This is a genomic window from Clostridium sp. UBA7503 (genome assembly GCF_002477055.1).
GTDB lineage: Bacteria > Bacillota > Clostridia > Clostridiales > Clostridiaceae > Clostridium_J > Clostridium_J sulfidigenes.
In genome coordinates, this window is record NZ_DLNT01000039.1 from 1 (window position 1) to 57,671 (window position 57,671).

58 protein-coding genes (1 of these 58 running past the window's edge) are annotated in these 57,671 nt (G+C 29.3%); 7 read left to right on the forward strand and 51 right to left on the reverse strand.

What is annotated here, in order from left to right; genetic code table 11:
• Positions 1-29 precede the first annotated feature (29 nt).
• The 7 genes from trxA to B3630_RS10130 all read right to left on the reverse strand — a co-directional run bounded on the left by trxA (position 30) and on the right by B3630_RS10130 (position 5,680).
• Positions 30-338: a thioredoxin gene (gene trxA / locus B3630_RS10100; RefSeq protein WP_346897789.1), complete on the reverse strand. Its 309-nt coding sequence runs from the start codon at positions 336-338 to the stop codon at positions 30-32.
• Positions 339-512: 174 nt separating this feature from the next.
• Positions 513-965, reverse strand: a complete 453-nt coding sequence (locus B3630_RS10105) for a DUF4870 domain-containing protein (RefSeq protein WP_346897791.1) — start codon at positions 963-965, stop codon at positions 513-515.
• A 193-nt stretch (positions 966-1,158) separates the two neighbouring features.
• Positions 1,159-1,542 carry an aspartate 1-decarboxylase gene (panD, locus tag B3630_RS10110; RefSeq protein WP_346897793.1) on the reverse strand — a complete coding sequence of 128 codons (384 nt, stop codon included), beginning with the start codon at positions 1,540-1,542 and terminating at the stop codon, positions 1,159-1,161.
• 15 nt (positions 1,543-1,557) lie between these two features.
• Positions 1,558-2,403, reverse strand: coding sequence for a pantoate--beta-alanine ligase (panC, locus tag B3630_RS10115; RefSeq protein ID WP_346897795.1), 846 nt, complete (start codon positions 2,401-2,403; stop codon positions 1,558-1,560).
• Positions 2,404-2,459: 56 nt separating this feature from the next.
• Positions 2,460-3,287: a 3-methyl-2-oxobutanoate hydroxymethyltransferase gene (gene panB / locus B3630_RS10120; RefSeq protein ID WP_346897797.1), complete on the reverse strand. Its 828-nt coding sequence runs from the start codon at positions 3,285-3,287 to the stop codon at positions 2,460-2,462.
• Position 3,288: 1 nt separating this feature from the next.
• Entirely contained in the window at positions 3,289-4,137 is an 849-nt protein-coding gene (locus tag B3630_RS10125) for a Rossmann-like and DUF2520 domain-containing protein (RefSeq protein WP_346897969.1), read from the reverse strand.
• Positions 4,138-4,438: 301 nt separating this feature from the next.
• Positions 4,439-5,680, reverse strand: a complete 1,242-nt coding sequence (locus tag B3630_RS10130) for a glycoside hydrolase family 3 protein (protein WP_346897799.1) — start codon at positions 5,678-5,680, stop codon at positions 4,439-4,441.
• Between the two features lie 93 nt (positions 5,681-5,773).
• On the opposite strand from B3630_RS10130, the gene B3630_RS10135 reads away from it, so the two are divergent.
• Together B3630_RS10135 and B3630_RS10140 are read left to right on the forward strand one after the other, a co-directional pair.
• Positions 5,774-5,929: a hypothetical protein gene (locus tag B3630_RS10135; RefSeq protein WP_167402876.1), complete on the forward strand. Its 156-nt coding sequence runs from the start codon at positions 5,774-5,776 to the stop codon at positions 5,927-5,929.
• 136 nt (positions 5,930-6,065) lie between these two features.
• Positions 6,066-6,776: a glycerophosphodiester phosphodiesterase gene (locus tag B3630_RS10140; protein ID WP_346897801.1), complete on the forward strand. Its 711-nt coding sequence runs from the start codon at positions 6,066-6,068 to the stop codon at positions 6,774-6,776.
• 123 nt (positions 6,777-6,899) lie between these two features.
• On the opposite strand, the gene B3630_RS10145 is transcribed toward B3630_RS10140, so the two are convergent.
• The 10 genes from B3630_RS10145 to B3630_RS10190 all read right to left on the reverse strand — a co-directional run bounded on the left by B3630_RS10145 (position 6,900) and on the right by B3630_RS10190 (position 18,537).
• Positions 6,900-7,802 (reverse strand): GGDEF domain-containing protein, encoded by a 903-nt coding sequence (locus B3630_RS10145; protein WP_346897803.1) that lies wholly within the window; start codon positions 7,800-7,802, stop codon positions 6,900-6,902.
• Positions 7,803-7,950: 148 nt separating this feature from the next.
• Positions 7,951-9,336, reverse strand: coding sequence for a DNA recombination protein RmuC (locus B3630_RS10150; RefSeq protein ID WP_346897805.1), 1,386 nt, complete (start codon positions 9,334-9,336; stop codon positions 7,951-7,953).
• Positions 9,337-9,554: 218 nt separating this feature from the next.
• Positions 9,555-10,838: a HAMP domain-containing sensor histidine kinase gene (locus tag B3630_RS10155; RefSeq protein WP_346897807.1), complete on the reverse strand. Its 1,284-nt coding sequence runs from the start codon at positions 10,836-10,838 to the stop codon at positions 9,555-9,557.
• Between the two features lie 9 nt (positions 10,839-10,847).
• Positions 10,848-11,546: a response regulator gene (locus tag B3630_RS10160; protein ID WP_150842884.1), complete on the reverse strand. Its 699-nt coding sequence runs from the start codon at positions 11,544-11,546 to the stop codon at positions 10,848-10,850.
• Positions 11,547-11,782: 236 nt separating this feature from the next.
• Positions 11,783-14,308, reverse strand: a complete 2,526-nt coding sequence (locus tag B3630_RS10165; protein ID WP_346897809.1) for an ABC transporter permease — start codon at positions 14,306-14,308, stop codon at positions 11,783-11,785.
• A 12-nt stretch (positions 14,309-14,320) separates the two neighbouring features.
• Positions 14,321-15,001: an ABC transporter ATP-binding protein gene (locus B3630_RS10170; RefSeq protein WP_346877870.1), complete on the reverse strand. Its 681-nt coding sequence runs from the start codon at positions 14,999-15,001 to the stop codon at positions 14,321-14,323.
• A 257-nt stretch (positions 15,002-15,258) separates the two neighbouring features.
• A complete protein-coding gene (locus B3630_RS10175) occupies positions 15,259-16,353 on the reverse strand; it encodes a hypothetical protein (RefSeq protein WP_346897811.1) in 1,095 nt (364 codons plus the stop codon).
• A complete protein-coding gene (locus B3630_RS10180; protein ID WP_346897813.1) occupies positions 16,346-17,212 on the reverse strand; it encodes a DUF1700 domain-containing protein in 867 nt (288 codons plus the stop codon). Before B3630_RS10180 ends, B3630_RS10175 begins: the two co-directional genes overlap by 8 nt.
• Positions 17,205-17,540 (reverse strand): PadR family transcriptional regulator, encoded by a 336-nt coding sequence (locus B3630_RS10185; protein ID WP_035132636.1) that lies wholly within the window; start codon positions 17,538-17,540, stop codon positions 17,205-17,207. Before B3630_RS10185 ends, B3630_RS10180 begins: the two co-directional genes overlap by 8 nt.
• Positions 17,541-17,922: 382 nt before the next feature.
• On the reverse strand, positions 17,923-18,537 hold the full coding sequence (locus B3630_RS10190) for a superoxide dismutase (protein WP_346897815.1): 615 nt from the start codon (positions 18,535-18,537) through the stop codon (positions 17,923-17,925).
• Positions 18,538-18,730: 193 nt separating this feature from the next.
• Between B3630_RS10190 and B3630_RS10195 the strand changes: the two genes are divergently transcribed.
• Positions 18,731-19,264, forward strand: a complete 534-nt coding sequence (locus B3630_RS10195; protein WP_346897817.1) for a DUF6512 family protein — start codon at positions 18,731-18,733, stop codon at positions 19,262-19,264.
• 81 nt (positions 19,265-19,345) lie between these two features.
• Here the strand turns inward: B3630_RS10195 and B3630_RS10200 are convergent, their stop codons facing one another.
• The gene (locus tag B3630_RS10200) at positions 19,346-20,725 is read right to left on the reverse strand and encodes a HAMP domain-containing sensor histidine kinase (RefSeq protein ID WP_346897819.1); all 1,380 of its coding nucleotides are present in this window, start codon (positions 20,723-20,725) and stop codon (positions 19,346-19,348) included.
• 4 nt (positions 20,726-20,729) lie between these two features.
• Positions 20,730-21,416: a response regulator transcription factor gene (locus B3630_RS10205; protein WP_346897821.1), complete on the reverse strand. Its 687-nt coding sequence runs from the start codon at positions 21,414-21,416 to the stop codon at positions 20,730-20,732.
• A 154-nt stretch (positions 21,417-21,570) separates the two neighbouring features.
• Here B3630_RS10205 and B3630_RS10210 point away from each other — a divergent pair, with 154 nt between their 5' ends.
• Positions 21,571-23,001 (forward strand): sulfite exporter TauE/SafE family protein, encoded by a 1,431-nt coding sequence (locus B3630_RS10210; RefSeq protein ID WP_346897823.1) that lies wholly within the window; start codon positions 21,571-21,573, stop codon positions 22,999-23,001.
• A gap of 90 nt (positions 23,002-23,091) precedes the next feature.
• Here the strand turns inward: B3630_RS10210 and B3630_RS10215 are convergent, their stop codons facing one another.
• From B3630_RS10215 to B3630_RS10250, 8 genes are all read right to left on the reverse strand, one after another.
• Positions 23,092-23,271 (reverse strand): DUF1858 domain-containing protein, encoded by a 180-nt coding sequence (locus B3630_RS10215; protein ID WP_035131910.1) that lies wholly within the window; start codon positions 23,269-23,271, stop codon positions 23,092-23,094.
• 193 nt (positions 23,272-23,464) lie between these two features.
• Entirely contained in the window at positions 23,465-25,168 is a 1,704-nt protein-coding gene (gene hcp / locus B3630_RS10220; RefSeq protein WP_346897825.1) for a hydroxylamine reductase, read from the reverse strand.
• A gap of 208 nt (positions 25,169-25,376) precedes the next feature.
• Positions 25,377-25,925: a hemerythrin domain-containing protein gene (locus B3630_RS10225; protein WP_346897827.1), complete on the reverse strand. Its 549-nt coding sequence runs from the start codon at positions 25,923-25,925 to the stop codon at positions 25,377-25,379.
• 11 nt (positions 25,926-25,936) lie between these two features.
• On the reverse strand, positions 25,937-26,575 hold the full coding sequence (locus B3630_RS10230; protein ID WP_346897829.1) for a hypothetical protein: 639 nt from the start codon (positions 26,573-26,575) through the stop codon (positions 25,937-25,939).
• A gap of 299 nt (positions 26,576-26,874) precedes the next feature.
• Positions 26,875-29,769, reverse strand: a complete 2,895-nt coding sequence (locus tag B3630_RS10235) for an EAL domain-containing protein (RefSeq protein ID WP_346897831.1) — start codon at positions 29,767-29,769, stop codon at positions 26,875-26,877.
• Positions 29,770-30,007: 238 nt separating this feature from the next.
• Positions 30,008-30,199, reverse strand: a complete 192-nt coding sequence (locus B3630_RS10240; RefSeq protein ID WP_346897833.1) for a YwbE family protein — start codon at positions 30,197-30,199, stop codon at positions 30,008-30,010.
• A gap of 12 nt (positions 30,200-30,211) precedes the next feature.
• Entirely contained in the window at positions 30,212-32,407 is a 2,196-nt protein-coding gene (locus tag B3630_RS10245) for a DNA topoisomerase III (RefSeq protein ID WP_346897835.1), read from the reverse strand.
• A gap of 303 nt (positions 32,408-32,710) precedes the next feature.
• On the reverse strand, positions 32,711-34,192 hold the full coding sequence (locus B3630_RS10250; RefSeq protein WP_346897837.1) for an aldehyde dehydrogenase family protein: 1,482 nt from the start codon (positions 34,190-34,192) through the stop codon (positions 32,711-32,713).
• A 405-nt stretch (positions 34,193-34,597) separates the two neighbouring features.
• Here B3630_RS10250 and B3630_RS10255 point away from each other — a divergent pair, with 405 nt between their 5' ends.
• Positions 34,598-34,933, forward strand: a complete 336-nt coding sequence (locus B3630_RS10255; protein WP_346897839.1) for a winged helix-turn-helix transcriptional regulator — start codon at positions 34,598-34,600, stop codon at positions 34,931-34,933.
• A gap of 222 nt (positions 34,934-35,155) precedes the next feature.
• Here the strand turns inward: B3630_RS10255 and B3630_RS10260 are convergent, their stop codons facing one another.
• The 7 genes from B3630_RS10260 to B3630_RS10290 form a co-directional block, all read right to left on the reverse strand.
• A complete protein-coding gene (locus B3630_RS10260; protein ID WP_346897841.1) occupies positions 35,156-35,698 on the reverse strand; it encodes a GNAT family protein in 543 nt (180 codons plus the stop codon).
• 33 nt (positions 35,699-35,731) lie between these two features.
• Positions 35,732-36,259: a GrpB family protein gene (locus B3630_RS10265; protein WP_346897843.1), complete on the reverse strand. Its 528-nt coding sequence runs from the start codon at positions 36,257-36,259 to the stop codon at positions 35,732-35,734.
• A 48-nt stretch (positions 36,260-36,307) separates the two neighbouring features.
• Complete coding sequence (locus tag B3630_RS10270; protein ID WP_346897845.1) at positions 36,308-37,069, reverse strand: Nif3-like dinuclear metal center hexameric protein; 762 nt, start codon at positions 37,067-37,069, stop codon at positions 36,308-36,310.
• A gap of 137 nt (positions 37,070-37,206) precedes the next feature.
• Positions 37,207-37,896 carry an HAD-IA family hydrolase gene (locus tag B3630_RS10275; protein WP_346897847.1) on the reverse strand — a complete coding sequence of 230 codons (690 nt, stop codon included), beginning with the start codon at positions 37,894-37,896 and terminating at the stop codon, positions 37,207-37,209.
• A gap of 68 nt (positions 37,897-37,964) precedes the next feature.
• On the reverse strand, positions 37,965-38,150 hold the full coding sequence (locus tag B3630_RS10280) for a hypothetical protein (RefSeq protein WP_346897849.1): 186 nt from the start codon (positions 38,148-38,150) through the stop codon (positions 37,965-37,967).
• Positions 38,151-38,179: 29 nt separating this feature from the next.
• Positions 38,180-38,707 (reverse strand): hypothetical protein, encoded by a 528-nt coding sequence (locus tag B3630_RS10285; protein WP_346897851.1) that lies wholly within the window; start codon positions 38,705-38,707, stop codon positions 38,180-38,182.
• A 298-nt stretch (positions 38,708-39,005) separates the two neighbouring features.
• Positions 39,006-39,251 carry a hypothetical protein gene (locus B3630_RS10290; RefSeq protein WP_346897853.1) on the reverse strand — a complete coding sequence of 82 codons (246 nt, stop codon included), beginning with the start codon at positions 39,249-39,251 and terminating at the stop codon, positions 39,006-39,008.
• Positions 39,252-39,471: 220 nt separating this feature from the next.
• Here B3630_RS10290 and B3630_RS10295 point away from each other — a divergent pair, with 220 nt between their 5' ends.
• The gene (locus B3630_RS10295; protein WP_346897855.1) at positions 39,472-40,098 is read left to right on the forward strand and encodes a flavodoxin family protein; all 627 of its coding nucleotides are present in this window, start codon (positions 39,472-39,474) and stop codon (positions 40,096-40,098) included.
• A 91-nt stretch (positions 40,099-40,189) separates the two neighbouring features.
• Here the strand turns inward: B3630_RS10295 and galE are convergent, their stop codons facing one another.
• From galE to B3630_RS10330, 7 genes are all read right to left on the reverse strand, one after another.
• Entirely contained in the window at positions 40,190-41,203 is a 1,014-nt protein-coding gene (gene galE, locus B3630_RS10300; RefSeq protein ID WP_346897857.1) for a UDP-glucose 4-epimerase GalE, read from the reverse strand.
• A gap of 139 nt (positions 41,204-41,342) precedes the next feature.
• Positions 41,343-42,470: an ArsR/SmtB family transcription factor gene (locus B3630_RS10305; RefSeq protein ID WP_346897859.1), complete on the reverse strand. Its 1,128-nt coding sequence runs from the start codon at positions 42,468-42,470 to the stop codon at positions 41,343-41,345.
• A 68-nt stretch (positions 42,471-42,538) separates the two neighbouring features.
• Positions 42,539-43,795 (reverse strand): MFS transporter, encoded by a 1,257-nt coding sequence (locus B3630_RS10310; RefSeq protein ID WP_346897861.1) that lies wholly within the window; start codon positions 43,793-43,795, stop codon positions 42,539-42,541.
• A 190-nt stretch (positions 43,796-43,985) separates the two neighbouring features.
• On the reverse strand, positions 43,986-45,755 hold the full coding sequence (locus tag B3630_RS10315) for a sensor domain-containing diguanylate cyclase/phosphohydrolase (RefSeq protein ID WP_346897863.1): 1,770 nt from the start codon (positions 45,753-45,755) through the stop codon (positions 43,986-43,988).
• A gap of 188 nt (positions 45,756-45,943) precedes the next feature.
• The gene (locus B3630_RS10320; RefSeq protein ID WP_346897865.1) at positions 45,944-46,264 is read right to left on the reverse strand and encodes a hypothetical protein; all 321 of its coding nucleotides are present in this window, start codon (positions 46,262-46,264) and stop codon (positions 45,944-45,946) included.
• 96 nt (positions 46,265-46,360) lie between these two features.
• Positions 46,361-47,140 carry a PHP-associated domain-containing protein gene (locus B3630_RS10325; protein ID WP_346897867.1) on the reverse strand — a complete coding sequence of 260 codons (780 nt, stop codon included), beginning with the start codon at positions 47,138-47,140 and terminating at the stop codon, positions 46,361-46,363.
• A 177-nt stretch (positions 47,141-47,317) separates the two neighbouring features.
• Positions 47,318-48,727 carry a hypothetical protein gene (locus B3630_RS10330; protein WP_346897869.1) on the reverse strand — a complete coding sequence of 470 codons (1,410 nt, stop codon included), beginning with the start codon at positions 48,725-48,727 and terminating at the stop codon, positions 47,318-47,320.
• A 214-nt stretch (positions 48,728-48,941) separates the two neighbouring features.
• On the opposite strand from B3630_RS10330, the gene B3630_RS10335 reads away from it, so the two are divergent.
• Positions 48,942-50,051, forward strand: coding sequence for an ABC transporter ATP-binding protein (locus B3630_RS10335; RefSeq protein ID WP_346897871.1), 1,110 nt, complete (start codon positions 48,942-48,944; stop codon positions 50,049-50,051).
• Between the two features lie 207 nt (positions 50,052-50,258).
• Here the strand turns inward: B3630_RS10335 and B3630_RS10340 are convergent, their stop codons facing one another.
• The 10 genes from B3630_RS10340 to B3630_RS10385 form a co-directional block, all read right to left on the reverse strand.
• Complete coding sequence (locus B3630_RS10340) at positions 50,259-51,089, reverse strand: alpha/beta hydrolase (protein WP_346897873.1); 831 nt, start codon at positions 51,087-51,089, stop codon at positions 50,259-50,261.
• 32 nt (positions 51,090-51,121) lie between these two features.
• Positions 51,122-51,748, reverse strand: a complete 627-nt coding sequence (locus tag B3630_RS10345; RefSeq protein ID WP_346897875.1) for an HD domain-containing protein — start codon at positions 51,746-51,748, stop codon at positions 51,122-51,124.
• Positions 51,749-51,808: 60 nt separating this feature from the next.
• On the reverse strand, positions 51,809-52,522 hold the full coding sequence (locus B3630_RS10350; RefSeq protein ID WP_346897877.1) for a hypothetical protein: 714 nt from the start codon (positions 52,520-52,522) through the stop codon (positions 51,809-51,811).
• A gap of 51 nt (positions 52,523-52,573) precedes the next feature.
• On the reverse strand, positions 52,574-53,146 hold the full coding sequence (locus B3630_RS10355) for a class I SAM-dependent methyltransferase (RefSeq protein WP_346897879.1): 573 nt from the start codon (positions 53,144-53,146) through the stop codon (positions 52,574-52,576).
• A 303-nt stretch (positions 53,147-53,449) separates the two neighbouring features.
• Positions 53,450-53,932: a GNAT family N-acetyltransferase gene (locus B3630_RS10360; RefSeq protein ID WP_346897881.1), complete on the reverse strand. Its 483-nt coding sequence runs from the start codon at positions 53,930-53,932 to the stop codon at positions 53,450-53,452.
• A 41-nt stretch (positions 53,933-53,973) separates the two neighbouring features.
• Positions 53,974-54,591, reverse strand: coding sequence for a lactate utilization protein (locus tag B3630_RS10365; RefSeq protein ID WP_346897883.1), 618 nt, complete (start codon positions 54,589-54,591; stop codon positions 53,974-53,976).
• A gap of 121 nt (positions 54,592-54,712) precedes the next feature.
• Positions 54,713-55,528: an alpha/beta hydrolase gene (locus B3630_RS10370; protein ID WP_346897885.1), complete on the reverse strand. Its 816-nt coding sequence runs from the start codon at positions 55,526-55,528 to the stop codon at positions 54,713-54,715.
• A 203-nt stretch (positions 55,529-55,731) separates the two neighbouring features.
• Positions 55,732-55,989, reverse strand: coding sequence for a TfoX/Sxy family protein (locus B3630_RS10375; protein WP_346897887.1), 258 nt, complete (start codon positions 55,987-55,989; stop codon positions 55,732-55,734).
• A gap of 122 nt (positions 55,990-56,111) precedes the next feature.
• Positions 56,112-56,900 carry an alpha/beta hydrolase gene (locus B3630_RS10380; protein WP_346897889.1) on the reverse strand — a complete coding sequence of 263 codons (789 nt, stop codon included), beginning with the start codon at positions 56,898-56,900 and terminating at the stop codon, positions 56,112-56,114.
• A gap of 528 nt (positions 56,901-57,428) precedes the next feature.
• A protein-coding gene (locus B3630_RS10385) for a GNAT family N-acetyltransferase (RefSeq protein ID WP_346897891.1) crosses the window boundary here: on the reverse strand, positions 57,429-57,671 show its 3' portion. The gene runs 276 nt beyond the window's last position; the window shows 243 of its 519 coding nt (coding positions 277-519); its start codon lies beyond the right edge, outside the window; its stop codon occupies positions 57,429-57,431.

Here is a 57,671-nt window from a genome sequence, read left to right on the forward strand (position 1 = left end):
TTTGCGAAAGCCCCTTTTATTTGTTATTTTTAAAGATGAGTTTGAAGTTTAGCTTTAATGTCTTCTGGATGCATATACCCTACCATTCTGTCTATAGGAATTCCATCTTTAAGTACTACCATAGTTGGTACACTCATAACAGAGAATTTTTTAGCAAGCGATCTACTTTCATCAATATTTGACTTTAAAAATTTAATTTTACCGTCAAAATCTCCTTGAATATCTTCTAATACTGGAGTTAATCTTTGGCATGGTCCACACCAAGTAGCAAAGAAATCCACTAAAACTAAACCTTTGCCTGCTTCATTTTCAAAATTATTTTCATCTATAACTTTCATAATAATCATCCTCCTATTCTTTTAATGGTTAATACCTTTATTTTACTATAAATACATAAATTAAAAAAGCCTTCTTTTCATCATTATCTCATCTTATTTCGTATATCTAAGTATAATCCTTAAAAATCCTTTTAATATCATCATTAATCTAAGAATTTCAAAAATTCTGCCATATCAATATTTTTTATATGCTATTTTTCTAGCCATTAACCCTATAATAGGAATTTCATACTCTTTATATTCATAACACTTTACCATTGAAATAATTTCAAATATAGTTATAATTATAGCAACTATACCTGTCATTATTGCTGATAGTAATATAGTACCTAGTGCTCCATATGCCAGAGGTCTAAAAAACATTAATCCTATACTACCACCTATAATTATAAATATAATAGAACTAAATATAATACCTACAATATTTATTAAAAAAGCTTGCATAGCATGAAACTTCACAAAACTGCTATCCTTTTCTAAAATATAAATCACAATAGGAGCAAGCCATGCTATAATCTTTATTCCTGGAATAAAAATTACTACTATTGCTGCACCGTAAGCAATCAGCGCCATAACATTACCATCTATATTTCCTATAGAAGACTTATGTGGTTCATAAATATTCATATAATACCCTCTCCTTTTATACCCATATAAATATATTATTCATTAATATATTTATAATTACAATATATTAAATTCCTTATTTTTAATTTTTCAAATTTATAAAGTAAATAAGTGGAAAAAGCTCATAAATAGTTAATTTTGATTTATGAGCTTTCTACATTCCTAATAAATATGAAATTATATATGTTTATATCTACTTAAGCTCACCATGTTTTTCATAATGTGCAATTTCTTTTATTTTATTGCTATCATCCACAAAAACCACCGTTGGCTTATGTTCTTTGGCTTCTTCTCCATTCATTTCACAATAACTCATAATTATAACCTTATCTCCTACTTGAACACATCTAGCTGCTGCTCCATTAAGGCATATAAGACCACTACCTCTTTTTCCTGCTATAGTATAAGTTTCAAATCTACTTCCATTGTTAATATCTACAATTTGAACCTTTTCATATTCTAGAATTCCCGCTGCATCAAGTAAATCTTCATCCAATGTAATACTCCCTACATAATCAAGCTCAGCTTGGACTACAGTAGCTCTGTGTATTTTTCCCTTTAACATCGTTATTGTCATTGTTTTTCCTCCTAATTATATGTGATAAGTAAGGTTATCAATTAATCTTGCCTTTTTAAAGTATACTGCCAATGCTACTAGGACATCCTCCTTAATCTCTTCTATAGTCTCTAAACTTTCGCTGCTTACCACTTCTATATAATCTATTTTAGCTAAATCTTCTTTTTCTATATTTTCTCTAATTAGCTTTTTAATATTATCTGCATTTCTTTCTCCATCCTCTAATAGTTTTTTAGCCATAGAAAGAGATTTATTAAGCACTAATGCAGCCTTTCTTTCTTCTGGAGATAGATATATATTTCTTGAACTCTTAGCAAGTCCATCAGTTTCTCTAATAATTGGACATCCTACTACTTCTATATCAAAATTCAGATCTCTTACCATTCTTTTTATAACTGCTAATTGTTGAGCATCCTTTTCTCCAAAATATGCTCTATGGGCAGGTATAATATTAAATAACTTAGAAACTACAGTACAAACTCCTCTAAAGTGAGTTGGTCTACTACTTCCACAAAGTCCAGTAGTCAAACCACCTACCTCTACAAAAGTTGAAGCATCTTTATAATACATATCTTCACTTTCTGGATAGAATATTAAACTTGCTCCAGCATTTTGACAAAGTTTTGAATCCCTTTCTAAATCTCTAGGATATTTATCTAAATCTTCATTAGGTCCAAATTGAGTTGGGTTTACAAAAACACTAACTACTACCCTATCATTTTCTGCTACAGCCTTTTTAATCAAACTTTTATGACCTTCATGTAAATAACCCATAGTTGGCACTAATCCTACTTTTAAACCTTGAGCCCTCCACCCTTTAACTACTTCTCTTGCTTTTATTATATCATTTAATATTTCCATAATTTTACCTTCTTTTTAGTTTAATTTTATTAATTTACTCGGCACTAAATTTATTTTCAATATAGTTTAGATATAACCTCTTCACTTATTTTAAATCCATGCTCTAGTGCTGGAAAAACTCCCTTATTCACCTCTTCAATATAGGCTTTAAAAGCTTCTGTCATTGTAGCTCCTAAATCCGCATATTTCTTAACAAACTTAGGTGTAAAATTATTAAACATTCCTAACATATCTTGATATACAAGAATTTGCCCATCGCAACTAGCTCCTGCACCAATACCTATTGTTGGAATTGATATTTCTTTGCTAATTATCTCTGATAACTTAGCAGGAACACACTCTAAGACCACTGAAAATGCACCAGCTTTTTCTACTGCTTTTGCTGCTTCAATAAGTTCTTTAGCCGCTTCTTCACTTTTTCCCTGCACCTTAAATCCCCCTAAGGAATTTACTGATTGAGGGGTTAATCCTATATGTGCCATTACAGGAATAGATGCTTTAGTTATAGCTTCAATTCTGTCGCACATGTCTACTCCACCTTCTAGTTTTACGCATTGAGCACGTCCCTCTTTCATAAGGCGTCCCGCGTTAAAAATAGCATCATAAACAGAAGTTTGATAGGACATAAATGGCATATCTGCAACTACTAAAGCATTTTCTGTTCCTCTTGCTACAGCCCTTGTATGATGAATCATGTCCTCCATAGTTACTGAAATTGTATCCTTATAACCAAGGCATACCATCCCTACTGAATCTCCAACTAAAATACCATTAATTCCTGAACTATCAATAATCTTAGCCATGGAATAGTCATAGGCAGTAAGCATAGTTATTTTTTCACCCTTTGCCTTTGCTTCTCTAAACGTTATAGCCGTATTTTTCATTTTATTTTTCCTCTCCTAGAAATTCTTCAATGTCACTATAATCTCTATTTTTATTTTTTTTCTTTGCCACCTTTAACAAATTATTATTTAACGTCCTATATAAAACTTTATCTTCCTCACTTAAACAAGCTATATGAGCCTTCATGGTAGATAAATCCCCTCTTTCCAATGGTCCTGTAAGGCTTTTTATCGTTCCTAAAGATTTTATATTCTCTACATTATTGGTTATAAGAGGATATAGGGCTTCAATGGCTAAATCTTCACTAAAGCCACACTGTTTAAGATAATTTATACCATTGTTAATAAGCCCTAGAACCAAGTTACTGCTAATAACTGATGCTAAGTGATATAAACTCTTACTTTCTTTTTCAATAATTTTTACTGAATTACCTAGAGAACGAAATTTTCCAGCTAATTCATCAATATATTTTTCATGTCCTTCAATAGTTATAAAGGCTTTTTTTAAATTTTTATAGGAATTATATTTGTCTGATATGGCAAACATAGGATGTATAGAATATGGGTAAGCACCAAACCTACTTATATCTGAAAAGATTTCCGAAGATAACAAACCACTACAGTGGCATATTAATTTATTATTTATAGACAACTCTTTAAGCTCATTCCAAACCCCCTGAATTTCTCCATCTGGGGTAGTAACAAAAATCACATCACTTTCTTTCATTAGCTCCTTTAAGTTTATGAAAGATTTTGTGCCAGTAAATTCTGCGGCTTCCTTAGCTGAGCTATGATTCCTACTATAATATCCAATAAGTAAGATACCATTCTCTTTAAAGTATTTCCCTAGCGAAAAACCAACCTTCCCGGCTCCAATGAATCCAAATTTTATAACAATCACTCCTCACTTTATCTGTTTTCTAAGTTAATATTAAAACAATACATAAATATTAACTAAAATTTAAAACTAAAAATCATGTGAAGTAATTTGTTATCTAAGTCTCATTCTAAAAGATATGAGCTGTCCGTAAAACTTTTCCTTTATAGCTGTTTTCCCTAGAGAATAAAAGCTATATACAAATTAGAATATTATTTTAAAATCTATATATTCTAATTTAAAGATATAATCAAATTATAGGTGCAGTTATTCCTATACTGCCCATAATTACTTATATCACAATTATATAAGTAATTCAATGTCTAGAAATTGTATTTTTTAGTTTTAAAATTCTATAAACACTCTCATTAATTCTTTTTTCGGTAATGATACCATTTCTAACAGCTTCTACTACTCCATCTATGGCACTATTTTGATCATGTATACCTGATGATACTATTATTATGTCATTCCCTGCTTCTATAGCTTTAACCGCTGATTCATTAGTTGGATACTTGCCTTTAACTCCCTCCATAATCATATCATCTGTAACAACTACTCCATTAAATCCTAACTCTTCCCTTAAAAGCTTTGTGACAATATTTTCAGATATACTTGCTACGTAATCCTTATCCAATTGAGGTAAGTATAAATGACCTACCATTATCATTTTAACACCATTATCTATTGCATATTTAAATGGAATTAACTCTAAATTTTTTAATTCATCAAGGGATTTATTTATAACTGGCATCCCCACATGAGAGTCAACATCTGTATCCCCATGTCCTGGGAAATGCTTTCCTACTCCTAAAACACTTGCACTCTTCAAACCTTTATATACTTCCATTCCCATTTTCTTAACAATTTCAGGATCATCTGAAAATGCTCTATTACCTATAACTGGATTATTAGGATTAGAATTCACATCTAGCACAGGTGCGAAGTCAAGATTAAAACCTAAAGACTTTATAGTTTCACCTATAGCTTTTCCATGTTCAAAAGCATAATTTAAATCTCCAGTAGCTCCTACATCCCATGCAGATTCAAAACGTCCCATTTCTTTAGGAATTCTACTTACAACTCCACCTTCTTCATCCACTGACATAAAAAGTTTAACCTTGTTTTCATTATTTAACCCATTCAAACTTTCTATTAATTTTTTTGTTTCACTTACAGTGTTAATATTTTTACTAAATAATATTATACCTCCTACTTTTTTATTTTTTATTAAACTAATAATATTATCATCCACTTCATAACCATCAAATCCAACAATAAACAGCTGACCTACTTTTTCCTCTAATGACATAGCATCTATTTCATCTTGTATTGGGTCAACTTGAGGCTCCTCTTCACCGAATTCTTCTACCCTATTATTATTTTTCAAATCCTTATTAGACTTATCTTCTATATCTATTTTATTATTATACTTTGATTCTTTACTTATAAAGCTACATCCATAGAATAAAATATTTGATGTGCAAATAACTACGACGATCATTATAACCTTTGTTAATTTACTAATTGTCTTGAAAATATTTCTATTACTTTTCATTTATTTTACACTCCTTTAATTTCCTATAATAAAATACACAAAATAAACCACACTAAAATTATATTCAAATTTATTTTTTTAGGAGGAATTCTTATGACAAAGGATAGTCAACCAGATAACAAACAAGCTAGAATGGAAAAATGTAATTATCAAACACCAATTACTAGTGAGACCGGAAAAAATCATAATAGAACTGCTAAAAAGCACTCTATTAAGAGAGAAGGATTTCAAAGCCCTCATATAAATTAGGTTTATAACCTATCCTTAAGTAATGGGGAAATTCCCCATTACTTTTTTAATATATTTTAATATATTATTCTTTTATCACATATTAACACCTTTGTTTAACTGTAGTAATATATTTATATACGGAGGTGTATAAATTATGATTTATTTTGCTCATAGAGGTGCTAACAAAAATTATCCTGAGAATACTTTGCTTGCCTTTCATAAGGCTATTATTGCAGGTGCAAAAGCAATTGAACTAGATGTTCATAAAACAAAGGATAATAAACTAGTAGTTATTCATGATGAAAATGTTGCAAGAACCTTTCAGGGTAAAGGACTTATAAAAGACTTAACCCTCGAAGAAATTAGTTCCTTAAAATCTAGAAATATTAATTATGAAAATAGCAAGTTATGCAAGATTCCAACTTTATACCAGGTCTTAGAGTTACTTAAACCTAGTAAAGTCCTTATAAATATAGAACTTAAAACTGATGTTATTCACTATAATAATATAGAAAAAGATGTGATTGATTTAATAAAAAACTATGGTATTGAAAATCATGTATTACTTTCTAGTTTTAATCACACTTCCCTTGAAATATGTAAGTCTATAGATAAAAATATAAAATTAGGTGTGCTAATTGATAGAAAAATTGATAATATAATTGCCTATGCTAAAAATCTAGGTGCTTATTCTTTAAATCCTAATGTTTATTTGGTAAATGGGCCTTTAATCAAATTGGCTCATAATAATAACTTAAAAGTATTCACCTACACCGTAAATAAACCATTTATAGCCAATCACCTTGATAAAATTGGATGTGATGGTATCTTTACCGATAACATAGAGAAATTTATTCACTCTTAGTATAGTTTAATTTTTAAAACTTTCAATAAAAAGATATGGATTTATTAACATTTTATTTAATAAATTCATATCTTTTTTTGTTATGTACTATAAAATAATAATCATAAACTTTTTATAATTTTATTAATTTCTTAACCTATTTTTATTAACAACGGTAGTATTTCTTCCCTTTTCCTTAGCCTCATAAAGGTTTATATCTGCTCTATGTATTATATCTTCGGTATTCATATGTAAATCTCTAAATCCGTATACTCCGAAACTACATGTTATACTAAACTTATTTCCTTTATGTTCAAGGGTTGTTTCCTCTAAATTCTTCCTAATTCTTTCTGCAATAATTTCTGCTTTATCTTCATCCGTGTCATTTAAAACTATTAAAAATTCTTCTCCACCATAACGTCCAATCCAATCATTTCCATTACTTCTAATATATTTTGAAGCAATTCTCGTAAAGTCCCTTAATACATTATCTCCAACTATATGACCATAGGTATCATTAATTTCCTTAAAATAATCTATATCTGCCATTATAACAGACATAGATTTTTTTTCCCTTATAGATTTCTCAACATCAACTTCTAATCGCTCTCTTATGTACCTTCTATTATATACACCTGTAAGATCATCTATTAGGGTAGTTTCTTGTATATTTTTCAAAAACTTCTCAATAGATTCTGCATATTCCCTCTCCCTATCTATAATAGCTCCCCCTTTTGATATATCCTTCACTAATTCAACTATATAGGTTTCCTTGCCAATATTTATAGGAGAAGCCATAACTAGAAAAATCCCGTTTTTGTTATACTCTATTTTTACTACAGTTTCATTACTTTCATATGCCTTTTTAGAAATACAATTTTCACATATGCCATCCCTATCCCATAAATCATAACAGTGTGTATCAGTATTTATAGTATTGATATCTGTTGATAAAATTTTATTATTATTGGGATTAATTATTCTTATCATATCATATATATTTTTAAAGATTGAAAGTCGCTCTTTCACATCATCCATTATATCCATACTTCAAAAACCTCCTTGTTTAAAATATGGCTTCATTTGTTCTGTATTTTTTATTTTTCAACTGTAATAAAGTACATCTCTACATGTAATTCTAAAATATCTTTAATATATATTTTGAAAAAATGGTCTAGAATATACTTATATTTAATTATTCATCTATAGGAAGTACATCTATATATTTCTCTGATACATCATTTGTCAAACTTTCTACACTCATAAGTTTTTTATTAATCTGCTTAGTCCTTGTACCTACAAGCTTATCTAAATCTGTACTTGCTTGATTTAATTTTTTCTGTGTAGCTTTAAGCACCTCTTCAAATTTTCCAAACTCTGTTTTAACTGCTCCAAGTACATTCCAAACTTCACTTGATCTTTTTTCAATTGCAAGAGTCCTGAACCCCATCTGTAAACTATTTAAAAGTGCTGCTAAAGTTGTTGGGCCCGTTACATTTATCTTATATTCTCTTTGAAGAATTTCAACCAAATTAGTCCTTTTAACTACCTCTGCATAAAGACCCTCTATTGGTAAAAACATAATTGCAAAATCAGTGGTGTAAGGTGGGTCTATATATTTATCTCTAATATCCTTAGCTGATTTCTTTATGGCTGTTTCTAACTTTTTATAACCTTCTTCTATTAAACTTTGGTCTCCTGTATCATAGGTATCCACTAAATTATGGTATACATCCAAAGGAAACTTTGAATCTACAGGAAGGTATACTACATCAGAGGTTTTATCCTTACCTGGAAGTCTTATTGCAAATTCCACATTATCTCTAGATCCCTTCTTAGTTACTACATTTATATCGTACTGTTCTTTAGTAAGAATTTGATCTAAAATTCTTCCCAATTGAATTTCTCCTAAGGTTCCTCTAGTCTTAACATTAGAAAGAACTTTTTTTAAATCTCCTACTCCCATAGCTAATGTTTGCATTTCTCCTAGTCCTTTATGCACAACTTCCAATCTTTCACTTACCAACTTAAAGGATTCTCCTAATCTTTTCTCTAATGTACTTTGTAACTTTTCATCCACAGTTTCCCTCATTTTTTCTAACTTATCCTCAGTAGATTTAAGTAACTCACCCTGTTTTTTGGATAAATCATTAAATTTTTCCTTTTGAAGATCGTTAAACTCATTAACACTTTTAGAAAATTGATTTTCAAAGGATTTAAGTGATTTTTCTATAGTATTAGAATATGTATCTAGTTGATTCTTTTGAAAATTTGCTATTTCACTCATTCTACCTAAAATAGCTTCACTTAACCTCTGTATTTGAAGATTCAACTCAATTCTAGCTTCTTTTTCACCTTTACGAGATTCTTCCCTATTTCTAGAGATTTCATCTCTAAAGGCTTTTTCTAATTTATCAACACTTTTATCTATATCTGCTACTCTTTGTTCTATACGTAAAATTGAACTCTCAATATCACCTGTGCTACCCTTATGCATTCTGCTTCTAGAATCCTTTAATTTTAAAGTAAAATATATATTTATAATTAACAATATAATTACAATAACCAATAAAATTTCCATCACCTTATCCCCAATCTTAAAATTTATATAAGAATATTACTCTCAAATACCATTTAAAGGCTAAATAGAAAATTTTATCTATTTAGCCTTATATTTAAGGTAAAATAAGAAACATGAAAATATGTTCCCTTGGTCATTATATCATTTTTCAGTATAAAATTACAAATAGATTAAACTATTAAACTCTTCAATGTTTTTTACTATCTATTTAATTTATATTATATACTTTTCATAAGTACAATTTTAAACTCAGTACCTATGTCCACTTCACTTTTAACTTCTATATATCCTCCTTGGGCTTCAATAATTGATTTACTAAGAGATAATCCAATTCCAACAGACTCAGATTTTCCCCCTTTATAAAATCTCTTAAAAATATTAGGAAGATCCTTTTCGCTAATTCCCACACCATTATCCCTTATTACAATTTTTATATTTATAGGGTTTTCTTCAAGCTCTATATGAATTTCACCATTATAACTATGTTCTACACCATTCTTAACTATATTAAGCAACGCTTCCCCCAACCATTTCTCATCATAATTAAACATAAACTTATTTTTATTTTTTTTGTTAATCTCTTCTTTATTACTTATTAACGTTTCTTCATACATATTACTTTCAAACACTATATTAACTTTATTTTCTCCTGCCATCATTGCAACATTGTCTATAACTTCATAAATAGTATTAACTATGCTATTTTCCTTCATGTTAAATTCAATTGCTCTTGCATCTACCTTCGCTAGTTTCAATATACTTTTTATAAGCCAATCCATACGATTTAATTGTGTCTTACTATTATGTAAGAATTTTTCCCTATTTTCTTCACTAATTTTCTTATTACTTAAAATATCATTATAAATAATAAGGGCAGATAGCGGTGTTTTTAATTGATGAGATATGTCTGATAATATATTTACTAGAAACTCCTTTTCTTTTTTTAAGTCTACCATCTGACTTTGTAAAACTTGTCTCATATTTTTAAATCCATAGGAAAGTTTTGCAAAATCTCCTTCCTTCTCTTCATAAAGATTTACATCATAGTTTTCTTCTAGTATTTCCTTTGAGGCTCTTGTCAAATTTCTTACTCGACTATATATACCTCTATACTGAATATAATTTAATAATATTAGTAACCCTCCAAATGTACTACCTATAATTATAAATATAAATTTACTATTTTTAAAAGCTTCATTTATTCCATCTATATACATTATATTTATATTGTCTTTATAACCATAATTATCTATAATTTTTTCTCCTAATTTTATCTCTTCCCTTGTTGGCACTTTAAAGGCTGCCTCTACTAAATCCGCTTCAAGATTAGGGAATTTTTCTACCATTGTAGATAACATTGCAGCCTTGCCATCTATATATTGACTCTTTATGTTATTAAAATAAAAATTAATCGATATATTAACAATAAATACAAATATTATAACTATAAATAATAATACTATGGAACTCTTTTTTAATTCTGGATTTATAAGCTCTTTCATTAATTTCTCCTACTTTCCATTAACAACTTCTTTTATCCACATATAGCCTAGTCCTCTTTTCGTTATAACATATTCTGGCTTACTAGGATTATCTTCTATTTTTTCTCTAAGTCTTTTTATATAGACTGAAAGAGTATTTTCCTCTACATATGCTCCTTCTTCACCAAATAATTCCTTTAATATATGATCCTTGCTAAGTAATATTTCTGGACTCTGTAGAAATGCTAAAAGAAGCCTATATTCCTTTGCCGTTAATGATATCTTTTCATTACCTTTCGATACTTCTGCACTAGATGTATTAATAATTATATCCCCAGATCTTAAAGTTGTTATATTATTATCACCTTTGCCAACTCTTCTTAAAACTACACGGATTCTTGATAATAACTCCTTTACCCTAAAAGGTTTTGTTATATAGTCATCACCACCTATATCTAATCCCAAAATTATATTTACTTCTTCATCTAAAGCAGTTAAAAATATTATAGGTGTGTCCTTCTTTTCTTTCACGTATTTACAAAAGTCATAGCCACTTCCATCAGGTAAATTTATATCTAGAAGTATTAAATCGAACTCCTCATTATTAAATTTTTCTTTTCCATTCTCTATAGAACCCACTCTAAAAACCTGATACCCTTCTTCTTGAAGGGTATATTCTACTCCTAAAGCCAATGCCTCATCATCTTCAACTAATAAAATTCTATTCATTACATAACCTCCTCCATAAACAAATTTTCAAATTATTTATTAACACTATTTTATAACTTGCATTTATACCTTAATTTTATCATTAAAATCATATAACATTATAGGAATTTTAAAAATCCTAGATTATAATTATATTAAAACAAAAATCCAAAGAATATTTCCTTGGATTTTTGTTTTATCTATTTCTTATTCTTATTTTAGAATAACTGTTTTATTTAATAATAGGTCTATATTATTTACTCGCCTCTTATACTATCAATAATATTTTGATTACTCAATCTTCTAAGAGGTATTAATGCCGAAACATATCCCATAATAATTACAGCTACAATAGAAATAATAATACTATTCCATGGTAATGTGAATTTGAAATCCCTAATATTTGACATAGGATTATATAGTATATATGCTAGTATAGTACCTGCTACTGAACCAATAATTCCTCCATATAGTCCAAATAATACACCTTCAAAGGTTATCATTTTTCTCACTTGTTTCCTTGTCATCCCTATAGCTTTTAAAGCTGCTATTTCCTTATTTCTAAGAAGAATATTTGTAGTTACCGTATTTACAATGTTTACTGCACTTATTAACGTTATTACTATTATAAATCCCATAAGCAATATACTCATTTGCAATTTATACGCCTTTTCACTTTTAGCAGATTCTATTTTATTATAATAGCCAATTCCTGCATTTGTATTTTCTATCTTTTTTAGCGATTTATCTATTTTATCTAAATAACTTTCATTCTTAATCTTTATTCCCACATCTGTAACTTTAAAATTTTTCATCTGCTGCTGATTGCCTTCTATTATATTCTTAACAGTATTCTTACTTCCTATAACGTTTAATACTCCTTGATAATCTAAATCACTAAAAGGCTGAACATCCATAATTGCTGCTACTTTAACCTTCTTAAGCTCCTTACTATTAAAGTTCTCTTGTCCATCTGAATATTCCACATCACTAATTAGTATCTCATCTCCCACTTTAAGTTTAGCCATGGGTGCAATAAGACTTCTCTTATCTCCAAAGAATGTTGTTTCTCTAACTATAATTACTTCTCCATCCTTAAGATTATCAATGCTTCCTTCCTTAATATATTTCTTAGCCACATTTAACTTATTATCTTCATAGGCTTGAAATACAACACTAATTTTCGATTTGTTTTTTCCATCAACTTTACTCTTGAATAAATCTTCATCCCTATTTTCTGCTGCCCACTGTCTTACTTCTTTAGGTATAGCAGAATCCTCAACAAATCCTTGAGTTAATATGAAATTATAATGTTTATAGACTTCACTTACCCCTGAAATATTTCTTACTTCTTCAATTAATTTATTATTTATAGCATCTAGTTTTTCAGTAGTACCATTATCACAAATGGTAAATGCAATGTCATTATCTTCAGTAACCTTCTCAGAAAAATTATCTGAGAACTTAGCAAAGCTCATAAAAGCTACAAATAGGGTTACACTTATAGCCATAGATAATACAGTGATATAAAATCTTCTTTTATTTCTCTTAACATTTTTTAGAGCCATGGCTGTATCTATTTTGAATAATTTTCCTAAAAATTTATCACTCCTATTTCTCTTTTCTTTCTTAATTAAAGATTGACTACTTATAGCTATTAATGGCGAAATCTTACCGGCACTTCTAGCTGGTAGATAAGCTGAAACATATATAGTTGCTGCTCCTATACCACTACTTAATAATAGTACAAATGGTGATGTTACTACTTTAAGGTTTGAAAACTCACCCAATCCTGACATCTTATTAAAGGTAAATGCAATACAATATACAGCCACTATTCCAAAGAATACTCCAAGAGGAATACCTATAAATATCATAATAGATGCTTCTCTAATTACTAAATTCATAATTTGTTTTTTAGTAGTTCCAATAGCTCTTAACAATCCAAACTGCTTCATTCTTTCTGCTATGCTAATATGGAAAGCATTATAAATAACCACTACTGTAGCCAAAACAACAATTCCTATAACAATGAAAACTATCATAAATAGAGATTTATTCATATCAGCATTACTAGATTCCCCTATAAGTCTTAGTAAATCTTTATTTTGTACTACTTCACTTTTACTACTAACAAGATTAGATACTTCCTTAATCACTTCTTGTTTATCAGCTTCATCCTTAATTTCAACTAATACTATGGAATCTTCTTTCACATTACTATCATTCTTTATTAAATATGCCTTTGATATTCCTTCACTTTGATTTTGCCAATCATCTTTAGCTATTCCAGATAAGGTATAATCTTTTTCATCTCCATCTCCATCTTGTATTTTAATTATATCGCCTACTTTAACTTCTTCATCAAAATATCTAAGAATCCATCTTTCAATAACAACTTCATTATTACTCCTAGGTAATTGGCCTTCTTCCAAATTTATATTCATAAGTTTAAATGCAGCTTCATTTAAATAGTTAAGTTCAATGTTTTTATCCTTTATAAATGGAACAGCGTTTTTACTAATCATAATCCCTAAACTATTAACATTTATATTAGTTTGAATCTTATTTATTTCATCTTCAGATACATTAGTTATAGCAACATGAAATGCCCCTATACTTTTCTTTGAATTTTCAATCATAGAATTCTGCACTGTTAATATAAAAGTACATATTGATGTTATAAGTGCTACTGACAATATTATTCCTATTATAGTTAATATTGTCCTTTTTTTATTATCCTTTAAGTATTTTCCACTTAAAGCTTTATAACTATTAATCAATGTTTCTTCCCCCTATGCCATAGTTTTATCACTTTCAATTTTTCCATCACTTAAAGTTATAACTCTATCTGCTTGTTCAGCCACATTCCTATCGTGAGTTATAAGTATTAGAGTTTGATTATACTTTCTAGCGGTAACCTTTAAAAGCTCTATAACTTCCTTAGAATTCTTACTATCCAAATTACCCGTTGGCTCATCTGCAAGAATTATAGATGGCTTATTTATAAGTGCTCTTGCTATTGATACTCTTTGTTGCTGCCCTCCTGAAAGCTCTGATGGAATATGTTTTCTTCTATCCTCAAGACCGATCATAGATATAATTTCATCTAAATATTTTTTATCTACCTTCTCACTATCAAGAAGGGCAGGTAAAGATATATTTTCTTCTACATCGAGAATAGGCATTAAATTAAAGAATTGAAATATAAATCCTATATTTCTTCTTCTAAAGATACTAAGACCAGTTTCATTTTGCTTGTATATGTCTATATCATTTATAAATACTTTTCCACTAGTAGGTATATCTAATCCTCCAATTAAATGAAGTAATGTAGACTTTCCAGAACCTGAAGCTCCTACTATAGCTACAAATTGTCCTTTATCAATGCTAAAGCTAATATCATCTAAAGCACGAACCTGACTATTTCCTTCTCCATAATACTTCTTTAAGTTTTCAACTCTTAAAATCTCCATACATAATTCTCCTCTTTAATCTACATTAAAATTTTATAGTTACAATAATTTAACTCTTAGCCTCAATAGTATTTAGATTAAGGTTATATTAATCACTGAACTTCTCTTTACAAATATCATTATATGTATTTAACTATTTTTTCACCATAAACCTTACCTTACACAATTAATAGTTTTCTTACATTTTAGTCATATAAGAAAGAGTGTAGCTAAATTGTTATTAAACAAATTTAACTACACTCTTCCAATTCTAAAAGTTAATTATATAACTCCATTTCTAAATCAGTAGTAGATGAATGTTCAAATTCACATATATCATATCCAGATACACTTAATTGAAAATCCTTCTTTTTTCCTCTTCCTATATACCCTTCATAACTACTATTTGAATTTACTGTATTAAAATTTTCTTCATCACCTAGATCAGCTCCATCAAAGTATACTCTTCCTCCATGATTATCTTTTAAATTAACCTTAATAGCATAATTGTCAAAATCAGTGGTATACTCTACATCCCTTCCAACTAGTATAACATTTTTGCCTATTGGCATGTAGGATTCTATGTTTATATAATTAGCATTGATGGTAACATTATTAGGTAGCACTTTTCCTTCTCCATAATCCTTATAAGTACCTCCTGAATATACCCTAGCATTATTACAATCTATTTTAACATTTTCAGCATTTATAAATTCCCTTAAGTCTATTTCTAGATAATTGCTAGTTTTAATATTAATATTTTTAAGAGTATTATTATGTGGTAAATTTACATATCCCCCTCTAGGACTTGTAAAATTCAATATATCTTTCAAAACTTTACTATCCTTTATTGTTAGGTTTGTATAATAATTACTATTAAAATTAATGTCTACTCCCACTGGAACTTCTATAACAATTTGAGCATTATTATTTTTTTCTTCCATAAGTGTGTAAATAATTGCATCATAAGATTTTTCAAAAAATCCCCTTATATTCTTTGCTTCAAAAAAATTATACATAGTTCTGTCTCCTACAACTTTAAGCCCCTTTGTATTGGCATCATAGGAAGTTTGTACCTTCATATCATTTTCTATATATTCTAGTACCTTAACCCTTGTATTTTTATCTGATGAAGATTTAATTTCTACATTATACCCTTTATTTTCTAAGGATGAAATATCAACAACATCAACTTGTTTATCTGTTACGAATACTTCTCTTTCCGAAGGAGTTGCATTTATTATTTCTCTTTGAACTCTATAAACTTCATTTGCAATTTTAGGCATCATATATGCTCCACTTATAATAGACCCTGTAATTCCTACTGCAAGAAACACTCCGGCCACAATAAGAGATTTTTTCCATCTATTCATTAATTTTTTCCTCCTTATCATCTTTATTTTCTTCTTTATAATCTACATCTATAACTTCTGTAAATATAGGCTTTTCTTCGTAAGCCTTATCTTCTACAGAAATTTCTTCTACCTCTTCATTTTTTTCAGTGGCACTTTCAGTATTCTTCTCATTACCTTCAGCATTTTCTTGTTGATTTTTAACTCTTACATACATATTTCTAGTTTTAACCCAAGATATATACTGAACTACTAGGTATTTTAATCCTTTATATACTAGACAGTACAAGATCCAACATAAAATAATAAATCCAGTCCATGATATACAAGCAAAGAATCCAAACACTCCCATAGATATATCAATTCCACACAGGAAGGCAGCTCCTAGATAACCTATAAAGTTTGCAATTGACATTCCAACAAGTCCTAAACCACTGGCTATCATAGACATAACTATTGTTAAAGCTGGGAAAAATAATAAAATACTTATAACAACTATTATTAATTTTACTCCAGCAGAAGATATCTTTCCGTTAATTACTGAATTGGAATCTAAAAATTCCTTAGTCTTATTACCTGCCTTTTTTCCTTGTCTCTTTACGTTTTTCCAAATATTTTTAGCGTCCTTAGAAACTTTATCTTTAAGTTCACTATTGCTACTACTTTTAGATTTGCCTTGTCCCTTCATCTCTTCAGTTAATTCTTTTGCAATGCTCTTAGGAGAACCTAATGTTTTTATAATCTCCTCATCACTCTTTCCTTGCAATTCTCCATTTAAGAAAAATTCTTCATAGTCCCTTAATATATCATTTATCTCAAGTTCACTAAAAGCTCCCTTTAAGTAATCTCTAAGTATATCTAAAAAATCATTTTTAGTCATTATTCTTATTCTCCTTCCTATAACATCCTAATATTAAATTTACATCCCTTACAAACTCATCCCATTCTTTAACTAAAGTACTTAAATTACCTTTTCCATAGTCTGTAATCCTATAGTATTTTCTATCTGGGCCACCTTCTGACTTCACCATATAGGTTTCAAAATTTCCTTCTGTAGTAAGTCTTCGTAATAATGGATATATAGTGCTTTCCTTTACTGACATAACTCTTGAAATATTTTCTACAATTTCATACCCATACATATCTCTGTCATTTATAAGTGTGAGAACACAGATTTCAATTACACCCTTTCTGAGTTGTGTACTCATATCTAAACCTCCTTTATTAAGTTTTAATAACATACTTTTCTTTGTATATATTTTAACTATCCTTATACTATGTAAAACACAATAGTATCTTAAAAAATATAGAAGTTACTGTGTATTACACAACCCTTCTAAAACTTTAGCAACTTAACTATGTAAAACATAGTAGTCCCTTTTAAATTTGGTACTACGTTTTACATAGTACCCTTACACTCTTATATTATCATAGTATCGTGTTATACACAATAGATACATATTAAAAATATCATAAATAAAACATAAAGATTTTATAAATATATTTAACTGCTATATTATAATTAGTTTACACCTCTTTATATTAAAATAACCAAGGCTTTAAGCCTTGGTTATACAATGTTAAACTAAATTATTTATAGCTTTCATATACTTCTTGAATCTTATCCCAGTTAAATAAGTTCCAAATACTATTAACGTAATCTGGTCTTACATTCTTATATTTTAAATAATAAGCATGTTCCCAAACGTCGATTGTTACAAGTGGTTTTTTACCTTTACTTAAAGGAGATTCTTGATTTAAGGTAGCCATAACTTCTAGCTCACCATCACCATTTAAAACTAGCCATCCATAGCCTGAACCAAATTGTCCAATAGCAGCTTTAGAAACAGCTTCTTTCATATTAGCAACGCTTCCAAAGGCTTTATTGATTTTTTCAAGTAATTCTCCCTTTGGTTCACCTTTTCCACCTGGTGTTAAAATACTAAAGTAAAAGTTGTGGTTTGCCACCCCTCCACCTTGATTAATAACTCCTTGACGAATTTCATTTGGAATACTATCTAAATTCTCTAACAATTGTTCTAAAGTTTTACCTTCAGTAAGAGCTTCATGTCCTTCAAGCAATTTGTTAAGATTATTTACGTATGTTTGTAAATGTTTGCCGTAGTGAGTTTCTACTGTTAAAGCATCAATATGTGGCTCTAACCCATTGTATTCATAAGGTAATTTAATTTTATCATATGTCATTTTAATCCACCTACCCTTTCCATTTATAACATATGCTTATATTTTACCACTTTTCCTCCATATAAGCACTAATAAAAATTTTTACTTACAATTTATTATTATAATTTATTTAATATATTATTCATTAATACTTCATATACATTAATATGTTACAAATTTATTTTTAAAATTAATAATTAAGGAGAGATATTTTATGAAATCCACGCTATTTATGTGGGAATGCATTGGTGCAATTATGATTTTCCTAATAGGAACATTAATACATTTTGGCTATGAAGCAACAAATAAGCTATCCTTTACCTCTGGAATTTTTGCTGTTAATGAAAGTATTTGGGAACACTGTAAACTTACCTTTTGGTCCCCTCTAATCTTTGCTATTATAGAATATTTTTTTGTGGGTGAATACGCAAATAATTTTCTCTTTGCAAAGACTCTAAGCGCCATTGTAACCACAATTTCAATGTTAATTCTTTACTATGGGACTCTTAAAAAAAATGACTCTCACTCCCTTATAAAGGATTTAATTATCTTTGAAATTAGTATTATAATAGGACTATTAGTAAGTTACAACTTGATGTTATTACCTGAATTTCCACCAATCATGAATAAAATAGCCATTATTATGTTAGTTGGTGCTACATTCATATTTTATCTGTTTACTTATTCTCCACCTAAATTACCTATATTTTATTGTCCAGTATCTAATTCCTATGGTATCAAGAATTAAACTCTCACAATAAATATTATTAAAATGACTGTATTAAAATTAACTTAATGTTAATATTTTATACAGTCATTTTAAAATTTATTATACCTTAGGTATTTCTATAATAAATTCCGTTCCTTTGTTAACTTCACTTTTAACTTTTATATTTCCTTCATGAGCTTCTATTATTGCCTTAGATATGGTGAGACCTATGCCAGCTCCTCCCGTAGCTCTAGTTCTTGATTCATCAGCTCTATAAAAACGCTGAAAAATATAAGGTAAATGTTCTTTGGAAATTCCTATGCCACTATCCTTTATGTGTATTATCGTTATATTCCTTTCTTTATGGCATGTAATTTTAATTATTCCCCCAAATTCAGTATACTTTATTCCATTTGAAATAATATTTACTAATGCTTGAGTAATTTTATCTCTATCTATATTTATAATAAAATTTTCTGATTTATTGTTCACACTTATATTTTTATCATGAAGTTGCTTTTCAAAATTAATTAGAATCATTTCCATTAGATTCTTTATATTTACTTCACTTTTATTTAAAATTAAATCTTCACTTTCGTATCTAGAGAGATGTTCTAAAGAACCAACTAACCTACTTAATCTTTGTACTTCCTCATGAATACTTTGTAGCCTTTCTTCGGTTGGTTCCCAAATTCCATCTATTAATGCCTCCAGTTGTCCTTGCATGGTAGTTAATGGAGTCCTAAGTTCATGGGATATATCCTTAGTCAAAATTTTTCTTATCTTTTCCTCTTCATCTAAACTATTAGCTAAAGTGTTTACTGAACTAATCATCTCTTTAATTTCTTTTATATTGCTTTCCTCTTTAATTTTATTTTTATATTTCCCTGTAGCTATAAAATTTGTGGCTTTAACTACACTTCCTATAGGCTTACTTATAGAAGTAGAAATTAAAACACCTATAAATATGGAAATGCATAAAGAAAAAATCCCCACAAAAATTAATATATTATCTAAAGTTTTTAAAAAAATCACATCAGAATCATTGTAATAAAAGGGACCATAGTAGCCTATTTCAAGAATTCCCGCAGCTTTGTCATCTATTTTCAAATTATATACTTCCTCAGTATAATCACCTTTATATCCTGGATTTACAATACTCATATTGTAACCCATCTTATCCATCATTGCTTCACACATACTACTATTATGAGTTTTAGCACTCCATATTACATTATCTGAAATATCTTTAATACTTATAATAAATCCATTATTTATAGCTTCAAGTCCTATGCTTTCTATATTTTTATTATCCCACTGTCCATTTTTATAAGTATTACTTATATTTTTAATCAATACTTTTTTTCTTCCTGCTATAGCATCCTCTAGATATCTATTAAAGTTTTTCTTCATAAATATATGAGATGAAAAACTAATCAAAAGAATAATTGTCATAGAGAATAATAGAAAAATCAAAGTAAGTCTATGTTTTAATTTCATTAAATTATTCACCACCAAACTTATATCCAATGCCATGAACTGTTAATACATATTTAGGATTTTTACTATTATCCTCTATCTTACTTCTTAAATTTTTTATATGAGAATCTATTATTCTATCATAAACATCGCTATCATCCCCTAGAGCTCGATCAAGGAGTTCTCCTCTAGTAAATACTTTCTTTGGACTTTCACATAAAGTTAAAAGTATCTTGAACTCTGAAGGAGTTAATTCTATTAAATTATTACCTTGTCTCACCTCATAAGTATCTAAGTTTATAACTAAGTTTCCCTTATTAAAGCTTAGAATATTATCTTGTTTATAATTCGAGGCTCTTTTTAGCACAGCATTTACTCTAGCCACTACCTGCTTAGGGCTAAATGGTTTAGTAATATAATCATCAGTACCTAGAGAAAAACACTTCAAGATGCTTTCTTCCTCTACCTTGGCTGTCAACATTATTATAGGCACCTCTGATTCCTTTCTTATGATTTCACAAATTTTTTCTCCTGATATATCTGGTAACATTAGATCTAGGATTATCAATTTAGGATTGTATTGTTTATATTTATCTATTGCTTCACGTCCATTAATTGCTGTTATAACACCATAACCAGCATTCTTTAGATATGCTTCCAAAACTTCTAAAATCTTAACTTCATCTTCTACAATAAGTATATCTACTTGCATCTATACTCCTCCATTATTTTAAAAATTATTATAATATACTTCCTAATTATAATAAATCATTATGAAGATTCTATGTAGAATTCCTCCATAAAATCTACACAACTTAAATATATACTTTAGCTACTATCTTAAAATTATGTATGAGGTGATAATTTTGTCTAATAAATCCATAACTCTAAATATTGATAATATGGTATGTACTTCCTGTGAGAATACTATAATAAGACATTTAAAAAAGCTTTCAGGAGTTACAATTGTAAAAGCAAACTATTCTAAGGGAACTGTCCATGTAGAATATGATGCTGAGAAAGTATCCTATTCTACCATAGTTTCTACCATTGAAAAATCCGGCTACAAAGTTACTAGTGATAAAAAAAAGAGTAACTCAGAACTTTTACCCATTATGGGAATAGTCCTTATAGCTTTACTTATGATACGCCTTGGCAAAGGTACTGGCGTATTTGATATGTCTTCTGCTTTAAGTAGTAAAGTTAGTTACATTGCTCTATTTACCATTGGTGTTTTCACATCTCTACACTGTGTGGGTATGTGTGGTGGAATAATGATGTCCCAAAGTATTACATCTTCTATTGTACCTGAAAAAAACAAATTTAAACCTGGACTTATGTATAATTTAGGCCGTTTAATTTCTTATACGGTTTTAGGTGGTATAGTAGGTGGTATTGGTAAAGCTTTTTCTCTTTCCTTTGGAACTCAAGGCTTCATAGCAATAGTTGCAGGTGTATTTATGGTAATTATGGGTTTAAACTTATATGGTTTTAAAGCCCTTAGAAAATTTTCTATAAAGCTTCCTTGGAGTAACTGTAACTCCCAGAAAAAATTTAGAAACCCTCTTATAGTAGGATTTCTAAATGGGTTTATGCCTTGTGGTCCCCTACAAACAATGCAGCTTTATGCTCTAGCTTCTGGAAGTGTCATAGCTGGTGCAACTTCAATGTTTTTCTTTGCCCTAGGTACAATTCCTTTAATGCTAGGCTTTGGAGCTATTGCTAATGTACTTAGTCAAAAAAATTCCAAAAGATTAATTAAATACAGTGGTGGTATTATCATAATTTTAGGTATTATTATGGCTAATCGTGGCTTGTCTTTAATAGGAGTTAATTTAATGCCTAATTCCTTATCTTTAGGTGGAAATAATAATACAACTATATCCGATAAATCTTCAGCTAGTAAAGCAACAATTTCTAACGGAAAGCAAGTTATAAGGATTGTAGCTAATAATCAAGGATATACTCCAAATGTAGTTTATATTCAAAAGGGAATTCCTACAGAGTTTATAATTGATGGTGAAAGTATTAACTTCTGTAATAATAAAATTGTTATTCCATCTATGAATATTGAAAAGACTCTATCCTCTGGAGAAAATGTAATAGAATTTACTCCAGACGCTGGAGACATAAACTACAGCTGTTGGATGGGCATGCTTAGAGGAACAATAAAGGTAGTAGATGATTTAAATTCTATAAATGATTCTACTATACAAAAGGATATAGATAGTGAATTTTATTATCCTTCTAATGATTCTAATAACCAATTTTTTAATGGTGGTTTTTCTTGCCATTAATAAAAAAAGAAGTATTAAGGAAATTTCCCTTTAATACTTCTTTTTTATGTGCATTTTATATAATATCTACTTTTAATTAACTCTTTAAAACTAATTTAATGCAGCTAATAATTTCTCTATGTCTAATCCATGAACTATAGCAGCTTCTGCAAGAGTTTCTGCTTGAGCTGATGGGCAACCTACGCAACCCATACCAAAACTCATTAAAATTTCAGGAGCTCCTTCTTTCATTCTTATAACTTCACCTATTGTCATATCTTTATTTATCATATTCTTTTCCTCCTATAATTTGAATTTTTATATATAACTAATAATTTAAAATTATTAGTATCTCTTACAAGTTAAAGTATACTAAAACACTCTGCTATATTCGGTAACATAGGTTACAGAATAGAAGATTTTTATAAAAAAAGTATTCAAAGGTAAACTCCGCTTACCTTTGAATACCTCATTACTTGTAATTCTAGCTTTCCATGAACATTTTCATATCATCTTCTACATTAGTTATTCCACCAATACCAAAGTTATCTACAAGAACTTTAGCAACATTTGGTGATAAGAATGCTGGTAATGTTGGTCCTAGATGAATATTTTTAACCCCTAGGTATAATAGTGATAATAATACTATTACTGCTTTTTGCTCATACCATGCAATATTATATGATATTGGTAGGGCGTTTACATCATCAAGCCCAAAGACTTCTTTAAGTTTTAGAGCTATAACAACTAAGGAATAAGAATCATTACATTGTCCTGCATCTAGAACTCTTGGAATTCCTCCTATATCTCCTAGGTTTAATTTATTATACTTATACTTTGCACAACCCGCTGTTAAGATAACTGTATCCTTTGGTAGTTTTTCAGCAAATTCAGTATAGTAGTTTCTTGATTTGGCTCTTCCATCACAACCAGCCATAACAAAGAATCTTTTTATAGCTCCAGTTTTAACAGCCTCCACAACCTTATCAGCCAAAGCTAATACTTGATTGTGAGCAAATCCACCAACTATTTGTCCCTTTTCTATCTCTGTAGGTGCTTTACACTTTTTAGCCATTTCTATAATCTTAGAAAAATCTTTTATGCCATCTCTATCAGCTTCTATATGTGCACATCCTGGCATTCCAGTTGCACCAGTTGTAAATAATCTATTCTTATAAGACTTATCTGGAATTACTATACAGTTTGTAGTCATAAGAATTGGACCATTGAACTTTTCAAACTCTTCCTTTTGCTTCCACCATGCATTTCCATAGTTTCCTGCAAAATGTTTATATTTTTTAAACTTAGGATAGTATTGTCCAGCAAGCATTTCACCATGAGTATAAACATCTACCCCTGTTCCTTCTGTCTGCTCTAACAACATCTCTAGATCCTTTAAGTCATGTCCTGAAATTAATATTCCTGGATTTTTTCTAACTCCAATATCTACAGTTGTTATTTCTGGATGTCCATAGGTTTCAGTATTGGCTTTATCTAATAATGCCATACCATCTACTCCATATTTTCCTGCTTCTAATGCAAGTGCTACTAAATCATCAACAGTTAAACTATCATCTAAAGTTGCAGCTAATGCCTTAGCCATAAATCCATGAATTTCTCTCTCATTATATTTTAGGTTCATAGCATGCTTCATATATGCTGATAATCCTTTTAATCCATAAGTTATAAGTTCTCTTAGACTTCTAATATCTTCATTTTCTGTAGCAAGCACTCCAACTTTTTCAGCTTTAGCGTCAAATTCTATAGTATTATCTGCTGTCCAAGCTACTGCATCTGCCATTACTATTTCTTTCTTTTGTAGACCAAATATCTTTTTAAAGAAGCCTCCAGTTATTTTTACTTCTCCAACTTGTCCTCCAGCACTAACGACTTTTCTTTTTAAAGTTTCTCTTAATTTTAAAGTTTCTTTTACTCTATTTAAAATAGCATCTCTATGGAAGTTAGCATTAGTAATAGTAATAAATAAATTTTCTGTAATATATTTATCTACTACACTATCAATAACATTTACTTTTCTTCCTTCATTACTTACGATAGCTAATCCTTTAGTTACATATACTAATAAATCTTGAGCCTTTGCAACTTGCTCATCTTTACCACAAACACCTTTTATAGTACAGCCTTTACATCCTGCTGTCTCTTGACATTGATAACAAAACATTGACATAAATTTCTCATCTCCTATTAAATTGTTATTATTGCTTTTCACAAGTTAAAGTATACTAAAGTACAAAACAATATTCGGTAACATTCGTTACCAAAATTCAAAAGAATATGTATTTTAATATGTAAATAAAATTTAGATGTCAATAAAAACAAATAAAATGAACTTTAAGCACAAATTCTCATGTACTTAAAGTTCATCATTCCAAATATTAAAGATATTTTTTCTCTAACTCCTCTAATATTGAAGTATATTTTTTCATAACCTCAGTATTTGCATCTTCAAATTCAACACACTCTGCATTTACTTTATCAATGATTTCTTGCTTTAATTCTCTAGTAGCAAATTTATATATTACATTATCTTCTTTATCTATATGCCTTTCTAAAAGATGAGTATAAGAAATGGCATTAGCAATAACATCTAATATAGCTTCTTTATTACCTAATTTTAAATTTTCAAGTGCTTCACTTAGTCCTGTAATATAAAGTCTTCCCAAATCATGTTCTACAAGCATACCATATTTCACAGTCTTCTCTGCAATAAGTCCAAGCTCCTCCACCATCTTATTAAAAAGAATTACTTCTTCTTTTTTATGGTGATGTGCATCTGCATACTTTCTAATGAAATCTATCATCTTATAGAAATCTTCATAGTTTACATTTTTTTCTTCTAGAGATTTGTAAGTAGCTTTTCTAACTACAGTAAGCATACGTTTAATATACTTATGCTCTTCCATCATTAAATCTATAGCATTCATCTTTTCTCCTCCTACTTTTTTTTAATGATTTGAGTTCCATCTCCTAATTCCTCGTATTCATAGTTACCATTAACTTCATTAACAAAGGCCTTAATCCATAGTCCTCTTAAGCTATAGAAATAAGAAACATCTCCAGATTCTCTATTCCATATGTCCTTATGAACACAAATTCTTCTACTCCACTGTACCATATCTTCCGTACACACTAGAACCTCATTCACTCTATCACATGGCATTCCATCTAATATATAGTCATTTATTCTATCATATATATCCATAGCATTACTTGCTGGATCTAATTTTTCTTTAACTTCCTTAGCTGCTTTCATTCCTTGATGAATATAAATATTTTCTAATTTAGCCTTAACTTTTTCATTACTATTTAGTAATTTAGTTGTCCAAGCTGCCATTCTTCCCTCTGCTGAATGTATTTTTCCTTGTAGCCACCCATGGATGTTACTTGTATCTATCATATCTTCTAAAGGAAGATTTGGCAGTTTTTCTCCATGATTTTCATTAATCTCCTTAGCTAATGAAGATACATCTAGTCCCTCTTCCTTAGCTAGATTAATTATTTCTTCCTCTAATCCTTCAAACCATAATATTTTGTTAAATAACCAATAATGTACTTTTCCAAGATATAAACTCATATTTTCTCCTCCTACATTTAAATAATTTTAAAACTCAAATCATGTTTATCTTCTATATTGAAATTGCTTTATAGCGCTAATTTGAATATAATTGTAAATCATAATACTTTAGTTAAATATATTTTAACCTGCTTAATTTATATTAACCTTTATAAGCAGATTATATTTTATTAATCTCTACATCTATGAGTTTATATTAATATCTTTGTAAATTCGGTAACATCGGTTACCAAATCAAATTAAAAACCAATATATCAAAACTTTTTATGATATATCGGCTTATAATTTATATATTTATCCTATATATAATTTAAATTTAATAGTTCTTCAAAATCTTCCCTAGGCATAGGTTTTGCAAATAAATATCCTTGGGCCATTTCACATCCTATCTCTTTTAAGAAATCCGCCTGTTCTCTCGTTTCTACCCCTTCACAAATTACTTCCATATTAATATTTTTCGCCATATCAACTATACTTTTAACAATATCTTTACTCCTCTGTGAATTAGTTGTTTCATCTAAAAATGCTTTATCTATCTTTAAGGTATTAGCTGGAAACTCTTTTAAAAGATTTAATGATGAAAATCCAGATCCAAAATCATCAACAGAGATTTTAAATCCTACCTTTTTTAAACCTATCATTTTTTCTATAAGCCTATCAGCATTTTTCATAAAAGCACTTTCCGTTAATTCAAACTCTACCAATTTAGGATCTATGTTATAGCTTTTAACTAACTCATTGATATCCTTGACTATATTGGGATTATTAACATGAAATCTAGAAACATTTAATGATATTGGAACTACACTTTCTCCATTATCTAATCTTTCTCTTAAACACTGCAATACACTTTTATAAACATACATATCTAAGTTTACTATAAACCCATTTTTCTCAAACAAAGGTATAAATTTTACTGGAGGAATTAACCCTTTCTCAGGATCCTGCCACCTAACTAAGGCCTCAGCACCTACAATTTTCTCTGTATTTAAATCATATTTAGGTTGATAATAAACCTTATATTCTCTATTTATAAGGGCCTTATACATTTTATTTTCTATTTCTAATTCCTCAATAATTTTATTTTCAAAACACTTATCATAAAAGGCAATTTTATTTGTATGAGAACCCTTAACTGATTTACGTGCTATATTAGCTTTATTGATAATATCTTCAACCACCATACCATTAGAATTAAATATATAGATCCCACTCACAACTATTAACCTATAATTTTTTGCAAAAACCTTTTCTAATTGTCTAAAAATATTTTCAAATTTTGTTAACCTATCAATTAATTCTTTTTTATTTGTGTATTTTACAAGTATTAAAAAATTATCCGCAGATACCCTTGCAAAAATTTCATTTTCACCCATTGAGTTGTATAATTTATTGGATATTGCACAAATAATTTTATCTCCTTCTTCATATCCTAAATTATCATTTATAAACTTAAATTTATCTATGTCACTGTATATAAGAGCATAGGATTTTCCTTTATTAGTCTCAAGTATCTTTTTAGCTCTAACTTTAAACTTATTAGCATTCCATAGACCTGTAAGTGGATCTGTAAATGCCATTTTTTCATAATCCTTTGTTCTTCGTTGTTTTACATAAAAAAATATCAAAAGAGATATTATTACTAATAAAGATATAAAAATAATAATTTCTAATCTATATTTAACTAGTACTACCTTTAAATTTATTGGAATAGATTCTTGTACTACATTTTTCATAATAATATCTACCCTAGTTTTTTCATCTATAACATTAATAGCCTTATTAAGTATAGGTATTACTAATGAATCTATATTAGGATTTACTCCAATTGATATATTATAACTTAAACTTCCAATATTCATTGTTTTTAAATTATTATCTTTTATACGGCTAATAGCAATATTAGCTGTGTAGCTATCTAATACTGTTATATCTACTTTTCCCGACTTAACCGCATTAATACAGCTAATATAATCATCATAATACTCAATGTTATATTGTCCAAATTTGTTTGCAAAAGCTTCTTTGTTAATTTTCATATCAGTAGGTATAGCTATATCCACATTCTCTGTTTTTATATATTCTTCTCCTTTTCCAACTATAACTAAAGGTAAGGATATATATGGGTTAGTTAATATAATATCTCTAGAATTTGTGTTTTTTTCAATACTCGATTCACTAGCTATTAAATCTACTTTTCCATTTGCCATTAACTTTATAGCTTCTTCCGTATTTTTTACCTGAACATATTCAAATTCTATACCTATTTTTCTAGAGATTTCTTCTAACATATCTCTTACTATTCCAGAGAAGTCACCCTTACTACTCCTATATTCTATAGGACTTAAATAATCTTTATAAGCCACTTTTAACACCGGCTTTCTTTTTATAAAGTCAACCTCTCTTGGAGTAAGTAACGGTTGTTGATTTAAAATACTATTACCATAATATTTTTCTTGTAATTTCATATCAAAATTTAAATCATCTAGTCTTATCTTCCTTAATGCTTCATTAAGTTCATTGATGAGATCATTATTACCCTTTTGCGTTATATAATAAAAAGGGTGAATATCGCATTTGGCAACTAATCTACCACTATTCTGATTTGAAATGCTTCCCAAAACTATAGCATCCACATTACCTGATTCCATATCCACTATCATTTCTTCTTCAAAATCATAGTATACTTTTTCATAAGAGAAATTATTTTGTTTTGCATAACCTTCAAAGACTGTATTTTGAAAACTTTCCTTTAAAAACCCTATTTTCAAGCCATTGAATGCTTCAAAATCCTCATAAAATACACTGTTATTTTTACTTGAAACATACATAGTTGTAAGTTCTATTCCATTTGAATATTCTACATAGTCATATATCTTGCTTCTATCCTCAGTGTACTGAGCACCACATAACAAATCTATCTCTCCTTTAGATAGCTTGTCTAATAGTTCCGGCCATGTATCATATACATATTCATAATTCCAATTAGTATATTTTGATATTTCCTCAAGATACTCTACTCCATACCCTGAAAAAAGTCCATCTTTATCTTTTTCAATGAAAGAAGGATAATCATAATAACCCACTTTAATTGTGTTGCTCTCAGTATCTGAAAACGCTATCATCGTCATAGCTATATTTGTAATTATCAAAAACATTAGTGTTAAGCACAGTAACTTAAATTTTCTCATCATATCCTCTTTTCCTATTGCAAATAATAATATATTTGCATACCACTATAATTATCGTACTTTAAAATTATATCTTAAAGCAACATTTATTATAATAATGAAATAAAATTTTTATTTCACTTTCTCCTATAAAAAACAGGTTTTAGATTCATAAATTCAAATCTAAAACCTGTTTTAATTTCTTTTAAAAATATAATTATATTACAAAAATTAAAAATTTGATGACCATCCTAATGCATTTCTATCTAATTTCTTGAACTCTACCAACTACTCCACCTTCAAGCATTACCTTAATACCTCTTGGATGTACTGAAGAATTAGTTAATAACCTTGTAACTGTTCCCTCGGTCAATTTTCCAGTGCGTTGATCTTCCTTCTTTACTACTAATACCTTTGAGCCTATTTTTATATCTGCTCTTTTAGTTCCATCCATATTTATTTCTCCTTACTTCTTGAATAGATCTCCAAGAGCTGCAAATGGATTATCATTAGCGGCTTCTTGTTCTGCTTCTTTTTTCATTTTCTTCATATAGTTATTAACATCCCTCTTATCAACTTTTCCACCTTTTTCAAATCTCTTATTAAACTGGGATGCCTTTTCTCTAAAGCTACAGTTTGCCCCTGGACATACATAGATTTGACCTTCTCCGTGTCCTTTAAGGGTAAGTTTTTTCTTACACTCTGGACAACGAGCATTGGTAGTTCTACTAACACCTTCTCTGTGACCACATTCTCTATCTTGGCACACATTCATAACTCCAGTTTTAGTCTTAACCTCTAACATGTATTTTCCGCACTTAGGGCATTTTGCACCTGTGACATTTTCATGAACAAACTTATTACCATTGACTTTAACATCTTCAACTAGAGCTCTTGAATATCTTCTCATCTCTACAATGAAGTCCATGGCATCTTCCTTGCCTTTGCTAATATCCTCTAGCTGACTTTCCCACTTAGCTGTTAAAAGTGGTGACTTAAGGTCACTTGGAACTAATTCTATAAGTTGTTTCCCCTTAGATGTTGGAACTATTTCCTTACCTCTTTTTTCTATAGAAAATGAGTTAAATAATTTTTCTATAATATCTGCTCTTGTAGCTACAGTACCTAATCCACCAGTTGCATTTAAAGTCTTTGCTGCATCTTTACCCACATTAATATATTTATGTGGATTTTCCATAGCTGAAAGTAATGTTCCCTCGTTAAATCTTGCTGGTGGCTTAGTTTTACCTTTATTTATATCTACAGAGTTTATCTTTAATTTATCTCCAATATTAAGCTTTGGAAGTACTTGATCCTTTAACCCATCTTCTTCGCTAGGCTCCCCCATATCTTCTCTATCATATAGTGCTTTCCATCCCTTAGATTTTATAACTTTTCCTTTAGCTACAAACTTCTCTCCAGCTATTTCTGTCACTATATTAGTTTGTAAATATTCAAAAGGTGGCATCATAACACTTAAAAATCTCTTGACTACTAAATCATAAATATTTCTTTCCTCTGAACTTAAGTTAGACATATTAGGACTTTGCTCTGTAGGAATTATGGCATGGTGATCTGATACTTTACTATTATCTACAAAGCTCTTGCTTGGAGTAATCTTACCCTTTAGTATATTTGTAGCTGCTGCTCTATATGCTCCTATAGATATAGCTCTTAATCTCTCTGGAAGTGTAGCTACTATATCTGTAGTTATATATCTTGAATCCGTCCTTGGATAAGTTAATATCTTATGATTTTCATAAAGTCTTTGCATTATAGAAAGGGTCTGCTTTGCAGAATATCCCCAAATTTTGTTGGCATCTCTTTGAAGCTCTGTTAAATCATAAAGAGCAGGAGCTGGCTTTTTCTTTAAGCTTTCAGTTACATCTATAATACTTGCTTCTTGACCTCTAACCTTAACTAGGGTTTTATTAGCTACTTCCTCATTAAAAGTGCTTTGATAATTATTCTTATCAACCCACTGTAGTGAAAATTCTTTAGCCTTGGCAGTAATTGTATAGTAATCCTTAGGAATAAAGTTTTTAATATCTTCTTCCCTTTGAACTATCATGGCTAAGGTCGGAGATTGAACTCTTCCTGCTGAAAGCTGAGCATTGTATTTACAAGTAAGGGCACGAGTAACATTAAGTCCTACAAGCCAATCTGCCTCTGCTCTACACACCGCTGCCTTATATAAATTATTATAATCTTTACCTGGTTTTAAATTTTTAAATCCGTCTAAAATTGCCTTATCAGTTTGAGAAGAAATCCATAATCTCTTTAGTGGTTTTTTTACTCCAGCCTTTTCTATTGTCCAACGTGCCACTAACTCTCCTTCTCTTCCCGCATCTGTTGCAATAACTATCTCATCTATATCATTTCTTAGCATTTGCTTTTTTACTTCATAAAACTGCTTTTGGGTCTTTTTTAAAACTGTAAGTTTCATATGCTTTGGAATCATTGGCAAAGTTTCCATGCTCCATTTTTTATATTTGGCATCATAGTCCTCAGGATCTTGTAGCCCCACTAAATGACCTAGTGCCCAAGTTACCACATACTTACTTCCCTCTATGTATGCACCCTTACTCTGATTGCATTTTAAAACCTTAGCTAAGTCTCTACCTACCGAAGGTTTCTCTGCTAGTACTAATATTTTTCCCATCTTTTACTTCCTCTCTTATCTACAGTATCTATATTAAGTATTATTTACTTATTAATCAAAATCTTATCTTTTGTATTATATCATACTTTACCTTAGTATAAAGAGAGTTCTTTGTATCAGTATTTTTGATACTTAGAAATCGTTGTCCTTTAGGGGAAATCCTTATCCAGGGACGTAGCAGCTCTTTACTCCCATTTTTAAGAAGATAGGAGTATTAGAGCTGGTAGTCATCGGATAAAGAGATAAATGGTAAAATAAGGCTATGAACCAAAGTCCATAGCCTTCTTAATATATTTATTAAACCTATTTTACATACATTCCACCTGGTTTTTCAGATAAATTAACCATAATATTCTTCATTTGAGTATAAGCATCTAGGACAGATTTATGAGTTTCTCTACCTATTCCTGAGTTCTTATATCCTCCAAATGGTGCTCCAGCTGGGAAACTATTATAAGTATTTACCCATACACGGCCTGTTCTAATGCCTCTAGCAACCTGTATAGCTTTATTTATGTCTCGAGTAAATACCCCTCCACCTAAACCGTATTCGCTATCATTTGCCATGGCAATTACTTCATCTATTGTCTTGAATTTAATAACAACTCCTACAGGTCCAAAGATTTCTTCTCTAGCAACTCTCATGTCATTAGTAACATCAACAAGTAAAGTTGGTTTCATGAAGTAACCTTTAGCGGCATCGCCTTCAGTGTATCTTTCTCCACCTGTAGCTACTTTAGCTCCTTCTTTCTTACCTATTTCTACATAACTAAGAATTTTATTAAGTTGAGCCTCACTTACTTGTGCTCCCATTTGAGTATTATTATCTAATGGGTTACCCACCTTAACCTTTTCAAAAGCTTTAACTGCTTTTTCTATAAATTCATCATAAAAATCTTCTTGCACAAAAATTCTAGATCCCGCTGAGCAAACTTGTCCTTGATTAAACAGAATTCCTAGTTGAAGTCCTTCTAAAGCTATATCTAAATCTGCATCTTTAAAGAATATATTAGCAGATTTCCCTCCAAGTTCTAGAGTTGCGGGAATGATATTTTCAGCTGCTGAAAGTCCAATTTTTCTACCTACTTCTGTTGATCCAGTGAAGGCTAATTTATTAAGACCTTTATGATGTTGTAGATATTCTCCACTCTTAGAGCCTCTGCCTGTAACTATATTAATTACACCCTTTGGAACTATATTTTCTATTAATCTCATAAGCTCAAGTACACTTAATGAAGTTGTGCTTGATGGTTTAAATACTGAAACATCTCCTGCTGCCAATACTGGAGCAAGCTTCCATGCAGCCATTAAGAATGGGAAGTTCCAAGGCACTATTTGTCCTACAATCCCAATTGGTTCTCTTAATATTATGTTTAAAGTATTTTCATCAAGCATTGTTGAGCTACCCTCATCTGAACGAATAACTCCAGCAAAATATCTAAAGTGATCTGCTGCTAGAGGTATATCAGCTCCTGTAGTTTCTCTAATTGGTTTTCCGTTATCCATAGTTTCAATAGTAGCTAAATACTCTGCATTGTCATCAATAACATCTGCAATTTTGTTTAACACATCTGCTCTTTCAGCAACTGTTGTTTTTCCCCAAGTTATAAAAGCTCTTTCAGCTGCTTTAACTGCATCATCTACATCTTTTTCTGTAGCATCTGCTATTTCAGCTAAGAATTCTCCGGTAGCAGGATTGTAAGTTTTCAATACCCCTCCATCAGAAGCCTCTCTCCATTGACCATCAATATATAGTTGATATTTTTCTTGTAATTTTATATTCATATTAAATCCTCCTTTTCCACGCTTATAATGATTTAGATTTTTTCTATCTCTTAATTTAATTTTATTATAATCACAAAATATCTTTCTAGGAAGTAGGCACTTTATTCTCATTAACTATACTTTTTGTGACATAGTATCATAAATGATACTATTATATTAGTAAATAATAGTAGAAAATCTTATAATAATGTAAATAGTGGATTTAAAATTTAACATATATAAAATTCATGGTATAATGCAGAGTATGTTATAGACTTTTTTATATGTAGTTAATTTTTTATACTATAATATAATAAATATACTATTAGGACGGTGAATATAATGGATAAGAATTTGCTATGCATATTTCCTAGACATGAAGAATGTCATATGAGGAATCAATGAACTAAGTACTCTACGTGCCCCATGGTGGTGGTACAAAATCTTCTATCTGGTAAATGGAAATTATTAACTTTATGGTACTTAAGTTATGGTACCTTGAGATTTAGTGATATTAAAAAGAGGTTACCTAAGGTAACTCAAAAAATGCTAACTTCACAATTGAGAAGTTTAGAAGAAGATAAGCTTATATCTAGAAAAGTATATCCTGTAGTCCCACCTAAAGTTGAATATAGTTTAACTGAAGTTGGTAAAGAAATCATACCTATTCTAGAAATGATGCATTCCTTTGGAAGTGAATATTTAGATGCTGGTTTATTAAATACTGAAGAAAAGGATGAAGATAACACTGATTTAAATTAGTTAGATCTTTCTATTTAAACCTATGTAATAATTGAAGAAATACATATAAACAGAGTTCTTAGTATCAGTATTTTTGATACTTAGAACTCGTTATCCAGGGACGTAGCAGCTCTNNATAGCTGGTAGTCATCGGATAAAAATTGCCTAATGCTAATCAGCATTAGGCAATTTTTATACTAATTCTTTAATCTGAATATATTAATAGTGAGAGTGTTACAGTATTTAATTATTCTCTTTTATCCACTTAGACTTTGAAACTGACATTTCATATAGGCTCCAGTAACCATCCTTAGCCTTTCTTGCATCCTTTATTAATTTTTCTATTTCAAAACCAGCCTTTTCATAGCATCTAACTGCGCCCTTATTAAAATCAAAAACTCCAAGAGTTATTTTTTCAAATCCTTTAACTTCAAACCCAATTCTTAAGACTTCCTTTAATGCTAAAGCACCTATACCCTTGCCTCTTTCCTTCTCTTCTCCAATTAAAAATCTACACACTCTAGCAACTTTATTTTCTTGATCCACTTCTCGAAGCTCTACTGTCCCAATAATATCTCCTGTACTAATAGTAGCTATCTTATATATGTAGGTATCCACTACGCCCTTATTTTTCTCGTCTAAAAAATACTTTTCTACTTGAGAAAGGGTTAATGGATGCTCATATAATGGTCCAGCCCATTGCAATAGCTCATCAGCAGATTTATTGCTATTCCATTCCACAATTTTATTTAAATCTTCTTTTTTAATTAGCTCTAATCTTATCATTTCATATTCTCCATTTCTTCTAATTAGTTACCCTTATGACTTGTTAGAGTATAATGTCTTATTTAGAATTTTCTGAATAAATTTTGTCTTTCTCTCGCAGTAAGTATCAGCATCGTATCTATATTCTTTAGCTAGCTTTGTTTTCAAGGCTGCATAATCCTCTCGTGCATCTCTATTTGTTCTAAGGTAATCTCTTAGTGCAATATGCTCTAAATATCCTTTACCATCTTTAGGACATACATATAAGTGATATGGCATAAATCTATTTTCCACATAGCTAAATGCTTCTCTATCTTCAATGCCTAAATTTCCTTCATGATGATATCCAGCTTCTCCTAACCTCTTCTTTATTTCAGAGAAATCTTCATAACTATCCATAACTACATCTATATCGATGATAGGTTTTGCCGATAATCCTTCCACTGAAGTACTACCCACATGCTCAATTGATAAAACTAAATCTCCAATATAAGAATTTAGCATGTCCCTTATTTTTTCAAATTCTAACTTCCATTTTTCATTATAAGGCTCAATAACAATAACTTTTGTTCTAATTGACATAGATTTATACCTCCTTTACACATCTAATGTAGTATACCCTACCCCTACTTATTTTATATTTGCTTCATAATGCTCTTCATTAAGTCTCACTATTTCAAGCTCTTTTATATTCTCATTCAATTTCAATGCTAAACTTTGAATTCCAAAGAACTCAGTGAAAGTATGACTACCGATGATAAGGTTGATCCCTTTAAACTGAGCATATTGAATGGTATACAAATTACATTCGCCTGCAATGTATACATCACACTTATTTTCAACTGCTTCCTTAAGGCAATCTGTTGGCCCTCCATTACCACAGACTAAACCTACCCGCTTCACTTTTTCGTCATTAAACTTCCAAGACTTAACTGGTTCTTCAAGTAGATTTTCAATTTTTTTTACTAATTCATTAAACTCAATTTCTTCATCATATTCTGCCACTCTACCAAAATATAATCCTTCCCATTGGTGGGTTCTTTTTACATTTTCTAAATTCAATTTTTTTAACAGACTATCATTTGTTCCAAAGTTACAGTCATCAAGTGGCAAGTGATTATAGTAATGACTTATACCATATTCTTCCAATTTCTCTCTGCATGCCTCTTTTAATCCATATATTTCATCCCATGCATCGTGGTGTGTCACCATCATATCAACTCCATGAATTCTTGCTTCCTCTATAGTTTCAAGGGTTAGGTTAACACAGTATCCCAATTTTTTAACTTTTTTACCTGCATGATATGTAATCCCAGATTCATTAGAAAAGATTTCCTTACTTGTTACATTAAAAAGTTCATTAATTCTTTTAACAATATGTGAAACGTCCATATACTTCCCTCCAATTTCTTCCTTGCATTCAGGTATATTTTCAACTGTAGTACAGAAACTTGTACAAGTTAAATTATTCGCTACCCATTCCATAATTAAATATTACCTTGTCATTAGTTTAATCATCGAATCCTCTACTAATTTAAATCATTTAAAGATTTAATTATAGGGTACTTACTTTCAATATCATTCCTATCATATCTATCAATTAGAATTGGAATCATACCAAAATCTTCTGCCGCAATAAGATTTGATTCACTATCATCTATAAAAATTACTTCCTCTGGTTTTACTCCGATTTCTTCAATAGCTATTTTAAAAAGTACCTTTTCAGCTTTATAGGAGCCATAAATTGATGACATAACAAATGTAGAAAAATATTTTCTTAGACTCTTATTAATAAATACTCTTTCTAAGGATGGCCATGTATCTGAGACAACCCCTAAAATATATTTATCTTTTAATCTTTGTAGCCCAGGTTCCACATCATCAAAAAAATAAAATTTATCATCATTATATACATTATCACTTGCCAAAGAATTAATTATTTCCTCATTTATACTCATATATTTTATTTCTTTTAGTACTATTTCATAAAACTCCTTGAACATCGTAAATTCATCTTCTTCTGTTTTTACTAATAACATTTTATTAATATGATCACAGGCTTTATTCATTGCTTCACTTAATTGATCTTCTGTATATTGAAAACTTGTGTCGTTAATAATATTAAAGAAGTTAGGTGTAATAAACCAATGCCCTGTCCTAGGTACATTTAAGGTTCTTCCTGAATCAAATAAAATGGCTTTAATGTTGTTCATATTCATTATAAATTTCCTCCAAGCCCACAGTAAACATTTTCATTGCTTCTATGTATAATTATTACGATTCTAAATTATATATTGTTGCTATCCTCATTGTTCAACTTTTTTAAAATAATATCTAGCTTTTCATCTATCTCTTTATTTCTATTAACAAAGTTTTTACACCATTTTACGACTTTATAAATAGCTATTAAAATTAAAAATATTAAAATAACATTTATAATAGAAATTATTATTATCTTATTATCTACCTCCATCTATAGACTCCCTTCTTAATTTATAATACTTATTTGTTTTCTCTCATATTGAATTCCTCTACATTTAGCATAATTATGGAATTTTCTATTTTCCCATCAACTGTTGAATATTGAAGATTGAAATAAAGATTATTCTTAATAAGACCCAACTGTTCTTCATTGAATAATTGTTGTGAACTGATTTCTCCTATACTTTTATTCAACAAAAGTTCATCAGATAAAGATGTTCCTTTATTATCCCATCCATTTAAAACTGCTTTTGATAAAACTAAATATTTATCTCCTTCTTTATCTAAATAGATATTTTGAGAATATGATTCAATTTGTTCTTCTTTGCTTCCTATATACTGTATATTGCCGCCACTAACTATATGCTTGTTAGGAAATAGAATAATTAACCCTTCTGTTACTCTTATATCTGTGTTTTCTCCCTGAAATGAATACACTTTAAATTCTTGGTTATCCAGCTTAGTTTTGTACCACATAGTTGTACCAATGAATACTATATTAGTTATAACTAGAAAAAATACAATCCAAAGTATAAATTTTCTCTTCATACATTTTTCCTCCTTAATTAACTATTGTACTTTTACCTGCTCCTCCTAATCCATCAATTCCAATAGCATAAATTCTATTAGAAATATCCTGGTTTCTTAATTTCCTTAATAAACACTCCATTTAAGACTCCTCACTAAATAATATTATTATTTTGCTTCTTTATCATTTCTTCAAGTTTATTTATTCGTAAATTACCCATAATACTAATATAATTAAAATGTATTCCAATTACTTTATGCTAAAGTAATTGGATCATAGTTGCTACAATCCTGATTATCCAACTTTTTTAAAATAATCTTACTTTTGTACACCATTAGTCCATTTAATATAGTTATATGCTAACTGTAATAAAAATGTGGTTATAACAAATATTGTGATTATCATATTTAAAACCCTATTATCATATGAAAACCATACTTTAAGTATAAGAATCATACAAAATGGTAAAAAACATAATGTTCTAATAAATTTTCTTCTATAACTTAAATTCCAATAGCAAAATTCAAGCCCTTTATCTACTTTATTATTATCATTATTGTTCATAGCTCCTCCAAATCTTATTTTTGTATATTTTTACAATATATAATTATTATACCTTATTATTAACTATATCCCTATAACTTTTACACATTTTTACTCTTTTAAATCTTAAAAAGATTAATTATAATAAATCTAATTTACTTTTTATAAATCATACACTTTAAAATGAATAATGCTATAATTTATTTATTAATGATAATATTGTATTGGAGGGAATTTTAAAATGAAAGTCTTATTAATAAACGGTAGTCCTAATGAAAAAGGATGTACTTATACTGCTTTATGTGAAATAGCAATGGAACTAGAAAAAGAAAATATACAATCAGAAATATTCCATGTGGGCAAGGCTCCTATTAGAGGCTGTATGGGGTGTGGTCACTGTTATAAAAGTGGTAGTGAAAGATGCGTTTTTAATGATGATACTGTTAATATTGCTTTAGAAAAAGCTAAAGATGTTGATGGATTTATCTTTGGTTCTCCAGTTCACTATGCTGGTGCTTCTGGTATGATTACATCATTTTTGGATAGATTTTTCTATGCAGGTAGTGGCTTTGAATATAAGCCTGGCGCTGCTATTGTAAGTTGTCGTAGAGGTGGTTCCTCTGCTACCTTTGACCAATTAAATAAATACTTTACTATATCAAACATGCCAATAGTTTCTTCACAATATTGGAATATGGTTCATGGCAATACTCCAGAAGAGGTAAAACAAGACCTTGAAGGTATGCAAACAATGAGAACTCTTGGTAAAAATATGGCTTGGCTATTAAAATCTATAGAAGCAGGTAAAAAAGCGGGAATATCCTTACCTAAAAAGGAAGAAAAATTAAGAACCAACTTCATAAGATAAAATGAAAACAAAAGTGCTTTTGCAAAATATCTTACTAATTTCATGTAAGATGTCTTGCTAAGCACTTTCAATTTGTATTATAAAGTTTGCTTTACTCTTCATATCCTTTTGGATTTTGGCTTTGCCATCTCCAAGAGTCTTCACACATTTCTTTTATTCCCTTTTCAGCTTTCCACCCTAACTCTTCATTAGCCTTTCTTGGTTCTGAATAGCAAGTTGCAATATCACCAGGTCTTCTTGCCGTAATTTTATAAGGAATTTCTTTTCCACTAGCCTCTGAAAATGCCTTAACTATATCAAGAACACTATATCCATTTCCTGTTCCTAAATTATAAGTTACAAGACCTGAATTAGTTTTTAATTTTTCTAGTGCCTTTAAATGACCTTTAGCTAAATCTACTACGTGAATGTAATCTCTAACTCCTGTTCCATCTGGTGTGTCATAATCATCCCCAAATACACTAAGCTCCTTAAGCTCACCTATAGCAACTTTTGTAATAAAAGGCATTAAATTATTTGGAATACCACATGGGTCTTCTCCAATAGTTCCACTTTCATGGGCCCCAACTGGGTTAAAGTAACGAAGTAATGCTATATTCCATGAATTATCAGAGCTATATAAATCTCTTAAAATTTCTTCTAACATTAGCTTTGTTCTTCCATATGGATTTGTAGCAGATAGTGGTGCTTCCTCTGTAATTGGAATAATTTTTGCATCTCCATAAACAGTAGCTGATGAGCTAAACACAAAATTTTTAACTCCATATTTTCTCATTAATTCTAAAAGTACAAAAGTGCTAGTTAAGTTATTGTGGTAGTACTCTAGGGGCTTAGCCACAGATTCTCCCACAGCCTTAAAGCCTGCAAAATGAATTACTGAATCTATAGTATTTCCACTAAAAACCTTGTCCATATTTTCCTTGTTTAAAACATCATATTTATAGAATTTAGGCTCTTTTCCTGTAATAGCCTTAATTCTATCCTTTACTAACTCTTTACTATTACTTAAGTTATCTACAATAACAACTTCATACCCCTCTTTTAATAGCTCAACAGTAGTATGACTACCGATATAGCCCATTCCTCCAGTTACTAAAACTGCCATGTAATACACTCCATTCTTAGTTTATTTGTGTAAAATTTTAACTTATATCGTAGCACTTACCTATATTGACAATGCCAGATAAATAACTTCGTATACAATTATATCTCAAATTGTAAAATTATTAAAGAAAAAAGAGCTATTAGTTTAGCTCCTTATTTAGAGTCCTTAAAAATTCATCCATAGTATCTTTATCTACACTATAAAAAATTTTATTATCTATCTTTTCCATATATACTAACTTAGCTACAATTAAAGCATTCATGTGATAAGAAACTGTAGCTGTAGTAAGAGAAAGAGCCGAAGCAATTTCTTGTCCAAACATAGATTTTTTCTTAAGCATCTTTATAATATTAAATTTACTTCTATCGCTTAGACACTTTAATCTATCAATTAGAACTTTTTCCTCATTATCATTTCCTATGGAAGTGCATAAAAGCTCATAAAACTTCCATCCAAAGTACATATATTCTCTTCTTTCATTATTAAAGACATAATTTCTAGTTGACACAAATGATACTGAGTTAAATCTAATTATACTTAGATAGATATAAATATCATTTCCCCACTTATCAAAGATTTTCATACTTGTAGAGTCAGAGATAAATTTAGGGTTTTCTTCAATTAAAGCTTTAAGTTCATCTATAGATTTTTCTACTTCTTTTTCCATAACCTTAAAAGCTTCTTTAAATACATCTATAGAATCTATTATTATATCAATGAGTTCACTAAAATATTCCTTTGGATTCTGAGAAATAACTGTAAGCCACCACTTAGATTCACTGTCTAAAGTACATGTTTCTATAAGATAAGGCATAAATTCTTTTTCTACATCTAAGTTAGATAATTCATCCTCAATAGAAAAATCATCACTAAAGTAATCATCTTGACATAGAATATCCTTCATAGCAAGTTCTTTCAGTTCTATGGAATCTAAATTCTCAATTCTTCTACGCATCTTAATTAACTCATCTTCAGTAATGTTATTAATAAATATGCCAGCTATACAATTTGTTTTTTCATAGACCTCACTAATATCCTTAAAGAATATTTTTAGTCTATCTATAGGTATTTTATTTTTAACTTTAAATTTTCCTATAAATTTGAAAAAATTTTTTAAGTCTTTATTTATATATTTATCTACATCTTGATCAAATTTTTTAAAACTGCCCCTCAGCTTTTTAACTATTTGTTCTTCATTAACTATAAAATAAAGAGTGCTTTTTACTTCCTCAATTAAATTAATGTTATCCTCTACTATATATTTCATGTAAAACTCCTTTTTGCTCCTTCATATGAGTAAGTTCTAAAAACTAAATAAAGCATTTAGTTTGTTACTTAAATTTCCTGCATGCTTTTATTATAACGTTGACATAGGAATAATACCACCATGCCTATTCCGAATATTAAGAATAGCTGAGCTGTGCTTAAGAATACACAGAGACTTCCTACTACTAACGATCCTACTGGTGTAGCTGCCATACATAATGAATTAAGTATTCCTGCTGCCCTTCCCAAGTATTGTTGTTCCGTCTTTTGCATAAAAGTTATATTTACTATCATCATAAATATACTAGCAGATACGCCGAATAAAAAGCCTACTAAAATGATAACACTATAAAGTACTAAATCAACACCTATCATAGGTATAAATGCTAAGGCTAAATATGAAATCCCTAGGATTACCCCTGAAATTATAAATAAATTAATTCCTTTAAATTTTTCTGCTATTTTAGGATATATAGCACCACCAATAAGCATCCCTGTAGTTAGGCTAAAGCTAATCATAGCAACTACTTCAGGACCTTTTAACAACTCTTCATTTACATATGCAACTCCTAAAGTGTTAAAAGGTATCATAAATAGATTAATTAATGCGGCAAATATGGTTATTGACATCAAAATTTTACTAGTCTTTAAATAGATAAATCCATCCTTTAAATCTACAAAGTACCCCTTCATATTTAACTGTTGCTTCTTTAAAATCTCTTCTTTATATCTAACCATAGCCATAAATATTCCACAGAGAAAAAAACTAACTGCATTAACAATCATTCCGCCACCAATACCAATGACTGCAATGATTCCGGACGCTACAGCAAGTCCTACTAGCTCCACAATTCTAGATAAAGTAGATTGTACAGCCCTTGCATAGGCAAACTTTTCTTTTTCAATAATTAGTGGATAGGCTGCTATTGCTGCTGGTCCTTCAAAGGATTCAAAGGTAGAATTAATAAAAGTAAATATAAATAAATGATATGGCTTAAGTAATCCCAATATAAACATCAATGCTGTGATAGTTACTACTGTAGCTCTCCCTAAATTACAAAGAACAACTACATTTTTCTTCTTTTTATAGTCTACAAACACACCAGCAATAGGTTGAAATAATATTGTTGGAATAGCATTAACCCCAAAAATTAAAGCCATTAACGCAGTACTGCCTGTAATCTCATATACCATCCATGCATAGGCAATGGTATCAATAGAATCCCCAAACCTTGAAATCAGATTACCAATGATAAACAAGCAAAAATTTTTATCCATAAGTATGTCTTTATATCCTATTTTTTTCTTTTCTACAGCTAAATCCATAACCACACCCCTTTTACATAATTTATATATTATTTATTTTTTTCCTAATACTAGTTTATAATCATATTAGATAATTATCAATATTAATTAGATATACATCTAATATAAGTTAAAAATAAAAAGGGCAAGAAGTATTTATTCAACATCAACCTTTATCAAGATGTTTTACTACTTCTCAACCCTTTATTTCTTAATTATTTTTTTCTTCATTACTATTTAAACATTTTAAAAATAGCTCTACTAGTACTGGATCAAATTGGGTACCTGCACATCTCTTCAACTCTTTAATAGCCTCTTCTTTATTCATAGCCTTTCTATATACCCTGTCATGAGTCATAACATCATATGCATCAGCAATAGCAATAATTCTTGCCATAAGCGGTATTTCTTCTCCTGCAATGCCTAAAGGATATCCACTTCCATCCCACTTTTCATGATGAGTTAAAACACATTTTGCCACATTCATTATTTCACTAGAAGCATTGATTATTCTAAACCCCTTCTCCGCATGAGTTTTCATCACTTCAAATTCATTTGTTGTAAGTGGCCCTGGTTTTAAAAGTATATCTTCCTCAATGGCAATTTTCCCAATATCATGCAGTCTAGCGATTATCATTAATTCATCCATTTGCGAATTCTTAAAACCATATCTCTTTCCTATTTCCAATGCGTAGGATTCTACCCTTTCAGTATGTTCTTCTGTTTCCATGTTCTTAGCTTCTAAACTTTTTTTAAGCGAGTTCATCATGGAACTCCTAACACTATTATGTTCTAAGAGCTTTTGCCTATACACTCTCTCTTCCACTTCTTTAATACACTTATCAATATCTTCTTCTACAGAACGCTTAACCACTTCACCAAGAGCAATGCTAAGTTCAATGTAATTATGTTTATAATTTTTACATTCACTCCTTATTTTTTCTACAGTTCTCTCACAACCACTTTCATCACAGTTTGGCAGAAGTATCATAAATTCATCTCCACCCCACCTAAAAACAAAACCTTTATCAGTACAAGCTTTATTAAGAACACTAGATATACTTTTTAGTAGTCTATCTCCTTCTAGATGCCCTAGAGAATCGTTGACTAACTTTAAACCATTAACATCTCCCATAATTATTCCTAAAGGAAGGTACTGCTCATTATTTAATTCCTGGATCTTTTCTTCAAAGTAAGTTCTGTTATATATTCCTGTTAGAGCATCGTTATAACTCAAATATCTGAGTCTATCCTCTAATTTTTTTTGACTAGTAATATTTCTAGCTAGTCCCACTATTCCCAAAACTTCACCTTTTTTATTTATCACAGGAGCCTTAAAACTCTCTTCTATAATTCTGTTTCCATATTCATCTAAAGTAATTCCCTCAATATATTTTTCTTCTTTACTCGCCATTATTTCTTTATCTACTTTAATAAAATTTTCTGCAATTTCCTTATCTGGATAAACTTCTAGATCAGTTTTTCCAATTACATCATCTACTCCAAATTGCTTATAATAGTCATTAAAATTTTTATTGCAACCAATATATCTTGATTCTTTATCTTTATAAAAAATAGCTTCTGGTAACGAATCTATTATAGTTCTAAGAATACTTTTTTGATTTTGAAGTTCTAGTTCTCTTCTTTTTTCTTCTTCAACATTTACAATGATACCACCTAAAGCATTAACATTACCATTAATATCTTTTATCGGGAATACATAGCACTCTTCTGCTATTTCTCTATTAGTTTCATTATAATCATATATCGATAATTCTTCAAAATATTCCTTTGTTTTTTTGTTATATACACTTACTACTTTCTTCGGAAATATTTCTTCATAGGTCTTACCTTTTACTTCTTCTAATTTTAAATTATAATCTTCTTCACAGGCTTTGTTAATAAAGATAATTTTCTTATCTATATCTGCAATCCATGCAGACCATGGCATATTCTGTAAGTACAATTCAGCTAACCCCATATTTATCCCCCATATTTATCCTTAATAATTCATCCTCATTTTATTCTACCATTTTTATTAATATAATATCTACATTTTCTCATAAATCTATATAACCCATGAAAAGGACTATATGAATAATTCTTTAGCTATTTGCTAACATAGAATAATTATAAATTTTCATCTAGTCCTGCATTAAATTCGATAAATTATAGTCGCCTTCTTCGTGTTAATTCCCTTTGTAATTTAATCTGAAATCTAGGATCATTAGCAATGTAGTAGCTTAAAATATCACCTATAGTTTCTCCATCTAACCCTTCAATTCCACCTCTTTTATCTACTTCATCTTCTATAATATCTAAAATATATTCTTCTAGAATTTCTCTTGTTAACTCCTCTCTCTCTTTTATTTCTTCTTCCCTTTCCTCCCTTTTCTCTTTTTCCTCATCAGTTTTTAATCTTTCTTCTATTGATATATATTTATTATTCCTTTTCTTTTGTTTTTTCCTCTTTTTCTTAATCTTACACAAAAAACACCCCATATTAATCCTCTCTATTTAAAATTCTTTCATTATAAATTTCGCCTACTAATCCTTTCTAATTAGCATCTTCCCTAAGAACTCTATTTATATAGTGAACTCCGTATCTTTGTTATAATCTGTTCTTGCAATCAAATATCTTTTTAGTATTTTAGAAGTATATACTCTAAAATATACGGAGGGTTCTATTTTTATAGAGTAACCTTTACTAGCTATAGCTAATCTAAGTTCTTCTATTGTATAACATGGATTATCTAGTTTAGTATATATCCCACCCAGTTGTAATGGAGTGTGACTATCGCTACCTGTAATTACATTAACTCCTATTTTACTAGATAATTCATATAACTCTCTTCTTACCTCTTCTTCACCTTTTTTGAATATATCTTTAGCATTTAAATCTATAGCATCTAATCTCTTTAGTAGTTCTTCAGGATGATTACATAACTTATGTCCTCTCCTAAAAGGATGTGCTCCTATTTTTAAACATCCATACTCATCAGCTAAATCTAATAACTCTTTAAATTCCACTAAGTTTTCTCTATTCATATAAGGTTCTAGCCTTTCATGAATCTCTAATATAGCCTCTCTCCTTCCTACTAAAACAACATGTCCCTTATCCTTTATGCTCACTTCCATAGCAGGAAAAACAGAAACTCCTTTAACTAAATACCTATGACCTTTGTATTCATAGTTTTCTTCAAGATATTTATATATTTCTTTAAAATTTATAGCATTAAAATGTTCACACATAATTATTCCATTTAATTTACATTGCTTTGCATATTCAATTTCCTCATTAAAAAATCTCTCATTAAAATCTTTTCTTTTACTCAACAATCCATGGACATGAAAATCTATGTTCATATTAACTTCTCCTCATAAAATTACTGATAAAATGTAGAATCTAAACTGTAAACTCTCTCTTATTATTATTATATAGAAATAACACCAGTAAGTTCCCCTTATCCGAATTGCTTCTCATACATTATACATAAATAAAGGACTGCCCCCAAATAATTATGAGACAGTCTTTATGCAAAACTAAAATCTTATTTTTTCTTTTCTAAGTCTTTGTATTGCTTTTTTTTCTGTAATTACTGCTACAACTTGACTTTTTAAATTCTTATTTTCTGAGTATTTTCCATGGAAGGATAAGAAATTAAAATTTCCAATAAGAGCAAGATTTTCATCACAAATTAAAGCTCTTTCACAGGTATCACCCTTTTTTATTTCAAAAAGTTTACCATAGTTACTAAAATCATCTTTAATTATATCTGCTATTCTTTCTGATCCTCTTTCCATTTCCTCCATATTAAAATCCTTATTACTACCTAAGCCATAAACTATTCTAACCTTAACATCTCTGTTTAATGCCTCTTTCAAAAGACTATAAACTTTTTCCTTATACATTACATGATTATTTATCCAAGGAGTAACTATGTCTATTTCGCTTTTAGCTGCAATTAAAGCTTCTTTGAAAATATCAATAATTTCATCATCCTTTATAGCTTTATAATCAGCTACCCCTAGTCGAGATAAGCTATTCACTATTTCTATAGTACAATCTACATTTTTCTGAACTGAAGTCATATAACTCTCTTCTAATTCTTCTATATTCCTTTTAATATTTTCACTTATTTTTTCATAATTTCCTTTTTTCTTTAGTTCTTCAAATTCATCGGTAATGTTATCCACCATTTGATTAATTTGTCTCTCACTTTGTCTTATACAAACATCCATAACATTATTAGTATGACTCTTTAAGCTTTTTTCAAAGCCATCTAAATTTATGTTACTACTATTTTTAATTTCTCCCTTCATAGACTTGAACTGCTTGTCTATATTTATTCCTATTTGCATCTTTAATGAAGTGCTCTGTCTTGTTAAAATTTGTTCTACTTCTTTAGTATAAATATTCATACTTTCATTTAAAAGCTCATTTATTTCTTTATTAATTCCCCTGTAATCTTTTTCACTATTATCACTAACATAATTTTTTATTTTGGTTTCTATAATTTCTATGAGTTCCTCATTATTCTGTGAAAATTTGTTTCTTGCCTCTTTTATTACATCTTCATAAGTATTATTAACAGTTTCTCCTATTTCATTGACTATCTCTTTCTCCACAAATCTTTTTTTCCCTTTCATAGTGGTTGCTAAAACATCAGACATACTATTATTAACTCTATCATTTGCATATTCTATAACATCTCTTTTTACTTTACTTATCTGATTATTAACTTTTTCCCTTATATCATCTTTAATGTCAAAAGTTTTTTCATCTACTGTAACCACTGCTTCTACTTGTTCTTCATGACTCTTCTTTTTCTTCTTTAAATTATACCCCTCAAGTAACTTTGAAAATAGAAATACACATAATGTAGCTAAAGCTATTACTAGTAAAATAGTAATTACTAAAGTTACTGTGCTTTCTCCTAAACTTTTAAACATCATTTTTCCCCCACAATCCTATTTGCATTTAAATTTACTGTAAACACCCCTAAAACAAATAATATATACTTTCATAATTAAGATACTACATATTATAATATTCTACCAAAATATATAAATCTTTATAGTTAAAAGAAAATATGATGAAAACTTTCAAATAAGTATGCTATAATCTATGTTATCCTATTTAAATCTTATGAAAAGGAGTAATAAAATGGCAAATATAACCTTTAATAATATTGTTAAAAAATATGATGAAACCAATATTGCTGTTGAAAACTTTAACTTAAAAATAAGAGATAAGGAATTTATTGTTTTAGTTGGACCATCAGGATGTGGAAAATCCACAACTTTAAGAATGATTGCAGGTCTTGAAAGTATTACAGAAGGTGAAATATTCATTGGTGATAAATTAGTAAACAATATAGCTCCTAGGGATAGAGATATTGCCATGGTATTTCAAAGTTACGCTCTATATCCCCATATGACTGTATATAAAAATATGGCTTTTGGACTTGAAATGAAAAAGGTACCAAAGGATGAAATTCATAAAAAGATCACTGAAGTTGCTAAAACTCTAGACATTGAAGAACTATTATATCGTAAACCTAAGCAGCTGTCAGGGGGGCAATGTCAACGTGTTGCACTAGGACGTGCTATTGTTCGTAATCCATCGGTGTTTCTACTTGATGAACCTCTATCAAATCTAGATGCAAAGCTTAGAACTCAGATGAGAGCTGAGATAATCAAGCTACATAAAACTTTAGGTACAACCTTTCTATATGTAACCCATGATCAGACAGAAGCAATGACCATGGCAGATAGGATTGTACTAATGAAAGATGGACTTATCCAACAGGTAGATACCCCTATGAATCTATATAATAATCCTTGTAACTTATTTGTAGCAGAATTCATGGGATCTCCTAAAATGAATACCCTAGAAGTTACTCTTATAAACAATTCTAACAATTTTTATGCTAAACTTAATTGCATTACAATTAAATTACCTAATACAGATAAAATTAAGTCTTTATTTAACAACTACGCAAAGAAATCTATTATCTTAGGCTTTAGACCTGAAGATATATATGTTGAGAATAACACCATTAAAGATAGTCTAAGCAATATTATTTCAACTAAAGTTGATATTACTGAACTAATGGGATCAGAATCATACTTATATCTAGATTGTAACGGTAACAAGTTAATAGCAAAAGTTCCACCTTCTACAGATATAAAGTCAGAACAAATAAATATAGCAATTGATACTAATAAACTTCATTTTTTTGATAAAGATACAGAAGAAAGAATAAATATCTAATATTATTAAATTTAAAAATCACCTTCTTAAAAATTATTAAGAAGGTGGTTAATTATTAACTTTTACTAAAATGTCCATATCCTCTCATAGATATGAAACTATATAAATATTAATATATGAACCTAGTTATATAGTCATATATAAAACTATATAACTATTTAAATAGTTGTTCTGTTCATGCGGGTTTCAGCGTCTTTGCTACTTAAATTAGCTCTTTATAAATGCCTCAATTACTGACTTAACTTCCTCTTTGTTTTCCATATATAACATGTGCTTTCCTGAAATAATTTTAATCTTCACGCTAGGAAATATAAAATTTTTATGATGATCTGGTCCTACAGCATAATCTTCATTGCCAGCTACTACAAGGACTGGAATGTTTATTTTTTTAGTAATATCAAAATAATTTTTTAAATAATCTTTATTGCTAAGTCCTTGATTTGCCATAGATGGATTAAAACTATCTATTGTATTACTTACTTCCCTTAATTTTAAAAAATTATCCTGTTCCTTATATTGAAGTTTATAAAAGATATCTTTTTCAATAAGTCTAGTAACTATCTGTTGCCATTTTTCCATATATGATTTAGCCCCTATGGACTTTAATTGATTTTCAGATAATAATTTTGATCCATGATATATTTGACTCTTAAAGGAATCTTCCATGCTAAGAGTAACATTTAATAAAATAAGCTTGTCTATAGCCTCTCCATACTTATGAGCATAGTTTGTTGCAATAATTCCTCCAAAGGAATGAGCCATGACTATCCACTTTGATATGCCTAATTTTTCTCTAATCTCCTCCATATCCTCTACAAGTCTATCAATAGAGTAATCAGTTTCCTCGTCTCCTTCTGATCTTGCACTTCCTCTTTGGTCAAAATATATCATATTCATAAAACCTTCTAATGCATTTCCACCTAATACTTCAAAATCAAGACTTCCTTCCCCTGGTCCACCATGGACAAATATACATGGAATACCTTGTCCTGATTGCTTTATATATAAATTAACCTTATCATTCATCTCTAGATACATTTCATATTCTCCCATTAATTATTTACCCTAAACTATATCTCAAAGGTATTTTCCACTACTCCAGGTAATATACTATAAATTGATTTTCCAATCTTATCTTCAAAATACTTTTGAATACCTAAGGTTGATTTCCACCTTGGTACTGAATATTCATTTACTCCACCCCTTAAAGCCATATCCACAATTCTTTTCTCCATTAAACAGAATCCACTTGGCAGGGATATATAATCACATAGTTTTATTAATTTATCATAATCTGTATCCTCTTCTTTTGATAAATATTCTATTACAAAGTCATGCTCTTCCTCAGTTCCACTCCAATTACCTACAGTTACTACCTGATTGTTGTATTTGAAAGCTGTATGACTTAAACAAATCCTTCCTACTGCTTCATATCCCTTACTAACTATATATTTATATCCATCTAGACCATGCCTCATTCCATACCTTCCTTCTCTTCTACCTATGTCATGTAATAGACCGAATACATATGCTAGTTCTGGATTTAAATTACAAGTTTCCTGTGCAATTAATCTTGCTCCTTCAGCTACATATCTTGAATGCTGTACCCACGGACCTGGATTAAGCATTTCTGCTTCCCTTAAAATCAATTCAGCCTCCTCTATAGTCGGTACTCCTACTTTATTATAGTTCTTCATATTACACCTCTCCTTTAGAATATCTTCCTGTTATTTCAATAGTGTTTCCATCTGGATCTTCTAGTATATCATCCACTTTTTAGTTCTAGGATTATAATCAAGGCATATTCCACATCCAGGTATATTTCTCTGTCTATCAAGACTTTTGTGTATATCATCAATATAACCATCTTTTTTAATGGGATATATGTTGACACCATTACTATAAGCATTCTCAAAATCAAATGCTGCCCCACCCTTAAACATATCATAAAGTTTATCTAATATCTCTGATGGTACTGGCTCAATACTTCTTTTTCTTCCCTTTAACTCACTAAGAATTTTGTGATGAATAACCTCTTTATAAACTTTTATATCATTCATATAGACCTTTACTATATAATCATCATCATGACAAAGATAGGCATATCTATTTTGTAAACTATCGAAAGTAAACTTCTTTAAAGGTTCAACTCGATGTGCTAAATACAATAACTCTGCCAGTTCCTCATTACTAACTTTCTCAAGGTCATCTTCACATTGAAAATCTACCCAGCAAAAATCTCCATAATTATATACATCTTCTTCTAGAAAACTTTCCATATTATCATGCAAAATATATTCAAAACCTAACTTATGACTCCAATTTCCCTCATCTGGAAATCCTTTTAAAACTAGAATGTTATTAGGTATTTCTTTAATTCCACTCATAAAGTCCTTAAAGGTCATTCCTGATGTAAACACAGAATTACTTTCTTCATCAATTTTTATATAACAAAACCATTTATTCTTCATTTTATTACGCCTAACCTCTCTAACATGTTTTCTCTATTCATCCATTGTATATTAAGATTTTATCTTTTTAAAAATATACGTAACAATAAAGCCCCTATCATCTTGACTTTCACTATATTTAATTAACTTAAATGACTTATTTAAATCTTCAAAATCATTTTGCTGAATTAAGTCATCTTTTCTAATTTTAGTATCTACTTTATGCTTCCATCCAAAACCACATACAAATAAAATGCCATCATCAGCTATACATTCTCCGACATATTCAAGCTGGTTCTCGCTTAATCTATAATGGTTAACTAGAACATTATCAAATGTTCCAATATTTTTTAAAGAATTTATTACACTTAAATCAATTTGCTTTGTATGAACCAAATAATTATTTATTTTTGCAAATCTATTCAACCTTTCAAGTGCTTTATTGCTGAAATCAATTCCTGTTACTTGAAATCCTTCCCCAAGAAAAAATAAAGTATTTCTACCATCTCCACATGCTATATCAAGAATAGATCCTTTTTTAAAGTATCCTATATTTTCAATTATTGATTTTTCAGCACTTAACGGCTTGTCACTTCTATTTTCAAACTTATCATCCCAATATTCCTTATTTCCCATGTACTCCATACTATGCCCCCTAATTTAACCAAGATATATTTATATCTCCTCTTATTAATCTTGAATCTACCTTATAAAAGTTTTAATAATATCTTTCTTTTTATATCAACTTATATTATGATATATATCTTCTGACATATAATCAGCAACTATAAAACCGTTATCGATATTTCATAGTTGTATTTCTTTCTAAAAGATATAGTAAATACTTTCTTATTCTAATATTGTAAAAAGGTTCATACTATTCANNAAAGCCCAATGTTTGTCTTATTTTTATTACTTTAATTGTATAAATATTATTTTTTTCTTTTTTTATAATCTTTTTAAGTATAATCCAAATGGAATCTCGTAGTAGGTTGGACTATTATTGTTATCAATATAATGATAATCATAGTTTTGAAACTTTACCAATTCAATAAATCCCCAAGATTTATATATGGCTGTTAATCTTTCTACATCATCATTATCAGCGGCAATTGTTACTTCTTTAAATCCTTTTTCTTCAACTCTTTGAAGAACCCTTTCCATGAGCTTCTTACCAAGTCCTAATCCCCTAAAGTCCTTTTCTACTCTGAAAGCACAAAGATAAGCTCTGTCTTTACCATTAGCTTCATCCTTATCTTCCGAATTCCAAAATATATAAAGCTCTCCTATTAACGAGCTATCTTTCTCATTTTCAATTGTCCAAAATTCTATATTGTTATTTTCAATTTCATTAATAAAATATGCTTTAGTAGAAGATTCATTTTTCCATAAACCCTTTAATTCATTCAAAGAACCTGTTCTAATTATCATGTAAATCTATACCTTTCATGCAACTATTAGTTAAATACATATTAAAAACCACATTCCTCATCTACTATAAATAATTTCATCCTATTTTTATCCGCTTGTCCTTCAACTATGGAAAGTACATTGCAAACCCTTTCCTTCGACGTACAATCTACACATCTATTTATTTCTACACAAGGTGGATTATAACCTGCTCTTTTTGCATTTAAAGGACATGCTATATTCTTAACTCTTTTTATTCCCTCTTCAACATTGTCTACAATTTTATTTTTACCTACAACTACAATTACTTTATCTGGTCCAAAAGTAATTGCTGCTACCCTATTTCCACTATGATCCACATTAATAATTCTTCCATCCATAGTCACAGCATTAGAACCAGTAATATACCAATCAGTTATAAGCGATTTCTTTTTCAGTAATTTTATTTCATCCTTAGTTTTTCCAAGTTCTTTATCATATACTACATTTCCTCTTTCTATTAATGAATCTGTAATATTCATTTTCTGAAGAGTAACTGAGTGTCCTATTCCCACAGTGCACTCTTTGTCTATGATATTTAATATATTTTTCTTAACTTCATTTAAAGTTTTAAAATATTCTACTTCTATATTTCTTATCTTAAAGCTTTCTTTTAACCTATTTATAGTATTCGTATCCATGGTTATCTCCTTAATCATAATAATTTCATATAGAAAATACCGTATATACATTAATGAATAGTACGGTATTCTATAGATAAACATTTTAATTTCTTATTAAATACTCCTATGTTATAAGCTTCTATTCTTCAACAAATCTCATTAACTCTTCATTAAATTTTTCTTTCTGATCGTAAAATACTCCATGACCACTATATTTAAATGGTATAAGTTTTGAATTTCTAATGTATTGATTTTGTATTTTAGCTAATTCAAATAATACAACTTTATCATGAATACCATGAAGAATTAATGTTGGAACTCTTATAGTCTCTAAATCAGAAAACAATTTTTCCTCACCTAGCCACGTGTTTGCAATAGATGCTGTGGCCCATCCAGCTGCCTGTAGTCCGAGATTAAAGAACCACTGAGAAAAAGGTTCAGATATATATTTAAAGAAAAATATATCTCCGAAATCTCTCAACATCTTAGGTCTATCATTATATGTTCCTTCAATTATTTTAACTACTTCTTCTCTATCCAATCCATAAGGAAAGTTTTTACGCTTAATAAGACTAGGTGCTGCTGCAGATATAAGAACTAGCTTAGATACTCCATACCCTTTATGACGAGCCATATATCTAATAGCTATAGCTCCTCCTGTTGAATGTCCTGCTAGAGTGAAATCTCTAAGTTCTAGGGTCTCTACTACACATCTAACATCATCAGATAAACGATCATAGTCATACCCCTCATAAGGTTTATCAGAATCTCCAAACCCCCTAGTATCTATTCCGATACATCTGTACCCATGTTTAGGAAGTTGATCAAACTGATATTCAAACAGATTATGGCTACCAGGCCAACCATGTAAAAATAGAATTGTTTTCTTTCCTTTTGGATTAAGATCCTCTACATAAATTTTCACATTCGGTTCAACTTTAATATAATATCCCACTTATTACCTCCATCAATGAAATAAGTATATTGACAGAGTATTCACCAGGCAATATTTTGTGAGTATTTTCATGATGATTGTCCAATATATTATCAACTTTTCAACAAATCATTATTATCCAATTTGAATTATATGTGATTATTTATTATTTCTCTTAATCTAGTAATTTGACTTACAATTCATAATATTAATTCTCCTTCTAATTAAGTAGTCACTGTATTATAGAATTCTTTTAAATCTTTTTTTACTTCATCTGAAAGAGAATGCCATCTGATTCCTTGTATTGCTCCCTCTAATGCACATAACCTATTAATACAAGCAGAAGTGTCTATGGCTTTAATATCTAACCATGCTTGTTTACTACCCATTTCTTTTAATTGTTCAACAGTTTTTATGCCGACTTCATTAAGTTGTTCTTCCAGTTTCTTACCTATATTAGGTAAATCAGATAATTTACTCATAGTTTCCCTCCTGTTTTAATGTAGTCAAATTATTTTTTTAATATAGGACACTGCTCATAAACATTCCTTATCATTTTAATCTCCCCCTTAAGCTAGTGCTTTTGCCTTAACTTTATCCCCAGCTATCTTGATTCTAACTCTCTGAAGATTATTTCATAGAATTTATCTTTACTATAAACTTCATTCCAAGGGTTATGTCCACATTTCTTTAATAATATGAATTTAAAATCCTTTATGGTTCTTGTCAGTGGCTTTTCAACACCTTCAAAAGAATGAGAATCATATTCACCATGTATAGCAATTACAGGACATTTTATATTCTTTCCAAAATCCAAAAGTTCTCCACTGCTTCTTAATTTATTTATTTCTTCCATACAACTTTGAAAAACTTCTGGCTGGAAATCTAGAGATTCATTTTCAATAGAAATTGGACTAAAGGAATCTGCCTTTGCCATTAATTCTCCAAACTCACGCAATACTTCTTTTTTGTTTGGATTATTATGTTCATTTAATAATTGAAATAATGTTCCAACTCTTAAGTTTTCTTCTTCTGTAAGTCTGTTAGCTCTTTTGCTATGCATTGATGAAAGATAAATATCTTCATAGGATCCACTTCCTATAAGTATAACCTTGCTGACTAACTCAGGGTATTTCCATGCAAAAATATAACTTAACCATGCTCCCCATGAATGACCAATTAGTGTTACTGGAAATTGTCCATTATTTTCAAGTAATTCTTTAAGTTCAGAAACTTGTCCATCAATAGAATTTGCTGATTGCATAGGTTCCAAAACTCCATACTTTTTTGATATTTCTTTTGCTACTTGTGCCATTCCCCCTGGAGCACCAGGTCCTCCATGAATAACTGCTATATCACATGGTTCTCTTCCATACCTTCGTATCTTAATCATATAATTACTCCCTTTTATAAACATACTAGATAATTTTTATATTACCCATAATATTTTTTGAACTTTAACCTTCATTGTTGTTAATCTTTACAATTATTTGTTTTCTTTATTATACAAAATCTTTAAATATATTTCAATTTTCTCTATTTATGTATTTTCATAATAATTATCTATTTTTATCATAAATATATTTCTTAATGTAATTCATTAGATATAACAAAAGATACTTTGAATCAATATATATTCTAATATAGTAAATACCAGTATAATAGACTTGAGTCTTATTAAACTTTATGAAGAATAAACGTGCCATTAAATGTTATGAAGAATGTGGATTCAAGGCTATCAAAATTCTTGAAAAAAAGAGCTTCATGAAGGTCAGTATAGAGATAATTTTGTAATATCTCTAGTTATAATTTAGTAAAATTTTTAACAAATGCTAATTTATAATTACTCTAAGAATTAATTAATCTTTTAGTAAAAGAAATAAAGGGAAGTCACAAAAGACTTCCCTTTAAGAAAGTATACCTAACTGTCTTTTAAAAATTTAGCTAGTAACAATGTATTTTTATATTCACCTTTGATTTTTATGTTTTTATTTTTTCTTCCCTCTTCAATAAATCCAAATTTCTTATAAAGTTCTATAGCAGGTGTATTTTCTTCAAAAACCTCTAATTCAATTTTCTCAACTTGATTTTCTTTGCACCACTTTATAACCTCTTCCATTAACAAAGTTCCTATTTTTAACCCACTGTATTCCCTTAAAATTGT

Excerpts from the sequence above, each read along its gene's own strand:
- hcp (WP_346897825.1), bottom strand. The coding sequence starts at position 25,168 with ATGTCAATGTTTTGTTATCAATGTCAAGAGACAGCAGGATGTAAAGGC.
- B3630_RS10365 (WP_346897883.1), bottom strand. The coding sequence starts at position 54,591 with ATGGATACGAATACTATAAATAGGTTAAAAGAAAGCTTTAAGATAAGA.
- panD (WP_346897793.1), bottom strand. The coding sequence starts at position 1,542 with ATGACAATAACGATGTTAAAGGGAAAAATACACAGAGCTACTGTAGTC.
- B3630_RS10245 (WP_346897835.1), bottom strand. The coding sequence starts at position 32,407 with ATGGGAAAAATATTAGTACTAGCAGAGAAACCTTCGGTAGGTAGAGAC.
- B3630_RS10185 (WP_035132636.1), bottom strand. The coding sequence starts at position 17,540 with ATGAGTACACAACTCAGAAAGGGTGTAATTGAAATCTGTGTTCTCACA.
- B3630_RS10155 (WP_346897807.1), bottom strand. The coding sequence starts at position 10,838 with ATGAAAGAGCTTATAAATCCAGAATTAAAAAAGAGTTCCATAGTATTA.
- B3630_RS10345 (WP_346897875.1), bottom strand. The coding sequence starts at position 51,748 with ATGAAGAACTATAATAAAGTAGGAGTACCGACTATAGAGGAGGCTGAA.
- B3630_RS10225 (WP_346897827.1), bottom strand. The coding sequence starts at position 25,925 with ATGAATGCTATAGATTTAATGATGGAAGAGCATAAGTATATTAAACGT.
- galE (WP_346897857.1), bottom strand. The coding sequence starts at position 41,203 with ATGGCAGTTTTAGTAACTGGAGGAATGGGCTATATCGGTAGTCATACT.
- B3630_RS10310 (WP_346897861.1), bottom strand. The coding sequence starts at position 43,795 with ATGGATTTAGCTGTAGAAAAGAAAAAAATAGGATATAAAGACATACTT.
- B3630_RS10255 (WP_346897839.1), top strand. The coding sequence starts at position 34,598 with ATGGTGGTGGTACAAAATCTTCTATCTGGTAAATGGAAATTATTAACT.
- trxA (WP_346897789.1), bottom strand. The coding sequence starts at position 338 with ATGAAAGTTATAGATGAAAATAATTTTGAAAATGAAGCAGGCAAAGGT.
- B3630_RS10330 (WP_346897869.1), bottom strand. The coding sequence starts at position 48,727 with ATGTTTAAAAGTTTAGGAGAAAGCACAGTAACTTTAGTAATTACTATT.
- B3630_RS10315 (WP_346897863.1), bottom strand. The coding sequence starts at position 45,755 with ATGGGGTTAGCTGAATTGTACTTACAGAATATGCCATGGTCTGCATGG.
- B3630_RS10150 (WP_346897805.1), bottom strand. The coding sequence starts at position 9,336 with ATGGAAATTTTATTGGTTATTGTAATTATATTGTTAATTATAAATATA.
- B3630_RS10290 (WP_346897853.1), bottom strand. The coding sequence starts at position 39,251 with ATGAACAATAATGATAATAATAAAGTAGATAAAGGGCTTGAATTTTGC.
- B3630_RS10230 (WP_346897829.1), bottom strand. The coding sequence starts at position 26,575 with ATGAGTTTATATCTTGGAAAAGTACATTATTGGTTATTTAACAAAATA.
- B3630_RS10380 (WP_346897889.1), bottom strand. The coding sequence starts at position 56,900 with ATGATTAAGATACGAAGGTATGGAAGAGAACCATGTGATATAGCAGTT.
- B3630_RS10305 (WP_346897859.1), bottom strand. The coding sequence starts at position 42,470 with ATGAAATATATAGTAGAGGATAACATTAATTTAATTGAGGAAGTAAAA.
- B3630_RS10160 (WP_150842884.1), bottom strand. The coding sequence starts at position 11,546 with ATGAATAGAATTTTATTAGTTGAAGATGATGAGGCATTGGCTTTAGGA.
- B3630_RS10215 (WP_035131910.1), bottom strand. The coding sequence starts at position 23,271 with ATGATAAATAAAGATATGACAATAGGTGAAGTTATAAGAATGAAAGAA.
- B3630_RS10285 (WP_346897851.1), bottom strand. The coding sequence starts at position 38,707 with ATGAAGAGAAAATTTATACTTTGGATTGTATTTTTTCTAGTTATAACT.
- B3630_RS10250 (WP_346897837.1), bottom strand. The coding sequence starts at position 34,192 with ATGAATATAAAATTACAAGAAAAATATCAACTATATATTGATGGTCAA.
- panC (WP_346897795.1), bottom strand. The coding sequence starts at position 2,403 with ATGGAAATATTAAATGATATAATAAAAGCAAGAGAAGTAGTTAAAGGG.
- panB (WP_346897797.1), bottom strand. The coding sequence starts at position 3,287 with ATGAAAAATACGGCTATAACGTTTAGAGAAGCAAAGGCAAAGGGTGAA.
- B3630_RS10235 (WP_346897831.1), bottom strand. The coding sequence starts at position 29,769 with ATGATGAGAAAATTTAAGTTACTGTGCTTAACACTAATGTTTTTGATA.
- B3630_RS10135 (WP_167402876.1), top strand. The coding sequence starts at position 5,774 with ATGACAAAGGATAGTCAACCAGATAACAAACAAGCTAGAATGGAAAAA.
- B3630_RS10140 (WP_346897801.1), top strand. The coding sequence starts at position 6,066 with ATGATTTATTTTGCTCATAGAGGTGCTAACAAAAATTATCCTGAGAAT.
- B3630_RS10335 (WP_346897871.1), top strand. The coding sequence starts at position 48,942 with ATGGCAAATATAACCTTTAATAATATTGTTAAAAAATATGATGAAACC.
- B3630_RS10325 (WP_346897867.1), bottom strand. The coding sequence starts at position 47,140 with ATGAACATAGATTTTCATGTCCATGGATTGTTGAGTAAAAGAAAAGAT.
- B3630_RS10195 (WP_346897817.1), top strand. The coding sequence starts at position 18,731 with ATGAAATCCACGCTATTTATGTGGGAATGCATTGGTGCAATTATGATT.
- B3630_RS10175 (WP_346897811.1), bottom strand. The coding sequence starts at position 16,353 with ATGAATAGATGGAAAAAATCTCTTATTGTGGCCGGAGTGTTTCTTGCA.
- B3630_RS10265 (WP_346897843.1), bottom strand. The coding sequence starts at position 36,259 with ATGTCAATTAGAACAAAAGTTATTGTTATTGAGCCTTATAATGAAAAA.
- B3630_RS10145 (WP_346897803.1), bottom strand. The coding sequence starts at position 7,802 with ATGGATATAATGGATGATGTGAAAGAGCGACTTTCAATCTTTAAAAAT.
- B3630_RS10240 (WP_346897833.1), bottom strand. The coding sequence starts at position 30,199 with ATGGATGGAACTAAAAGAGCAGATATAAAAATAGGCTCAAAGGTATTA.
- B3630_RS10340 (WP_346897873.1), bottom strand. The coding sequence starts at position 51,089 with ATGTATCTAGAGATGAATGATAAGGTTAATTTATATATAAAGCAATCA.
- B3630_RS10275 (WP_346897847.1), bottom strand. The coding sequence starts at position 37,896 with ATGAATATGAACAACATTAAAGCCATTTTATTTGATTCAGGAAGAACC.
- B3630_RS10350 (WP_346897877.1), bottom strand. The coding sequence starts at position 52,522 with ATGAAGAATAAATGGTTTTGTTATATAAAAATTGATGAAGAAAGTAAT.
- B3630_RS10190 (WP_346897815.1), bottom strand. The coding sequence starts at position 18,537 with ATGACATATGATAAAATTAAATTACCTTATGAATACAATGGGTTAGAG.
- B3630_RS10200 (WP_346897819.1), bottom strand. The coding sequence starts at position 20,725 with ATGAAATTAAAACATAGACTTACTTTGATTTTTCTATTATTCTCTATG.
- B3630_RS10355 (WP_346897879.1), bottom strand. The coding sequence starts at position 53,146 with ATGGAGTACATGGGAAATAAGGAATATTGGGATGATAAGTTTGAAAAT.
- B3630_RS10105 (WP_346897791.1), bottom strand. The coding sequence starts at position 965 with ATGAATATTTATGAACCACATAAGTCTTCTATAGGAAATATAGATGGT.
- B3630_RS10180 (WP_346897813.1), bottom strand. The coding sequence starts at position 17,212 with ATGACTAAAAATGATTTTTTAGATATACTTAGAGATTACTTAAAGGGA.
- B3630_RS10375 (WP_346897887.1), bottom strand. The coding sequence starts at position 55,989 with ATGAGTAAATTATCTGATTTACCTAATATAGGTAAGAAACTGGAAGAA.
- B3630_RS10295 (WP_346897855.1), top strand. The coding sequence starts at position 39,472 with ATGAAAGTCTTATTAATAAACGGTAGTCCTAATGAAAAAGGATGTACT.
- B3630_RS10260 (WP_346897841.1), bottom strand. The coding sequence starts at position 35,698 with ATGATAAGATTAGAGCTAATTAAAAAAGAAGATTTAAATAAAATTGTG.
- B3630_RS10280 (WP_346897849.1), bottom strand. The coding sequence starts at position 38,150 with ATGGAGGTAGATAATAAGATAATAATAATTTCTATTATAAATGTTATT.
- B3630_RS10360 (WP_346897881.1), bottom strand. The coding sequence starts at position 53,932 with ATGATAATTAGAACAGGTTCTTTGAATGAATTAAAGGGTTTATGGAAA.
- B3630_RS10270 (WP_346897845.1), bottom strand. The coding sequence starts at position 37,069 with ATGGACGTTTCACATATTGTTAAAAGAATTAATGAACTTTTTAATGTA.
- B3630_RS10205 (WP_346897821.1), bottom strand. The coding sequence starts at position 21,416 with ATGCAAGTAGATATACTTATTGTAGAAGATGAAGTTAAGATTTTAGAA.
- B3630_RS10130 (WP_346897799.1), bottom strand. The coding sequence starts at position 5,680 with ATGAAAAGTAATAGAAATATTTTCAAGACAATTAGTAAATTAACAAAG.
- B3630_RS10170 (WP_346877870.1), bottom strand. The coding sequence starts at position 15,001 with ATGGAGATTTTAAGAGTTGAAAACTTAAAGAAGTATTATGGAGAAGGA.